Annotated in this window: 47 protein-coding genes and 1 CRISPR repeat array (2 of these 48 running past the window's edge); of the genes, 37 read left to right on the top strand and 10 right to left on the bottom strand. The window is 38.4% G+C overall.

Annotation, left to right across the window (positions count from 1 at the left end):
* The 10 genes from MKY44_RS31345 to MKY44_RS31305 form a co-directional block, all read left to right on the top strand.
* On the top strand, positions 1 to 1,944 hold the 3' portion of the coding sequence (locus MKY44_RS31345; RefSeq protein WP_341010489.1) for a hypothetical protein. Its footprint begins 1,206 nt before the window's first position; the window shows 1,944 of its 3,150 coding nt (coding positions 1,207-3,150); the start codon falls outside the window, past its left edge; its stop codon occupies positions 1,942 to 1,944.
* Between the two features lie 1,129 nt (positions 1,945 to 3,073).
* Positions 3,074 to 3,292: a hypothetical protein gene (locus tag MKY44_RS31340; RefSeq protein WP_341010487.1), complete on the top strand. Its 219-nt coding sequence runs from the start codon at positions 3,074 to 3,076 to the stop codon at positions 3,290 to 3,292.
* A 5-nt stretch (positions 3,293 to 3,297) separates the two neighbouring features.
* The gene (locus tag MKY44_RS31335; RefSeq protein WP_341010485.1) at positions 3,298 to 3,693 is read left to right on the top strand and encodes a hypothetical protein; all 396 of its coding nucleotides are present in this window, start codon (positions 3,298 to 3,300) and stop codon (positions 3,691 to 3,693) included.
* Positions 3,694 to 3,710: 17 nt separating this feature from the next.
* Positions 3,711 to 4,205 carry an HU family DNA-binding protein gene (locus MKY44_RS31330; protein WP_341010484.1) on the top strand — a complete coding sequence of 165 codons (495 nt, stop codon included), beginning with the start codon at positions 3,711 to 3,713 and terminating at the stop codon, positions 4,203 to 4,205.
* 1,113 nt (positions 4,206 to 5,318) lie between these two features.
* On the top strand, positions 5,319 to 5,885 hold the full coding sequence (locus MKY44_RS31325; protein ID WP_341010483.1) for a hypothetical protein: 567 nt from the start codon (positions 5,319 to 5,321) through the stop codon (positions 5,883 to 5,885).
* Positions 5,886 to 5,942: 57 nt separating this feature from the next.
* Positions 5,943 to 7,856 (top strand): AAA family ATPase, encoded by a 1,914-nt coding sequence (locus MKY44_RS31320; RefSeq protein ID WP_341010482.1) that lies wholly within the window; start codon positions 5,943 to 5,945, stop codon positions 7,854 to 7,856.
* Positions 7,849 to 9,015, top strand: a complete 1,167-nt coding sequence (locus MKY44_RS31315) for a hypothetical protein (protein ID WP_341010481.1) — start codon at positions 7,849 to 7,851, stop codon at positions 9,013 to 9,015. The genes MKY44_RS31320 and MKY44_RS31315 overlap by 8 nt, the downstream gene beginning before the upstream one ends.
* 180 nt (positions 9,016 to 9,195) lie before the next feature.
* On the top strand, positions 9,196 to 10,521 hold the full coding sequence (locus tag MKY44_RS31310; protein WP_341010479.1) for a hypothetical protein: 1,326 nt from the start codon (positions 9,196 to 9,198) through the stop codon (positions 10,519 to 10,521).
* Positions 10,522 to 10,796: 275 nt separating this feature from the next.
* Positions 10,797 to 10,952, top strand: coding sequence for a colicin E3/pyocin S6 family cytotoxin (locus tag MKY44_RS31625; protein WP_445670711.1), 156 nt, complete (start codon positions 10,797 to 10,799; stop codon positions 10,950 to 10,952).
* Between the two features lie 661 nt (positions 10,953 to 11,613).
* Positions 11,614 to 12,006 carry a hypothetical protein gene (locus MKY44_RS31305; protein WP_341010478.1) on the top strand — a complete coding sequence of 131 codons (393 nt, stop codon included), beginning with the start codon at positions 11,614 to 11,616 and terminating at the stop codon, positions 12,004 to 12,006.
* Between the two features lie 659 nt (positions 12,007 to 12,665).
* Here MKY44_RS31305 and MKY44_RS31300 read toward each other — a convergent pair.
* Positions 12,666 to 12,935, bottom strand: a complete 270-nt coding sequence (locus MKY44_RS31300; RefSeq protein ID WP_341010477.1) for a hypothetical protein — start codon at positions 12,933 to 12,935, stop codon at positions 12,666 to 12,668.
* A gap of 189 nt (positions 12,936 to 13,124) precedes the next feature.
* Here MKY44_RS31300 and MKY44_RS31295 point away from each other — a divergent pair, with 189 nt between their 5' ends.
* Both MKY44_RS31295 and MKY44_RS31290 read left to right on the top strand, forming a co-directional pair.
* Positions 13,125 to 13,724, top strand: a complete 600-nt coding sequence (locus MKY44_RS31295) for a sigma factor-like helix-turn-helix DNA-binding protein (protein ID WP_341010476.1) — start codon at positions 13,125 to 13,127, stop codon at positions 13,722 to 13,724.
* A gap of 21 nt (positions 13,725 to 13,745) precedes the next feature.
* Entirely contained in the window at positions 13,746 to 14,006 is a 261-nt protein-coding gene (locus MKY44_RS31290; RefSeq protein WP_249913310.1) for a helix-turn-helix domain-containing protein, read from the top strand.
* Between the two features lie 66 nt (positions 14,007 to 14,072).
* On the opposite strand, the gene MKY44_RS31285 is transcribed toward MKY44_RS31290, so the two are convergent.
* Positions 14,073 to 14,498 carry a hypothetical protein gene (locus MKY44_RS31285; protein WP_341010475.1) on the bottom strand — a complete coding sequence of 142 codons (426 nt, stop codon included), beginning with the start codon at positions 14,496 to 14,498 and terminating at the stop codon, positions 14,073 to 14,075.
* Between the two features lie 140 nt (positions 14,499 to 14,638).
* Here MKY44_RS31285 and MKY44_RS31280 point away from each other — a divergent pair, with 140 nt between their 5' ends.
* Positions 14,639 to 15,223 carry an N-acetylmuramoyl-L-alanine amidase family protein gene (locus tag MKY44_RS31280; RefSeq protein ID WP_249913308.1) on the top strand — a complete coding sequence of 195 codons (585 nt, stop codon included), beginning with the start codon at positions 14,639 to 14,641 and terminating at the stop codon, positions 15,221 to 15,223.
* 1,297 nt (positions 15,224 to 16,520) lie between these two features.
* On the opposite strand, the gene MKY44_RS31275 is transcribed toward MKY44_RS31280, so the two are convergent.
* Both MKY44_RS31275 and MKY44_RS31270 read right to left on the bottom strand, forming a co-directional pair.
* Positions 16,521 to 16,973: a copper amine oxidase N-terminal domain-containing protein gene (locus MKY44_RS31275; RefSeq protein WP_341010474.1), complete on the bottom strand. Its 453-nt coding sequence runs from the start codon at positions 16,971 to 16,973 to the stop codon at positions 16,521 to 16,523.
* A 1,322-nt stretch (positions 16,974 to 18,295) separates the two neighbouring features.
* Positions 18,296 to 19,219, bottom strand: coding sequence for a copper amine oxidase N-terminal domain-containing protein (locus MKY44_RS31270; protein ID WP_341010472.1), 924 nt, complete (start codon positions 19,217 to 19,219; stop codon positions 18,296 to 18,298).
* A gap of 214 nt (positions 19,220 to 19,433) precedes the next feature.
* Here MKY44_RS31270 and MKY44_RS31265 point away from each other — a divergent pair, with 214 nt between their 5' ends.
* Positions 19,434 to 20,042: a hypothetical protein gene (locus MKY44_RS31265; RefSeq protein WP_249913305.1), complete on the top strand. Its 609-nt coding sequence runs from the start codon at positions 19,434 to 19,436 to the stop codon at positions 20,040 to 20,042.
* A 790-nt stretch (positions 20,043 to 20,832) separates the two neighbouring features.
* Here the strand turns inward: MKY44_RS31265 and MKY44_RS31260 are convergent.
* Positions 20,833 to 21,054 (bottom strand): hypothetical protein, encoded by a 222-nt coding sequence (locus MKY44_RS31260; RefSeq protein WP_341010470.1) that lies wholly within the window; start codon positions 21,052 to 21,054, stop codon positions 20,833 to 20,835.
* A 417-nt stretch (positions 21,055 to 21,471) separates the two neighbouring features.
* On the opposite strand from MKY44_RS31260, the gene MKY44_RS31255 reads away from it, so the two are divergent.
* Together MKY44_RS31255 and MKY44_RS31250 are read left to right on the top strand one after the other, a co-directional pair.
* Positions 21,472 to 21,846 (top strand): hypothetical protein, encoded by a 375-nt coding sequence (locus tag MKY44_RS31255; protein WP_341010468.1) that lies wholly within the window; start codon positions 21,472 to 21,474, stop codon positions 21,844 to 21,846.
* A gap of 3 nt (positions 21,847 to 21,849) precedes the next feature.
* The gene (locus tag MKY44_RS31250; RefSeq protein WP_249913302.1) at positions 21,850 to 22,014 is read left to right on the top strand and encodes a hypothetical protein; all 165 of its coding nucleotides are present in this window, start codon (positions 21,850 to 21,852) and stop codon (positions 22,012 to 22,014) included.
* On the opposite strand, the gene MKY44_RS31245 is transcribed toward MKY44_RS31250, so the two are convergent.
* On the bottom strand, positions 22,007 to 22,303 hold the full coding sequence (locus MKY44_RS31245) for a hypothetical protein (protein WP_341010466.1): 297 nt from the start codon (positions 22,301 to 22,303) through the stop codon (positions 22,007 to 22,009). The genes MKY44_RS31250 and MKY44_RS31245 overlap by 8 nt on opposite strands.
* Positions 22,304 to 22,735: 432 nt before the next feature.
* On the opposite strand from MKY44_RS31245, the gene MKY44_RS31240 reads away from it, so the two are divergent.
* The gene (locus MKY44_RS31240) at positions 22,736 to 23,479 is read left to right on the top strand and encodes a hypothetical protein (RefSeq protein WP_341010465.1); all 744 of its coding nucleotides are present in this window, start codon (positions 22,736 to 22,738) and stop codon (positions 23,477 to 23,479) included.
* Positions 23,480 to 23,504: 25 nt separating this feature from the next.
* On the opposite strand, the gene MKY44_RS31235 is transcribed toward MKY44_RS31240, so the two are convergent.
* The 3 genes from MKY44_RS31235 to MKY44_RS31225 form a co-directional block, all read right to left on the bottom strand.
* Complete coding sequence (locus MKY44_RS31235; protein ID WP_341010464.1) at positions 23,505 to 23,987, bottom strand: cell wall hydrolase; 483 nt, start codon at positions 23,985 to 23,987, stop codon at positions 23,505 to 23,507.
* Between the two features lie 861 nt (positions 23,988 to 24,848).
* Positions 24,849 to 25,385 carry an excalibur calcium-binding domain-containing protein gene (locus tag MKY44_RS31230; RefSeq protein WP_341010463.1) on the bottom strand — a complete coding sequence of 179 codons (537 nt, stop codon included), beginning with the start codon at positions 25,383 to 25,385 and terminating at the stop codon, positions 24,849 to 24,851.
* Positions 25,386 to 26,201: 816 nt separating this feature from the next.
* A complete protein-coding gene (locus MKY44_RS31225; RefSeq protein WP_249913295.1) occupies positions 26,202 to 26,495 on the bottom strand; it encodes a hypothetical protein in 294 nt (97 codons plus the stop codon).
* 329 nt (positions 26,496 to 26,824) lie between these two features.
* Between MKY44_RS31225 and MKY44_RS31220 the strand changes: the two genes are divergently transcribed.
* The 6 genes from MKY44_RS31220 to MKY44_RS31195 all read left to right on the top strand — a co-directional run bounded on the left by MKY44_RS31220 (position 26,825) and on the right by MKY44_RS31195 (position 32,030).
* Complete coding sequence (locus MKY44_RS31220) at positions 26,825 to 27,184, top strand: helix-turn-helix transcriptional regulator (protein ID WP_341010461.1); 360 nt, start codon at positions 26,825 to 26,827, stop codon at positions 27,182 to 27,184.
* A 308-nt stretch (positions 27,185 to 27,492) separates the two neighbouring features.
* Positions 27,493 to 27,834: a helix-turn-helix domain-containing protein gene (locus tag MKY44_RS31215; protein ID WP_341010459.1), complete on the top strand. Its 342-nt coding sequence runs from the start codon at positions 27,493 to 27,495 to the stop codon at positions 27,832 to 27,834.
* A gap of 25 nt (positions 27,835 to 27,859) precedes the next feature.
* The gene (locus MKY44_RS31210; protein ID WP_341010458.1) at positions 27,860 to 28,675 is read left to right on the top strand and encodes an ImmA/IrrE family metallo-endopeptidase; all 816 of its coding nucleotides are present in this window, start codon (positions 27,860 to 27,862) and stop codon (positions 28,673 to 28,675) included.
* 22 nt (positions 28,676 to 28,697) lie between these two features.
* Complete coding sequence (locus MKY44_RS31205; RefSeq protein ID WP_341010457.1) at positions 28,698 to 29,342, top strand: hypothetical protein; 645 nt, start codon at positions 28,698 to 28,700, stop codon at positions 29,340 to 29,342.
* 894 nt (positions 29,343 to 30,236) lie between these two features.
* Positions 30,237 to 31,220: a hypothetical protein gene (locus MKY44_RS31200; RefSeq protein WP_341010456.1), complete on the top strand. Its 984-nt coding sequence runs from the start codon at positions 30,237 to 30,239 to the stop codon at positions 31,218 to 31,220.
* Positions 31,221 to 31,367: 147 nt separating this feature from the next.
* On the top strand, positions 31,368 to 32,030 hold the full coding sequence (locus MKY44_RS31195) for a hypothetical protein (RefSeq protein ID WP_341010455.1): 663 nt from the start codon (positions 31,368 to 31,370) through the stop codon (positions 32,028 to 32,030).
* 451 nt (positions 32,031 to 32,481) lie between these two features.
* Here the strand turns inward: MKY44_RS31195 and MKY44_RS31190 are convergent, their stop codons facing one another.
* Positions 32,482 to 32,727 (bottom strand): hypothetical protein, encoded by a 246-nt coding sequence (locus MKY44_RS31190; RefSeq protein ID WP_341010454.1) that lies wholly within the window; start codon positions 32,725 to 32,727, stop codon positions 32,482 to 32,484.
* A 370-nt stretch (positions 32,728 to 33,097) separates the two neighbouring features.
* On the opposite strand from MKY44_RS31190, the gene MKY44_RS31185 reads away from it, so the two are divergent.
* The 14 genes from MKY44_RS31185 to MKY44_RS31125 all read left to right on the top strand — a co-directional run.
* Positions 33,098 to 33,295 carry a hypothetical protein gene (locus tag MKY44_RS31185; RefSeq protein ID WP_341010452.1) on the top strand — a complete coding sequence of 66 codons (198 nt, stop codon included), beginning with the start codon at positions 33,098 to 33,100 and terminating at the stop codon, positions 33,293 to 33,295.
* 467 nt (positions 33,296 to 33,762) lie between these two features.
* Positions 33,763 to 34,446, top strand: a complete 684-nt coding sequence (locus tag MKY44_RS31180; RefSeq protein ID WP_341010451.1) for a hypothetical protein — start codon at positions 33,763 to 33,765, stop codon at positions 34,444 to 34,446.
* A 299-nt stretch (positions 34,447 to 34,745) separates the two neighbouring features.
* A complete protein-coding gene (locus MKY44_RS31175; RefSeq protein WP_341010449.1) occupies positions 34,746 to 34,889 on the top strand; it encodes a hypothetical protein in 144 nt (47 codons plus the stop codon).
* Positions 34,890 to 35,264: 375 nt separating this feature from the next.
* Positions 35,265 to 36,503 carry a hypothetical protein gene (locus tag MKY44_RS31170; protein WP_341010448.1) on the top strand — a complete coding sequence of 413 codons (1,239 nt, stop codon included), beginning with the start codon at positions 35,265 to 35,267 and terminating at the stop codon, positions 36,501 to 36,503.
* Positions 36,504 to 36,963: 460 nt separating this feature from the next.
* Positions 36,964 to 37,329, top strand: a complete 366-nt coding sequence (locus MKY44_RS31165) for a hypothetical protein (RefSeq protein WP_341010446.1) — start codon at positions 36,964 to 36,966, stop codon at positions 37,327 to 37,329.
* A 2,366-nt stretch (positions 37,330 to 39,695) separates the two neighbouring features.
* Entirely contained in the window at positions 39,696 to 40,850 is a 1,155-nt protein-coding gene (locus MKY44_RS31160; RefSeq protein WP_341010445.1) for a hypothetical protein, read from the top strand.
* Between the two features lie 878 nt (positions 40,851 to 41,728).
* A complete protein-coding gene (locus MKY44_RS31155) occupies positions 41,729 to 44,884 on the top strand; it encodes an S-layer homology domain-containing protein (protein ID WP_341010444.1) in 3,156 nt (1,051 codons plus the stop codon).
* A 337-nt stretch (positions 44,885 to 45,221) separates the two neighbouring features.
* On the top strand, positions 45,222 to 46,487 hold the full coding sequence (locus MKY44_RS31150) for an S-layer homology domain-containing protein (protein WP_341010442.1): 1,266 nt from the start codon (positions 45,222 to 45,224) through the stop codon (positions 46,485 to 46,487).
* A 553-nt stretch (positions 46,488 to 47,040) separates the two neighbouring features.
* Positions 47,041 to 47,415: a CRISPR direct-repeat array (repeat unit 33 nt; unit sequence GTCGCACTCTGTATGGAGTGCGTGGATTGAAAT).
* A gap of 785 nt (positions 47,416 to 48,200) precedes the next feature.
* A complete protein-coding gene (locus MKY44_RS31620) occupies positions 48,201 to 48,362 on the top strand; it encodes a type III-B CRISPR module-associated protein Cmr5 (RefSeq protein ID WP_445670710.1) in 162 nt (53 codons plus the stop codon).
* Entirely contained in the window at positions 48,359 to 49,492 is a 1,134-nt protein-coding gene (gene cmr6, locus MKY44_RS31145) for a type III-B CRISPR module RAMP protein Cmr6 (protein WP_249913266.1), read from the top strand. The genes MKY44_RS31620 and cmr6 overlap by 4 nt, the downstream gene beginning before the upstream one ends.
* Positions 49,493 to 50,131: 639 nt before the next feature.
* On the top strand, positions 50,132 to 52,138 hold the full coding sequence (locus MKY44_RS31140) for a hypothetical protein (protein ID WP_341010439.1): 2,007 nt from the start codon (positions 50,132 to 50,134) through the stop codon (positions 52,136 to 52,138).
* A gap of 821 nt (positions 52,139 to 52,959) precedes the next feature.
* Complete coding sequence (locus MKY44_RS31135; RefSeq protein ID WP_341010438.1) at positions 52,960 to 53,571, top strand: restriction endonuclease; 612 nt, start codon at positions 52,960 to 52,962, stop codon at positions 53,569 to 53,571.
* Positions 53,572 to 54,656: 1,085 nt separating this feature from the next.
* Complete coding sequence (locus MKY44_RS31130) at positions 54,657 to 57,461, top strand: S-layer homology domain-containing protein (protein WP_341010437.1); 2,805 nt, start codon at positions 54,657 to 54,659, stop codon at positions 57,459 to 57,461.
* Positions 57,462 to 57,640: 179 nt separating this feature from the next.
* Positions 57,641 to 57,671, top strand: the 5' portion of a protein-coding gene (locus tag MKY44_RS31125; protein ID WP_341010435.1) for a hypothetical protein. 137 nt of this gene lie beyond the right edge of the window; 31 of the gene's 168 nt are visible here — the first part of the coding sequence; it begins with the start codon at positions 57,641 to 57,643; its stop codon lies off the right edge, out of view.

Genomic DNA, 57,671 nt, shown 5'->3' with positions numbered 1-57,671 from the left:
AACAGTGATCGTATTTCGGGTACAGTAGATTCGTTACCCGCTATACCTATCCGAGTTTCGGGACCTGAAAATCAGATAAAGAACATAAAAGATTTCGGTATTAAGGTGTCTACCACTTCGTACAGCGATAAATCTGTGTACGCCTTACAAGAAGATAATACAATGATCAGTTGGAAGAGTGATGGAGTGGTAACAACCTTACCAGACAAGTATCTATCAATGTACACATTAAGACAAAATAGTGAATATCTCACAGAGATTTTAGCTATACGGGAAGATGGAGTCTTGGGAAGGTTTGATACTTACTCGACTAAGTTTATTCCTTATACAAATGCCCCCGTAGTTTATCCTGCAGATTATGTTGTTCCAGTAACAGCTCCGGATAAACCTGTGTTGTCTATTGCATCACAGGACAAGTTTAATCAATCTGTAGTATCTATAAATTTTGGCACGACTGGCAATATTGCAACTAAACAGTATCAAATTAATGGTGGAGGATGGATAGATTACACGAGTGAGATTGTCATTACTCAATCCGGTAATGTGACTGTCCAAGCAAGATCTGCAGATAGTAAAGGAAACATCAGTGAAGTTGGAGAATTAACGCTCACCAGCGATCCGATTGTTATCACAGCGGGTCACCCAACAATTGATAAAATTTCTGCGGATGAGTTTAAAATCAGCGCAGAAGCAACAGGAACTATAAAGGTACAGGTAAAGGTCGACGGAGCTGCATGGCAAGACTTTAATATAGCGAATAATCTGCTTCTGACGCCTGGCGGGCATACAGTCGAAGTGAGATTGCTCAATGATCGGGATCAAGAACTCATCAATAGGACGTTTAATGTTACAGCAGATAATCCGGCACCGGTTTTTGTGCCCAAACCAGTAGTCACTCAAAAAGGACTTAACAACCAATACGGTCTGGATATTGAAGTAACATACAATGTTGCAGATGGTTACGCGGAGTATTCGGTTGATGGCGGACCTTGGACTACAACTACAGGATCGTTCAGCGTATCTAACGCTGCTCATACGATTCGATCAAAAGTGGTTGCTGCAGGCGGCAAAGAAAGCGAAATAACGGAGTTTGTAACAACGACATCACAGCCGAAAATCACAGTTAACGATGATCAAATCTCTATTGATCTTGGTATTAATACGAATGATGTAACGGTGTATTACAAAGACACAAGTAATAATCAGTGGGTAGCCTATACTGGTCCAGTAACCTACGCCCCAGGTACACACAACATTGAAATTGAGGTAAGAGATCGTAACACAGGGACACCCGTATTTACAGGAGGTCCGTATACGGTGACGGTAACCGGAACTAATCCAGGTGACGGTGGCACCACACCAACACCAGATCCAGGTACGGGTACAACAATTGGAGATGAAGATGTTGATTTTACGGTCAATAGTGGCGGACTTAGTGCTCGTTTTGAAGGAGCGGATCTTTCTACGATCGTCATTGATAGTACTAGGCCCTATCAATCTATAAATTCGGTCAGCCAAGCGCTAATTGAAGACAGCCGAGGAACTGGAAAAGGATATCAATACAGTATGGATGTGACCGATTTCCAATCAGATGCCATGCAGGATAATTCAATAAATACAAAAAATCTTGTGGTGAGTATCCCAGCCAATGCGTTGTCAGTCGATGTGTTAAATACCAAAACGATAAATGGACCGGCAGCGGAGTTATCTAATGTTGGTAAACATGTCTTCACGGGTAAAGGTCCAGAGCTGTTGGCTACAGCGAAAGCGTTCGAGGGAATGGGGTATAATATCATTCCAATGAACTTTACGTTGAGTGTTCCCGATCGTGTGAAGATTATTTCTTCCGGATCTGGAAGTAAGTTCGTTCCAGGAGAGTCTACGGGTCTGATGGCGGGAATTTATAAAGCGAAGCTTACGATTACACTGTCTTCAGGTATTTAAGATCTATACAAAGAAATGATAGCTGAGAGAGTCTAATTAAGAATCAAAAAACGGGTTGGTGGAGCTATCCATCAACCCGTTTTTCTTATTCTCAAGAAAATATTGAGAACATCGTTGAATACACAGCGTTATGGCTGATATTTTTAGATATATCATAAGAATTAGTGCAGTAATCTATTAGAGAAACTTGAATACAAAGATATATCCCAGCAGCTAAAGAAGCGATATGAAACTTTAGGCCCTTTAAGAATAAAAAAGCGGGTTGATGGAACTATTCATCAGTCCGTTTTTTATTATAAAAATAAACAAATAGTATCAGAAGCGTTGAATGTACAGCGCTTTGATAAAGTTTTATTTGTGTTATACTGTATGAATCGATACAGTTTGTATTCTGAATCGATTGAAGGTCATTAAAGGAAATAAAACTATGGACACAGACATATGGAGTTGTTAATCTGTAACCTTCTGTTCTAGAGGGGGAACTAACATACACAATGTAGAGATAATTATCAAAAGAAGTGAAGGTTTTGAAGATCGTGCATCGGTCAATTCATTGCTAAAACGTGTTTAAAGATTCTATGGTTACTGGGGATCTGCCTGATTGTGACTGGAAATCACTTCATAACTCGGGTGGGTTTTGCAATAAGATGGTTATTTGGTCAGAAGCGGTCAATTGACTGAATTAACTTTTACGAAGTGAAGACTGGAACAAATTTGGTCTTTCCAAAAAGGGATGGCGGAATGTTTTACAATATATTTCTGAACAAAATTTGGATTAAATGATTTGGTTGCTAAAAGTGATTGCACCATAAAACTGTTAAAATTACAAAAACTGGTCTGGTTTCATAGGTCGGTTTTTTGTTTTTGTGATAAATACACTATATGAAAAATTCACATATTATGACCAAAAATACCCAAAACACGTATCAAAGGACGGGTTAACCCCCAAAACTTCCCAACAAAACCGAACTAAAATGTTGTATATGTAGGTGTTTGTTCATGATATACTTGATTAAAGGTACAGTCAGATAAAATAAGAAGGTGTCAAAATAAGAAAAAACACGTTTTTATTCGTCATAGTTCGACATGGATTCGACATGGATTCGACACGAAAAGGAGAGTTTTTAGCATGACGATTATGATTATGTCGTCTAAAAGTCGGGTCAAAAACAGTTACGAGTCACTTTATTACTGTGCGGATTCAAAGGATCCTGAAACTGATGACATTGTCCGAGAGCAAATTCAGAAATCGTTTGCTGATCATGATGTGTTGCTGTCAGATCGGCCAAGCCATGAAAAGCTTCGGGAAATAATGCTGGACGCTTACAAAGAATCGATGCAAAATTAGGCGGTGTGGAACCGACTGAATTAGAGATTAGAACGTGTATAAGAGATTTTGATCGTTTCACAAAGGATCACGAACATTTTTATGATGTAACGTACGAAATGTATGAACTGAAGTACCAGGGAGACTCCGTTGATCTTGCGGCAGAATTTGAACGAAGCGTTCGAGACCAGGGCGGAATATCTTCATTAATGGTAGAGGAAACGAACGATTTTGTTAAAACTGATTCAAAGATATCTTATTTGGGTCATGTTCCTCAAGCTTCTGTGCCTGTCACTAGCCAAGCATATGAGCATGAATCATCTGAATTGATTCGTGGTGATGTAGATGATACAAAACACCATTTAAACAAGCAGTACATTGTGAATGATCAAGAACTGGATAATAACGGTCCGGAACTTTAAAGAGCTATGTATATTTTATGATGATATATTTTATACTTGTAAAACAAAAAATACGTGAACTGAGAGGATTTTTGTTAATGAAAAATAAGAATTTGAACGAACATGAAGAGGAATTGGAAATGGAAGAGGACGATGATTCTCAGAAAAATGCGAAGAAGTATGGACATGGAGTTGAACGAAAACAGAATTATATTATTGCAATGGCTGCAGAAGCTTCAGGTATTCATCCAGATACGGTAAAAACGGCGTTTGATACATGTTGGGCAGCGATTCAACATGAATTGGAAGAAGGAAATTGGGTTAAGTTGCACGGCAAAGGAACCTTTTATTTATCGAAACGCGGTTCGCGAATTGGTCGAAATCCTGCGACTGGTGAAGAACACGAAGTACCTGAAAGAGAAGCGATGGCTTTCCAAACGAGTACGGCCTACGGGAAATACTTACGTGAGGTTCGCGCAAAACGCAGTCGTTCTTTGAGAAAAGAGAGTGCTAATTCTTCAGATAACGGATAAACAGAGGTTTTCTAAAGTGGGAAACTTTTTGGTACATAGGCTGGCCAGCCTGTGAAATTCAACCCCGTTGGATAAATTTCACTATTAAACATATTGAAGGTATTATTGGTGGAATTAAGTGTGGACGCCCACCCTTCTTTATTGGCACTTGAATAGAGGTAAACGACGGCAAACAACTAGAGAATATCATCTTTGAGAGTGGACTGGCTAGATTCATTACCCTTGTCACCTATAATTATAGGTTCAATTCTTAATACACTGTCCTAGGCTTGGTTGTCATATATCGTTTAATTTTCTATGAAATTAAGCATAAATTAGCTAATGAATTCACAATACATTTTGCGAATAACGTACCATTTATTTGATTCCGTATGATAAAATCATATTATCAAGTGTAACAAACAGGGGCTACCTCATTAACAGAGGTAGCTTTTTTGTTGAAGAGATGATGGTAGAATTTATCTGAAACATATATCTTGATTCCTGAAAAGTATGTTTTAACCAAACATTCCTAGAGAGGTGCTAACTATGATCGCAGGATGGGTTAAGCAGTTAAAGTTGTTCCTAACCTTTCTGATTCCTGCAAGGTTGTGTACGGATGTCATACGACTTCAGACAAGTTCAGATAAGTTTATACGATGTATGATCTTTCCATGATTAACAATCATTCTGTTTGTTACATCCAGGGGGAAAAGTTGGTTGTAAATGTAGGTAATTAGTGAAAGTACAAGTACAAACAAATGTTAAAGTAGAACGTTTCGCATGCAGGGAATTTCGGAAAGGGAGAATAGGTCGGTGAAAATTAAGGTAGAAGATCAGCTGGGTCAAATAAAAGAGTTATTTCAAAAGCTATATACCAATGGGATGCATAGGAAAATGGGAATAGAGTGGCCAGTTAGAATCCTCAGATTGTCAAATGGTGAATACATATATCATTATCCGGAATCATATTTTTAAAATTTGGTTTGGTCCAATCGCATTTATGTGATCACTCGAACTAAAAAAGATCGGTCAACTATACTTCGTTGGCTTTTGGACGAGATTGCTAAAAAAGAAATTGATGTCTTTTTATTTCACTTTGGCTTATTCCTCATTTATAACGAAGGAAACAACATGATAAATCGGGAGGACATAGAGCAAATTGGAATTCGGCGTAGTAAACTATTCTCCAGTTTGCCACGCTTCATATTGATGAGTAATGATAATTTTTTAACGTATATGTGGGAAGAGCTCATCACCTATCTCCCTTCTGATCAAAGGGCTGATTACCGTTGCAACCCCAAATTGAAGGAAGTACGTATGCTTTTTAAACCAAAACGCTACAGCCAATACACCGGTGTTTATATCAGCGATGCTGATTGGATTGAGCCAATCTCAGGGCCTCGGGATCATGATTACCACAAATGGTTGGGTGAAAATGATCCGCTGATACCCGAAGACAACAAACCAGATATGATTGAAGGCCTAATTATTCTAGGGAATATTGGAAAAGGAAACATACGTCATTTTGTAGGGGATAAACCTTTGTATGCTGGCTGCTATATAGAAGTGAGGTTCGGAGAGGGATGGATCTCTGGGCGTTACGAGTATTTATCGAAGGAGCCACAGATTAGAATTGTCTCAACCCGTGGGGATGTAATTTTTATTGAAGAACACCATCTGGTACGTATGTATCACTAATGATTAGCGAATGTCGCTTAATGTTATATATTACGCCCTTCAAAGGAGTTGAAGAATATGTACCCGACGTTAGTGTATCTTTATATTCACGAAATCGGAAGATGCTTCTGGCAAGAAGAATTTACTTTTACAAACGATTTTTATATTAATTATGATCATCTTCATAGGAAGCTGAGCTTTAAAAAGAATAGCAATAACCCATATATGGACTTATGGGGTGATCATATAAGTAATATCAATCTGATTGTTGGAAAGAACGGTTCGGGCAAGTCAACGGTGCTGAATCTGTTGGGAACGAAGCAGTATCAAAGAAATCATTTTTTCAACAATGCCCAGTGGTTTGCTGTTTATCATCTCGAAGGTGAAAGTTTTATCATTGAGGGACGGAATCCTAGCTTATTGAGGGATGTGGCGGGAGGATTACCGGAGGGATTCTTAGATTACAGCGTAAAAATCTCTTACGACTATGATCTGCAGCAGATAGCTGTTGAGGGAGAAATAGGATCTGATGACAGCCCACAAAAGAAGGAAAAAGAAAGATTAATTTACTTATACCAGTCGAAGTCCTCCGAACGGAGTTGGTTCCGGCAGCTAAAGGATTTAAGTGCATCAGATACGTTTAGGGGGTATCAACGCCAGTATTTGGACAAACCTTTTGTTGCTGAAATCTATCGATTTATGAGTGTCCAATACAAGAACTTGGAGAAGGTTTTTACGATAGATAAGGCAGTTTGCATAATCCAAAGGCCTGATAACATTTTCCCGGATTTTATGATGGAAGAGGAAAAGCTTGAAATGCTCGGCTTCCAATTCTATCAGGGCAAAGGAAAAGCTTTATTTTTTGATAGAAATAAGATGCCTGTATTGCCTAAAAGTAAGAAAAGACAGGCAAATCCCTGGAGTATTAAAGATAGATTTATCATTTCCTACTTAGAAGCGATCATTATGAACTTGTGGCTCCACTCCCTGCTAGGTGAGCTTAATGAGGAGCAGAAGCAGGAATACATAGAGCAAATCAACGGGATTTCTTACGGCACCGATAATTATTCAAATCGAATTACGTATCTAACGGAGTTTCTGGAATTGCTGGGAGAGTGGGTTAATCCTATATTAATGGAGGATAATGGAGTTCAATTTAATGCTCCTATTTATAGCATGCTGATCATAGCGTTCGAAGCTCTGAAGGATATCTATTTTGAATCCAATGCTCAAGTGGTAGTACCTGTCAGTGTGGGTATAGATGAAGATGTTCATCAGCTGCTTATTCAGTACGACCGATTCATTGATAAGTATGGGTTTCGGCGTTCCTTACAGGTTTCGTTCGGTCATATGAGCAGTGGAGAGCTGGAGTTTATACATAGTTTTGTCTGCTTATACTGGGCAATTAATGCTGCAAACAATCATCAGCAACAGGTGGATACCATATTACTGTTGTTGGACGAGCCAGACGCCTCTTTTCATCCTGAATGGTCGAGGCGATATATCCACAATTTGACTGAATGTATACGTCTTAGTGATCTAAGCGAAAATATCAAGTTTCAAATAATCATTGCCACGCATTCTCCGTTTATGGTCTCTGACGTTCCCAAGGAGCACATCACCTGTATCAATGTAATGGATAACTTAAAGAGGATTGTCAAAAAAGCTGATTTCGGTCTGATGGGCAACTTTTACGATATTGTCAAAAATGATTTTTTCCTTGATTCTCCTGTAGGTGAATTTGCAAAGAGTTTGTTTCAAAGTACAGTGAAACGAATCAATAATTGGGAGGAGTACAACGAGAAGGAAATCAAACAAGTAAAAGACTTGATATCAGCTATTGACGAACCTGTAATCCGATCAAGGCTACAGGAGCGAATTAAGAGTAGAGTAGCTGAGCTTACAGCTCAATGGGAATTGGAAGAGCAAATTGTTCAGATGGAAAAGGCATTAATTGAACTGAAGAACCGGAGGAGACCTAATCGTGATTAAATTGGATCCAACCAATCTTACCAAGCAGACAGACGAGTATTTGAACGAGATGAAGGATGTTATTAGGAAAAATTATTTGAAAGAGCGTTATGCATCGAACCCTGTAATAAATCCGTTTACCAAGGAGCCTGTTACCAAGCTCTTCGAGAGAAGTGGAACATTGGATGAAATACTGCTGGATACGCTTTTAACGGGCACCTTCAGTAACATGATCTCCAGGTATGCTAGCCTTCGAGACTATATCCAAACATGTAGACTAGTCTACTACAGCTCATTTAAGATTCACACTGAGCTAGAAATGGACAATCTAGAAAAGACGCAAATGGAGCGGGAAGACTTCCGTGAAAGGTATACGGATCGTTACGCTTCAAGTTGGTTCGAACCGATCAAGTCTACACATTCTTCTTATAAAAGAAACGATAAATTTTTTAATGCATTCATTGATGAGGTGGAAGCTGATCTAACTTTGCTGAATGAGGGAATTGGACGAATCGTCAATTATAGTATGCTACCGGACGAAATAAGGCATAGCCTTCTGAGTCAGATGGGGGTTGAGGTATGCCCCTATTGTAATAGGCAGTATATCACCCATTATCACGATGGAACCAAATTCAAGACAACGGCAGACCTGGATCATTTTTATCCCAAATCGGTATTTATGCTATTATCATTATCATTATTCAACTTTGTACCTTCCTGTCATATTTGTAATTCTCGCTTCAAGCTCGCTAAGGGTATTGAGATTATGTACCCCTATGATGAGGGCTTCATGGATGACGCTCGCTTCAAGTACGTATTCGCACGCCAAGGTTCCATTGATTCAATTATAGGGGCGAGTACAGATTTTTCCATTGAGTTGGAAATGAACGGAACAGGGTCATCTCCGCGTCTGCTGCAGAACGGTGCTGACATGTTTAAGCTCCAGAAGCTTTATCAAAGCCATAAGGAATGCGTTAGAGAGATTTTATACAAAAAACAGGCCTATGCCAAGGCTTATCAGAATGATTTGCAGGCGTTGTTGGGACAAATGGGACTGGATCAATTATCGCAAAATGAAATGAATCTGTTTAAATACGGGTATACGCTCGATCCCAATGAATTGGGTAAGAGACCCCTCTCCAAGCTGGCTTACGATGTGATCCGGCAAATTCAAAATTGAACGTATAATTACTATGGGGTGGACAGGCGCTCTAAATCCTTCAAGATCGATAAAAAGAATACGCTCTATATTCGAGGCTTAGAGTTTTTGGAGATACATTACGGAATAACAAACTTGATAAAAAGCATTTAATAACGTAAACATGAATAGATAATTACAACAACTTAGGAGGTCAATGCCTTGTATCATCACTTACCTGCCGCTCATTCATTAAACAATTTTAGAGATATTGAGTCAGTAGGATTTACTCTTTATCTTCTCGGCAAACATCGGAGAGCAATTCCACAAACAGCAACCGTTGATAAATGGCCTAACACGGATGGAATTATAGATTTATTAAGTGAAAATGGAGAACTAGTAGGAAAATTCGATATTCAGATTAAAAAATTGCCTGATGACCATAATATGGTGTTTGACTTACCTGTTAAATATCTTGCCTATTGTGATCAGGTAGCATCAGAGCCAACGCTTATCCTTATGGTGGATACTATAAATGAGATGATTTATTGGTTCCATATCACAAAAGAATGGATTCGTGCATCCAATTATGCATCTAATAAAACAAGTGTAAGAATCCGTTTAAGTGATGAACGTTGCTTTAATCGAACAAATATATCTTATCTCAAACAGTGGGAAGAAATCGCGAAAGAAAACCGAAAACATAAAAACATGCTGCAGCAATTGCTTGATGCTCAGCAAGGTAAAACAATCATGCGAATGAACTTACTGGACGAGTCCTATTCACCGATCTTGTCTAACATGAAGATGAGTATCGTCACGAGTCAAGAAAATGACGATGGATCTTACAGATTTGTATTGGCAAACAAATACGAATTTGAGGAAACGGTTTTTGTTGAGGTACACGTTCTTCTTTCAACTGATTTAACACCAACTCTTCGAATTAATATGTCGCCGATGAGCCGAGAAAACGCATTTCACAATTTAATGTACTTCAAATGTCTACTTCAATTAAAGAAAGGCGGCTTGTTCTATCTAGCTGATAATCATTCTGATTTTTGGGCTTCCGGTGTAGCTCAACTTGATGAGAAAATTGACAATATCGAGCAAAGCATCAAGTTTACCAAAACGGTTGTAGACCTTGAGCGGAAAATCGACGAAAAGTTGCCGCTATCGCAGACAGAATTGACTGACATTGAGTTAAAGTATGTCCAAGAACTAGTTACGATCACTCAATTAGGCTATATAACACCTGCTAGAACTGAGATTGAGCTCCCTTACCCGTCTAAAAAAATTGACGCAAATGAAGCCCTTCGGTTAAATAAGCCAGTATTAGGTGCTGAAGTTCATTGGGGAATTAATCTCGGAAATAAAATATTAGCAAGTTCCAAACCATTTTTGATTATCAGGGAAGATGTCGATGCGGCATATCTCGAGCCAGACCCTGAAGGGGAATTTGTTATTATATTTGAAAAATTTTATGAAGGAGAATATTCGGAGGTATTTGAAAGGGTACAATCTAAATCAAAAATCATTGATACTGAGTAATTAAATACAGTCGGAGGCCATACCTCAAGCAATGTTGAATTTTAATAAGTATTCGATTTGTTTTCATATCGGGAGACGTTAGTACAAAAAAGAGCACTCCGCAATAGCGGGCTGCTCTTTTAGTGAATTTTGGCACAGTCTTGGGTAAAGACAAAACTTTCAAAGAGGTTTTTTCTTTTTGTCCATGTAGATATAAGTCTTTCATAAAAGGTATCAAGAAAATCGAATGTTAACTGGGCTGAAATTCCGGCATTCCAATATCCATTTTTAATAGATTGAAACCAACCAATCGCAGATGGAATAAGGAGCGAATTTACCAAGATCAAAAAACCGGGAACTACTACCACAAGGAAGGCATGCATGGAGAAATTGAAGCTTACAATCGGAGAGGTAAGCACATGGGAGTCTTGACGCCCAAATCCATTCACTAAAGCGGCTGTCTCTGGAAGAAAGATCCCTATCTAGGTGGAATCAGAGTTAAAATGAGGGAGGCCCAAGTGAACTGCTAAGACAGTCTACTTGGGCCTTTATTTGTTATACATGTAATTTTACGTGTAGAAATGAAATTCTGAAAACTACCTATATTATTATTTGTTGATTCCAATCTTGGAGGTTGCAGTAGTGGGCCTTCTTTTTTTTCGAACTTTTATATTATTCGATTTCGCAAATTGAATAATTTCTTGAGCTAAGCGAGTACCTGGATCGTTATTTTTCACCTTCATAGGGAATCACCTCTTACTATCATCATCGCCAAGGTGCTCTTACTTCATACTTGGTTGTCATAGATTCTTGATGTGAACATAAAATAGAAATAACCCAGCAACGTGGAAACAATGTTGCAGGCACAACCTGGCGGAGGGGATCGGAATGACCGTTGAGGGAAGGAAGACCAGAAGTGATAAGAAGAGGGCTATTGGGGTGCCACTGACACAAGCACAGTACGAGAGAATCTTCGCTTTGAGTTATTTGTGTGAGTTGCCTATGAAAACAATCGGTGAAACGTTAGTACTGAGAGGGTTTGAAAAGGAGGAAGTAATTCACCCTTTTCAAAGGCACTTTCGTCGTAACTTAACATATAAGAGTAATCGATTTATGATTGGTAGCCTTAATAACGAACCATATGTCTTGTCTGAAGGTCGAGGGCATCGTTTATCGATTCGGCTCAGATCCGATGACTATGAGCTGATATCTGGGCTAGCCTATGCGATGGACGTCTCCGTACAGGGAGCAGCGGCTTCAATTATCACGGAGGTTCTAAGACAAGAAAAAGTGATGTTTGACATTATGGCCCAGTTAATAAAGAACAACCTAGATGAAGCAACAGAAGGGCAGATCAGAAGACTAGCCAGTCAGATTGATGCAAAGAGTCCCCACGAATATATTACACTAAGCATGGTTTTGGGATATGCCCTAGAAAAGGCGATTGAAGAACAGCGCAAGGTACGTGTGGTATTGAGCGGATGGCTGAGAGCCATTGAAGTATAAAGATTGACGGAAGAATGTGGGATTCCAAAATAAGGATATGTAGCTTACTCATAACAAGGTAGAAGAAGAATTGTTCAGTATTGATAAGTGGTCTATCGAACAAGAGATCAAGCAGCTAACAGCGAAACGATATCAAACAAGCGCAGACTGAAGGGATTGCTGAAGCCAAGAAAAAAGGGAAGTACCTGGGACGACCACAAATAAATTTGAATACTCTCACACCAAGACAAAGAAATATCCTAGATGTGAACTATAAAAGGTGGAAGAATAATGAGCTTTCGGCTAGGGAATTCATGAAGTAGCTGGATCTAAAGAAGAACCCCTTTTAAAAAAATGGTGAGGGAGTAAAGGAAAGCACAGAGCTTGAAAAAGCAGGACTCATTTAACAAAGAGCCCTGCTTTTTTTAGTGCGCCCGGGATGGGTGGTAATTTGGCGGTGAAGTTCCGCTACAGAATTGGCAATAGAAAAAGGGCAAGGGTGTCCGCTGCGAGGCGGAATCTGAAGGAAGCCGACTTGTGCGTTTTTTGTTTGGCTGAACATTAATTGGAACGGTAAAAATCAGAAGGTTTAAAGAATAGGCTGATTCTACCCTTTTTAAGGCGGCAGAAAAGGAGAAAGCCGACAGCCGTCGGTTCCTCTTGAAGAAAAATGATTCTAGCTATTTAGTGGTGTTTATGGAGTTGCTATGGTCACATTGACATTTTGTTGGAATAGGATGGTGTCCATCCAGAGGGTCAAACCCATAAAGCCCTTTGTAAAGCCCTCGGAGATCCTTTAGTTGTAAAGATAATTCTTCACCAAATTTGAAGAAAATTTCTTGGTCCGTTTCAGTTTTTTCCTCACATAAGCAATTTGCATACGACATAATGGCGTAGTGAACAGACTGTATACACTTCATCAACTTTTCTTGACATTGTTGATTATCCATAGAAAGACCTCCTTAATAATTCTAAACACACAATAACATATTGCGTAACGTTACGCAATATGTTATTGTGTGTTTAGAGATTTATAGTGAACAGTGCATGTGGGGATTCATATGTATTGTTAAAACCCGTTGAAACTCTAAAGCAATTTGTATGTTCCTTACAAAAATAAGAGGAAAGGGTGATTAGGAATGCAAAACCTATTAAATGATAGTGAACACATAGCATTTCTTGCACATTGTGAAAAGAATATTCATTTTAAAACAAACCAAGTTTTAGCTCGTTTTTTCGAAAATCCTCTTCATGTTTCTGCATTTATGGCTTATGTAAGAGCTCCAATAGAGAAAAACTTTCTTTTTGTATCTAATTTATTTCGAGAACATTTTTTTAACATTCGATTTGTGAAATACTTAAGTTCTCTTATTTCGTTTGCAACTATTGACTATCATCGATCGTATGGAAAACATCTGCTTCGGAACCAACTTATTTTTGATGTGCCGGCAGGAAATGAAGGTGATATGTCTCTAGGAGAATTCGTATCGCTACAACAACAACCACCAGACAATATGTCGTTTATTCTGACACCAGAACAGTTTTGTGAGTCCATTGAGCACAATGCACTGTTCAAGGCATTTAGTACGATCTCAGATCGACAAAAAGAAGTGATCACACTCGTGTATGCAGTAGGTTTATTAGATAGCGAAATTGCACATATTTTCGGAGTATCACAGCAAGCAATAACCAAGTCTCGGATCAGTGCGTTGCGAAAAATGCGGACGCATATTTCATAATAAGGGAAGGTATGAATCTAAATGATGACACATAAGGGTTTGTATCATCTTGTACAACTTGCAAAATCAGGTGACAAAGAAGCTATGGGGATAATTATTAAACGATTTGAACCTAGCATAAAAAAAGCTTGTCGAAATGTATCTATTAATGAACAGCACGATTTACAACAGTATCTAAATGAAAAGATCATTCGAGCTGTACTTCATTATGATATGAGTTCAATACCAGATTTTAATCAATTTGTAGAATCAGTATCTAACGATTCATATAACAGTTGCTAATGAAAAGACCAGTTGCAGTGAACTGGTCTTTTTTTGTTCTGGGCTCCGCTCGTTGTAATCCTTTTTTTATTTTTGAACCTGTTCCGTAGTTATAATATCATCAATTTGTTTCTTAAAGCTCTTATCAAGGGGGGATGAGGTTATATAGATTATCAATACGTTGTTCATATGATGTATGTAAGAAAGGGACGTATTTATATCAGAAGGGGTGTTAAATAACTCCTCTACAATTAATCCTTTTGAAGCTTCTACACGTTCATCCTCGGATTTAAAAACATAAATATATAGGATATCATCCAATAATTCATAAGCACTTGGTTTTACGTTCTTAATGGTGGGATAGTTATCCTCTGCTTGTGGTTTGAGGTGAAGATCTGCCTTTTCGAATAATTGGGTAATATCCTCTAAATTATATAGTTTAGAATTGCTGCTACACGCAGGGAGCAGAAGGATAAGTAAAACTAACATGAACAATAGTATTTTCTTTCTCATTATAATGACACTCCTACCTGATTATTATATTTTCCGCAAAAGAAAAAAGAATCTCAGCAGAGGTTGTGCATAGACGCCTGAACTCCACCTTCTATATTAGTTGGCGCTAACTAATATAAATGAAGAGGAGATGTTTTAAAATGAGTCTAAAAGGAAAGAAGATTTTTATTGATCCAGGTCATGGTGGTTCACAATCCGCAGGTAACAATCTTTGTGGCAGCGGCTATGCAGTGGGCACAAGTGGTAGATTATCTGGGAATGAAAAGGATTCGGTGCTTGTAATCGGTGAGGCACTTAAATCATATTTAGAGAATGCTGGTGCTACTGTGAGAATGAGTCGAACTAAAGACGTTCCCGTTTGTCTGGGGGCGCGTGCCAAGGCAGCTAATGATTGGGGAGCGGATATCTTTCTTTCTCTTCATCACAATGGAAGTACTAATACTTCTGCCAATGGGCTTTCCGCACACTGGTATAAGTCAAGCGATAAACGTTTGGCAGCAAGTATAGTTCCACGTATGGTTGAATATACAGGACTAAATACGTGGGGGGCAACTGGTGTCCGGGAAGACAATTTCCAAGTTTTACGCGATTCCAAAATGCCAGCAACCTTGATAGAGTTTGGCTTTATGTCTAATGCTAGCGATGATCAATATATTTCCGACTATGAGTCTAAACTGGACTTTAGTGCTGGTGTTTTGAGAGGCGTACAAGACTATTTCGCCTAATAGCTGTATTTAATGAGAGGCTGAGCAGATGGTTCCTATCTGTTCAGCCTTTCGTTTTATCTTTTATACATATTATACCATAAGTGAGGTGGGAGAAACCAAGTGAAACATGTTATTGAATCTCCATCGTAACCTGTGTGCTCATACAACCGTATGCGGATCATGAAAGATGGAAGTCATTAGAAGCCTATTCCAATATGGGATTACAATTGCTAATGGTTCCAACTCCACGTCTAATGCGGGGACTATCCAAGTCTCCAACTTGAAACATTCTATTGTAACAACGGGGGATTTTATACCTCATGTATTTGTACAGCGAAAGCTCTACTTGGTAACACGCTAGATAGTAGTGAAACTTCTACTGATTCTTAGATTACTGCATGAAATGTAGGATTGGTTAAGGGATGGAATGTACCGAATGATCGATTAATTGGAGGGGGGGGATTGAATTTACACTCAAAAATGTAACGTCTTCTACACCCCCGATGACATTTAGAGTGCGTTCATCTGTTTCTGACACGACTACAGCGAACCTGCGTATGAATCAATCGCCTGTGGTAGCGGTGTTGGAAACTTATCCACGTGGATCTTGGGATTTTGCAGATATTCAAAGTCCATTAATTTTGAAACAGGTGCATTGAATATGTTCCAATACTACAGTTTTGCAAACGGTACGAATGACAATTTGTTGAAGCAATCTGGTAGTTACGATTCAGCGAATTCTTATAGTGACAACAAAGGTCTTTATGGTGTGAAAAATAAAATTAATATCACATTTAAGAATACTTCATCCGCAAGTCGATTAATTAAAGTCTTTCTTACATCTAGGGTTAATGCCTTTGGTGGGGCATGTCAGTGGAACAATAATCCGACGGTTGGTGTTCCTAAATTGAATCTGACATCATCTGATCAGGAGGCAGTCCAGGTGGTTTCATTCACTTTGGCAGCTGGAGCAACAGCAACACCCGCTCACCACATCGACCGCAGGATCGCTGTCAGGTCCCGGTGTAGTTGCTATACAAACCTTGGCTCCTTAAACGAATAACAAGCTACTCAGCAACAAGTAAAGCCTTCGTCCATAGACGAAGGCTTTATACTTTGAGTTTATTCTGAAAACAAGTTAATTATTTTTGAATGAAAGCCCTGGAAAGACAGTATAGGAATTAATATCTGCAGTACTTAGCCGTCCCCATTTTTCTATTTTTCCTTTAGCAATATCAAAATCCCAAATCTCTTCTTTTAGCTTCTCTTCATTCGATATGACCTTCACACGTACCTTGATACCACTTTTGGTGCTTTAGGCATCAATGATATTATAATCTATAATTGCCGGATAGATCCCACCGATCGGTATCATATCAAACCCATCCACTGTAACCGATTTAATTAGTTCATCATCCCGGTTATCATAACCAGCAATATAGACTGCAATAAGATTTTTAACGCCAGACCAACTACTTCCACTTAGATCAAGGTCTTCTTTCCATATATTTTCTTGCTGAGGCTGATTGTTATCTTTAATGGATACGGTCTGATTTTGTTGATCCCAACTTACTTTCGCACCTAATGCTTTTGAAACAAAACTGATAGGTATCATAACTCGGTTATCAATCATTCGTGGTGCTACATCAGGTGTAATGGTCTGATTGTTTACTACAATTTTAATACTCCCTTTAGCAAAAGTTAGTCCCACAATTGCACTAAGCGAAATAACGACTGCAAAAAAGGAAATAAGAATTTTCTTTTTCATATAAAACATCCTCCTCAAAATTGAATACATATTAAATAAAGTAAATAAATGGATTTAGTTACATGCATATAGAAGATATAACAAAGAGATCAATATTACAAACTTCTTTAGCAAAGCAGAGGGTATCGATAAAATCCATCAACGGGTATCATTAATATGAAGCCAAACAGATGATAAAGTGTGATGTTTCCATATTAAGTAGGAAACGTCTATTTTCAATGAACTTATGTTTACATCTAATTGATCAGCCAATGAACGTTAACAGTGATCGTTCTGGTAAACCGTGATCCGGGGAACTTATCAAACACATCTTAAGTTATTAATCCAAAAACATTCAGATGGAACTTTTCCACTTGGGCGCTTTTTGTCTATCCGAAGTGCAGCTGATCCAGAAGCAGCAAAGGAGATGAAGTTTTGAAAGAACGACGGGCTGATGCTACCGGCTATAAGGCGGCAAGGGAGGCCATCTAAGACCGGATACGCCCCGCTGCGGGGTGTTTTGGCCCGATAACTAGAGCGCCTAACACCCCAAGCGGAGCCGATGTTAAGGGGTTGCTGCAGATCGGGGAAGGTATGGCGGCATCATGATTCCGCTGAGCTATATCCTCGTGCCAGGGATCTGTGCGCTGAAGCAGGGAAGGTTGGTAGAAACAAACCGGAGAATTTGAAAGAATGGCAGGGGCTGATGGATGCGAACATTAATGTTGTCGTTATAGATACTCCATACTCACATATACGTAAGTACCAGGAGTTGGATGGTATCAATCAGCTCATTATGGATTTAGTGCTTCAGCTTTTAAGCTGACTTGCAGAAGAAGAGCGAAATGATATCAAACAAGCACTGGCTGAAAGGATCACTGAAGCAAAGAAAAAAGGCAAGCATCTGGGGCGGCCACGAATAAATTTGACGACTCTTACACTTGGGCAGAGAAGCATCTTGGATGCCAACTATAAAAGCTGGATGAACAAGACGCTTTAAGCTGTAGATTTTATGAACAAGCGTAGTTTGAAGAAGAATACTTTTTACAAAATAATAAGAGAATTCGAACAACAGGAATTAGGTAACGTACCGAAATTCAAAGAATAATCGAAAAATGACGTAGAAAGTAGATCCACTTGGAGTATTTGGATTTATAAAGTCTAATCCAATTTTGTAGGAACCATCACAATCTATTCGTCCTAAGGGAATTTTATTATTATATTGATCAGGGGCATATGCACAGCAAGATTCTCCAGACGGTGTTCTACAAGAGAGTCGTTCATGCAAAAAGAGATCTGTAAATTCTTTGACAAAAGAATTTACAGATCTCATATAAAATGAGTTATTTTTCTTCTGGGATACTGACAATAATATAATTTTTCTTCAAAGCACTTTGTGGTACTTCAGTTTCTTTAAGAACAACATCATTCCAATTTTGATTATTAATTAAACCATATCCAGTAGAAGTAATATGAGGCATCCAGCGGAAGCTAGCGAATGACGTATCTTTAAAGTTGGGTAAAGAGCCATTCTCCTTTCTAAACGTACGATTTATGAAATACAGATTGTCTTGTTCAGCAGCTTTTTCACCAATATAAGCTTGCCATTTAAGATAAGATGTGTTCTTTGTTATTTGATAATAGCGTATGACATTGTTATTGACTTCGATGAATTTATCGTTGGTATTCACGGGGAAATAATATTGAAGACTATCGCTCTCTACAGATGGTTTAAAGTCTTCCGTTAATTGCGAAACTCTAGGAAGATTTATTAAAGCATTTCTAACGGTGCTTAATGAGTCGCTCTTAACATCATTCAGTAATCTAGAACTTGGTTTTGATACAAATGCTGTCTGAGTTTTTTGATTCCATGTTACCGAACCTTCCAATGCTTCTGCCACAAAACGTAATGGAATCATTGTTTTACCATTGTGGATAAATGGAGCGGAACTTAATGAAACTAAAGTTCCATTTTTTTTAGCTACTTTCTTACTCATGGTGAGCTGCAAATTTGTATCGTTTCCTTTTACAGTAACCTGCTTAGTAGCATTATTCCAAGCAAACGTTAGGTTACCTAAACTTTTCAGAGAAGTTAGGCTAAAAAACACTTGATTGTTCTTGTTAAGGATATCAGAGGTGTCTAGCTGGCTGTTATTTACAACGACTTTGGTTTCTTTCTGGCTTTGTGCTGCTGCTGCTTCACTTGGTGGAACAACGAGAAGCGAAGAACATAGAACAGTAAGAGCAAGTAATATCGATTTTTTCATCTGGAAATACCTCCTAAAAATTTCAATCTATACATGAATAGACGCGAAAAAAAAAATAAGGTTACGAAAATAAATAAAAAAAATATGTTTTTTATATTGCGTAACGTTACGCAATATTATATAATAAAATCATCCAATAGAAATCATATCAGTGAGGGATACACTCTTATGATTCCTAATGTCCCTTGGAAAAAAATCATAAGGCGTGATTAATATGTATAGACATTTAGGAATCGTAGTATCTACGCAATCAAAAAGTTGGAATGGTATTCAAGGAGAAATTGTCTTACCGAGCACAGCTACGGCCGCGGTATATGGATACATTGATTGGTATTTCGGATTGGGTGAAGCTGTAATTGAATCTGGTATCTCCAAAAAAGCTGGTGAAGGGTATAATGTTTTTCTGGGTGGTGTTGGACTTACCTATAAATCCAAGCCTATCGCGCTTTTTGATGGACAGCGTGTTCGCCTAAAAGTTTATCAATATTCTCAAAATGGTAAGCGTTATGCCAAAGTGCTAGTAAATGATGTTGAGCAGCATGTGAGTGAGTTTACAACTGCTACAAATAATGCGCTTGCCCCCAATGATGCGGTGAAGATGGTACATGGTGTAGAGGACCAAGGTCATTGTAACTATACTCAAGCAAGTTTCTCTAATGTGCAATTACGAACAGGGGATGGTTCGACTTATACAACCTGGAACTCAAGTGTTCCGTACAATTATGCAAAGAAAGAACTAAACGGCAGCGATCCGGGCATGCTTGATACAATGACGGTACACTCAGTATTGCCATTAAGTACTTCCTTAAAAGCTGCACGTTAAGTGCTATGTAAACTCTATAAAGAGCGGTTATGAAAATCTCTTAATTGACTAACTGCTATATCAAAAGCGTTCAGGTGATGATATTCCACCTGGGCGTTTTTTGTCTATTCAAGTTTATTGATCAGCAGTGCTATTGGAATGGAAAGTCTGAAGAGCGAATTCGGGCTGATGCTACCGACTCTAAGGCGGCAAGGGCGGCCACCTAAAGAGCCGGTACGCCCACTGCGGGGTCATTGGCCCGATAAACCAGAGCGCCCCGGTTTAGTCGCTCTAAGGCTCCTATGCCGCGCTTAACGCCCCGCACGGAGCGAAGGTCAAGGGCCTGTTGGGGCAGGTAGGGCAGCATCATGAACTCTCCGTGCTGCTACGCTTATCATCAACTGGCCACGCTGAAGGGCAAGTACGGTGATTCCGCTGCGCTGCATCATCGTACAAGAGATCTGTGAGCTGAAGCAAGGAAGGAGTAATGCTTACAGTTCTGTTTGTAAATTCCTCAATAATAATGAATGTTAAACCTATAGCAAATATTATAGTCCCAAGAAACATAAGCCACTTTTGTTTATGGAAGTTCTGTCCATAAAACCTCATCGCCTTTTTTAAATAATGCTTTAATAACAATAGATTGTAAATTTAATCTATTTACAGTATAAGCTACGAGGGTATATAGAGAAGTATATTGAGGCTTAAATTTTATAAAGTATATTAGAAAGTGCATAGCGCAAGGTAGTACGAATAGCCCCGTTCACAATGCACGGGGGTTATTCGTGTAATTTAAAATGGACAATCCATGCTAAACATCTTCCTTTTTGCTCTGGCGAGTGGTTGGCTGTGAAGTGTTTTGATGAAAAGACTTAACTAACAAGTTCATAGTCTTATCCAACTGAGCCAAACGCTTCTCTAATCCATCCATTTGTTTGTTAAATTTGACCAGAATGGTTTGAAGGAGAATTAGACAAAGGGTAATGGGGAATCCAACATTTCCAATTAGCTGAATAACAGCTTGCAGATCCATAAATAAAACCTCCTTTCTATACTTTATTATACAGTATAACGTTACGTTACGCTATATAACGATCGATAAATGTTATTTTGACACATCGTATATGTTATAATTCAAAAAAATATAAATTAGGTAATATGTATGGAATCGAAAGAAAATCCATCTAGTCTCACAGTTTATCTTCCTGAGAAGGCCAGAACGGAGTTAATGAATATCGCCAACAATACTGGATTGTCACAATCACATCTGGTTGTATTAGCTAAACATAGTTTAATAGCTAATTATAAGACTAAGGGAAATACGATCTTTTCAGAATTGTTAGAAATTAATTCGAAATTTACTGGAAATAAGTTACAAAAACAAGGGTTAAATATTGTGTTGCGTGACGAATCGCTATATAATTAACCGTAGCTGAAGAGGAGGGTAAATATGAAATACAACATCAATCTATTTGGGTTAATGGTGGACTGTGACATTATAATTAATGGTGAGAAGTTAGGAATAGAAATACCAGAAGAAAATCAGAAGGCATTGAAGCAGTATTTGGTACGTGTATTGCCCAAGTACGGAAGAGAAGTCACTAAGGACTCTTCTTTGGAAACTTTATTGAAATTCTCCCTAGAAGCAGAAAAAGCATTAGATGGTCGTATGGTTGAACCAAAGTTAAAATTACCTTATGAGTTCCAGCCTGAAATTAAGGAGAAGTTAATTGAAGCAGCTGCATTGCAAGACATATCAGCTACTCAATTATTGATTCGCATTATCGAAAATAAATACCAAGAAATTATGGGAGAGGAGGAATAGATAATGGCATACGGAAATAAAGTTAAATTCCACTATGACGTACCTGTGTACATTAAAAAACAATTAGCTACAACTGCAAAGAAGCTAAATATGACGGCAACAGAATTATTATCTAAAACAATTGAGGAAGAATATGAACGTATTATAAGGGAAAAAAAGGCTAAATAATATTAGCCTTTTGAAGAAATTGATTCATCATTTTAACTTGGATAGAAGATAGGTTTTGGTAGGAATAGTCTTCATCAAATTGATCATATGAAAAACAGTGACAAATCGTATACGTTTCCAACAAGTTGTGTTCGATCAAATAAACATGGACATTAGGCATTTCAGTTGTAATATGACAATAAAACTGAGATGTAGGGCTTGCATCCACAATCTCTATAATATGTTGTTTACAGTTGCGATTTAAACCCATTAGAGCTTTTTCGTTTACTTGGTTTTCAAAGACTAACATAAGATGAGAACCCCCTTTTTAATTGAGTAACCGTTTCTGTATTAGTTTTTTTTATTATACCAAACGTGTGTTCTTATTCTAAGGGTGTATTTTCCATAGGAGTATATTTTTTACGTACAAATGAAGGTATATGTTTCGACTTTTCAGGTTACAATATTGACGTATTATTGTTATTTTTATCAAATATTGTAGTTTAAAGAATTAAAGATCAAAAATACAATTCAATTATCCGATAATTCCTTTTTTTTGAAGAAGTGATTTTTTATATCATATCATATTGCGTAACATAACGCTACGTTTTATTGAGTGCGATATTGATATATTCTGGTATGAATTGGTTACCTTTTTTTAAATAATAAAATACATTAATTAAACTTATTGGATGAAGAAAGCGTTTATACTATAAAAAAATAGTATATGGAGGATATCGTTTTGAAAAAAATTATCATTGTTACAATGGTAGGAACTTTGTTGTTGACTGGATGTGGAGTTAATAATCAGTCTTCTAGTCCAGCCAAGATTGAGGAGAACACGTCCAAAGAGAGTGTATCAACATCAGCTGCATCTACTCCCAATACACTATTATTCGAGACTTCAGATAAAAAAATCGCTGTTTATGGTACTCAGAAGAAAGGGGACTTGTTCTCGTTACTTGATGTAGTCATAAATGGAGAAACGAAAACATTTGATTGGAGTAATGTAACAAATCCCTCTTTCTATCCTCAAATTTCTGTCACTGATTTAAATGGAGATGGAGAAGATGAGATTGTTATTGTTTTGACCAAAGGTACAGGGACTGGAATACATGATTCAGAAGCACATGTCCTTAAAAAAGACTTCACAGAAATCCCTGTTATGGATGCGAAAGAATTCGTTCAAAACAATATTAAAGTTGATCTAAAGACTGATAAAGATATACGGCAATACACTGTTTCGGTTGATGGACAGAAGTATTCATTTGAATTTAGTGAAAGTGACTCAAGCGAATGGTTTGAACAACCAACGGTTCAAAATATAATACGATACGGAATTAAGGATAATGACCTTATTGCAGAGCTACCTATTCAGATTTCTGCAGGAAATTATTTAGGAGATGCGATCGTTAGATATGCATTGGTTGATGGAAAATTAGAACCATCCAAAATAGAGATTTCAAAAGAAGGAAGCTCATTATGAGCTTCCTTCTTTTTGTATTGGATCATTAATATCCTTCTACTCGGTAGAACGTATGGTCACCCAATACTTTCTTTTCAATAATTTTTTTGTTACCGGCTCCAAAGTTCCAATATTCTGTTGCACCAGATTTGATTACTTTAGAAGCGAAGTAAGTATTGGTGACAAACCACAAGCATTTTCCGATAGGGTTAGAGAGACGTGAAGAGGCAAGTGCTTGTTCAACTGAATCAGTCCAAGCGGTGCTTGAAGTGTTTGGCTGACGGGCATTAATACTTGTCATACCTTCAAAAGCATTTGTTTTGAGAATAACACCTTTATATGTGTTTCCACCAAATTCGCTCAAGTTTTTGTCAACTCGGTTACTTACTACCCAAGCCACACCAGCTTTACCTGTTTTGGATTGTGTAGATGATTCAGCATAGATTAGTCGTGCCAATAAGTCTGTTGTATCAATATTATCAAATTCAGTAAGACCAGGTAAATTCGGAAGTGGATCTCCCATTGCCATAATAAATCGCTCCTTCATTGATATGATTTATCAAGATAGGGGGTCTCTTCTCCTGAATGCCCCCTGCAATCAGAGAAGAGAAGATCTTGTAAACATATAATATCATATAGCGTTACGTTACGCAATATATTTAATGAAATATTATCCGTTTGTTCATTATTCCTTTTATAACTGCCGAAACTGAGCACTCCAGGATTAATCTAAGTTGCCTTTGATTATTGGCCAGGATGTGTTGAGACTGACCTGCTGAGCCGCAAGGAGCTTCTTGCGGCTGCGGTAAAAGAGAACGAGCAAGTGAAAATTAGTTGTTATATTAAACACAGCTTGTTCGCTTCTTTTCTCTTATAGAGAAGAAGCTCGAAGTTGTTGTGACCTTACCCTTTAGAGGAGGAGTGTCGATACTATATAGTCCTAATATGCAAGTTTACTGTTTCTTCTTAAGATTCTTATGTATCGACTTCAATTTTCGCTTTTTGTTAGACCCTACAGACAATATCCAGATTATAAAACACCTTCTTAAAATCGTAAGCAAAAGGCCAATTGCAGATGCTTTATAAATACGTATACGTGTACATTTACGTACACGTATACGTATTTATATTTAAAAGATCATCTACAATGTGCAAGTGAGTGAGCATCCAGGCACACCAAGAGCCCACAGGCTTAAGCCCAAGAGAGCGGCATAGTGCTGCTCTCTCCGTCTGGACGAGATCCGCACAACTTCATAGCACTGCTCAGCATAAGCAATATCAGGACAATAAAGCCCATCTACTTGTAGACGGGCTTGGTCTTTTAAAAAGTTTTTTAACCGTTAACTCCATGTTTGAACATATCGGTGGATCCTTTCTACGGTTAGTGCTTTTATCGCTCACAAGCAATTCCGTCATTATCTCGATCTAAATGATCCGCGTAACCTTCTTCTCCAGTACGAATATTTGATACCCCATATTCAAAAGCTTCTGAACAATTTTCATAAAACCAGTTTCCAGAAACAGGTGGGGAGGAGGTATCTGAAAAATCAACACAGGGCTCTATAATGCTTCCTACATTCGGAATTGCCTTAAATGAGTAGCTTGATGTGTTGCTGTCTCGGATCTCTTGTATCTGTTCTTTCGCTTCTGCACACTGTGGAGAATCCCATTTAGATAGTTCTTTCTTCACTGGAGCAATTGTATTCACTGACTGCTGTTCTGGAGTGGTCACGTCTATAGATTTCGAGACTGAATTGTCAGATCCCGGAATCATTAGAAGAGAGAAGACAAGAACTATAAATGAAACCAGAAATCCTGTGGCGAAGAATCTCATTTTTCCAACGAGACTTTTAAAGAAGAATGTTGAAATAATTCCTGCTAAAAACATCAAGAAAGATACAGCAGAAAGAACAAAGAGTATAAACAAAATATTCCCCCCTTTTTAAAGCATCAATTTCATTGTAGGTTGCGGTAGTGATTGCGTCCTGTTATGCAGTGAATTATACAAGCAACACCGACGCGGTTCCACATTGATCCGGATAAGGCCAGACTTATGGTACCGATCTCACTCAAATATTATAATCCAGACATCATAGGAATTAAGTACTCTCAGTACTCAATTATAAATTAGTCATTCAACTAGAAGAGAATATATACTAATTTAAATAAGAGGAGTGTATTACATGAACTGGCTGGTCGTACCTTAAGGGGGGCTTTGTTCCTAACAATAATACAGGTGGCTCAAAGTAAATGAATGCGAAGTGGAGCTTCGCGTTGATCAACATCAAAAAAAGATGTAAATACAACCATATAAATTATACTTAAAGCATATTTTTAAGATCGCGGATGAACTCCGAACTGAACACATCATTTTTTAGGGCAGATGCAAAAACAGACAGAAGATCAGACTCAGTGAGATCGAGAGGTCTTGGTTGAAAATGATAATTTCCATTCTTTTTCTTATACCAGGCAAATCGTGACGAGATTTACCTTTGACGAATATTTTTTTGGATAGCAGCTCTGTCTTCGAGATCCATAGTATTTTGACCTTCGGCGATCAAATTGCAATATCGAGTACTTTTAATGGGTTCACCATTCCAATGTCTATTGCAAGAGGTGCACTTCATATTTTGGAAGGGTGTTTTTACTGAGTAACCGTAACAATTAATAGCGGTTGTAGTGACTGTGGAATAAGGCTATGCGTTACCATAGGGCCCATGCTAATGCAAAAGGCTTTACAATATCATTGTGGGGTGCCAATTGTATCGTTAATTTCGGAACGATATTGGAATTTGGGACTATCAGGTAGAACGAGACTAGTTTGTGCCTTGAGCTCCCCTACCGTAAATTGGTTCCCTTCTTCGTCCATAACAATCGTATTATCACCTCGAAATTTGCTTACTTTTGCTTTGGCTGTCCCTGAAGTTTGGACTTCAATGAACTTTTCAGTGGTGAACTGATCTGTTGTTTCTGGAACAGCCATGCTTACATTAAATAATAAAGTACAGATAAGAGTGGCTTTGAAAAGTTTCTTCATTTTAAAGATCGACTCCTTCTGTATGTTGGAATACATAAATAATAACATGAGCATCCAATTAATTCTGCATTATTATGGAAATAATGCCCATGATTTAAGGTGTACAACACTGGGGATTACGAAGAGGTAACTTCAGTTTATTCTACTATTCACGTAAGAAGAGAAAATCTAAGAAAAAAGAAGAGGAATCAATTGTTGTTTGAAGAAAGATACCTCTAAAAGATTTCTTTGCAAGTATGCAAGTATAATACGGGATATAAAATATCTTATGATGTAATCTTGTGAAGGAAGGTTTCAAAAATAAATCATTAAATGGAGGCGAACCAACAGTGGGATTTATGATTGCTCAACGTGCATACATCAAGCTTTATCTGATTACAATGGTTGAAAAGCACAGAGGATATGGTTACGAGATGCTTGAGGAGATGAAGCAGGAATTCAAAGCCTACGGTTATGTTCCACCCCAAAGCGAGGTATACCGAGCCTTGCATGAACTTGTGCAACAAGGAATCTTATATCGGACCAAAAAGTTGAAAGGCGGTGATCCAAAGGTTGATTTCCAAGAAATCGTTTTGTATCATTTTACGTCTGATGGGACAGAGAAGGCCGAGCTATATAAAAAACAGGTTAGAACTGATCTAGACCGTTGCTTAGGTATGTTACATAAGGCAGTTAGTGATAATTATTAGTAACACATATAGCTAGGTGCATTCCTATTTCTGTCCTTTGGATAACATTAACGTATGCTTTTCTGATTTAAGTTACTAAAGTTATATCAATTATTTTCACTTTTATTTCTTGGTACTTGCTTAAGTTTCAAAGTTTAAAAATGCTTTTTATTCTGGATGTTATCTCTACATTTTTATCCTGATAATAAAGTTGAAAAGCTTGTTGATATATGAATGTTAAGGATTTTCGAAAAAAATCGCACATTTTATAAATAAATACGAATAATTTGTGCGGTTTTATGATATTCTATAATAAAAGAGGTGGAATAATGATGAATGAAAAATTAGTGAGTTTATTAAAAGGCTGGATGGAAACAAATAACGTATCTAAAGTCGAATTAGCTGGAAGAATGGGAGTTAGTGAATCTTTAGTACGTGCGTTATTGAGTGGAGAACGACAATTAACAGCTAAACGTATTGATACTCTTGCTGAAATTACAAACATTCCAGCTTGTGAGCTAATGGGCACATCGACTAATAATTTCGCTGGTTATTCTGTGATGCTACGTGGTGGAAGTAAACAATTAAGCTTTGAACAAGAAAAAATAATTATGGAAGTTGCATTATTAGCAAACGACTATGAGCATTTGAAGAAGATTGTTAAGTCATAATCATAAAGCGAAGGGAGGAGAGAGAATGGAAGCTGAAACAACTGTACATGAATCTGATTTTCAAAAATCAGTACAGAACTATGCTGAAAATTTCTTTAAACAAAATGTTAAATCTAATTCATTAGTAATAACTGATTTGTTAGAAGATATTGTTTCAAATTTAGGTATTGATGTTATGTACTATAATTTTGACAACACTAACGATCAGAGTAGACCTATTAATGGAATATATATGAGAAGTAATGATGTGACCAAATCGCATAAAATAATTATCAATGCACTAGATGATACTAAAACACAGATTTTTACATTAGCACATGAATTATTCCATCATTTAATGATGGAAGAGAATCCAGTAAAACTAAGATTCGTACTTAGCAACGAAGAAATTTTAGAAAGAGGTGGAGATTTTTTTGCTGCTTCCTTACTTATGAATGAAAGGAAGTTTACAGAGCATTTTAATTTTTTGTGTGAGATAAATATTTTCGAAGATTTAATTTTTAAGTTGAGTGATATTTTTAGAGTTCCATATGTTAGTGTTGTACGTAGATTAAATGAATTACATTTGTTGGATGATGAATATAGAGATTACTTGAATTTTAAGGAGTCGGAATTATTAGAACGACGTATTAAAGTGATGGGGTATTCCTTATACGACCAACCAACACATAAACCTATTTTTCAACCATATGTAAGATTGATTGAATATGGACTGGCTAACAAACAATTAAAATTGCTTGAATCAGTTAAGAGATTAAATAAAGTTAACCCCGGGCGTTCAGAAGAGCTATATAGTGAATATATGGAACTGTTAAATGGACTAAATGATGAAGAGGATTAACTTTATTAGAGAGGAGTAATCTATGAAATTACCAATAGCTGAAGCATGTTTTATAGACGCGAATATCATTTTTTATATTCATGACATTAAACAACATAATTTTCCTGATGTTATTGAAAGAGTATATAAGAAAGTTATGATTCATCCGGAAGTATTGAAAGAATTAAGTTTATCTGGAAAGGCTTTCGCAAATGATAAAATCCGTTATGGCAAATGGATTTTGTTTGATGATTCGAAACTAACAACCACAGAACAACGAATGTATTTAAATAACATAACAGATATCGATGAAAAGTTAGATGAAATTGATAATAGAAGAGGTAAAGAAGAAAGCGCTGGAACAGGAGAAATTTACTCGCTAGCTGCAGCTAGTGTTATTAATGCAGAATACATATGTAGTAACGACTATTCTATAAAGGATGTCATTCAAGAACTACCATTAATTGTATATCCGAATGGTGATGATGAACAAGAGCCAGATTTTATTAAGCAACATCGTTTTTTAGATTTATGTCGAATTATTTGCGAGGGTAATTTATTGGAGCGTAACCAAGTATTTAAATGCTATAAAACCGCACTTAGATTAGTGAAGTTGGATGAGCTGGATCATTATAATGAACTAATAAAACAATTCCATGATACGATACCTATTCCAACATTAAGATAAAAAAAAGGTATAATTATACGGATTTATACAGTTAGGTGTTCGTTAATCTACACCAAAGAAGCACCAAAGGGTGTTAATTTTATAACTAATCTTAAGCCTTTCCCTCATATCTGTATGGAGGTTACTTGGTCTTCAAGAATTTAAATGGAAACTTGCCATGGATTCAGATGGCTATTGACTTTCCGACCTACATGAGGATATTGGTTTCGATTTTAGGACCGATAAGGATATTGACGCAATAAAAAAACAAAACATACAAGTGTGAGAATGTAAAATTAAGTATCGGTGTAGATACTGTATAAAATGTTAGAGCCGGAGATGTTGGTTAGGCGAGATTATATAGCAAACGAAAAAAAATTCCTCAGGGACAATTCTCTGAGGCTTTTTTGTGTAGGGTGGCGTGAGTGGCGATTGAACGATTACTTTCATCACCCGTCTGAGTAACTGTTGTATACTCAGACGATTTATTTGCAAATATATTGTGCGCTTTAAAATACCTATTACTGTTAAGAGACGCACTTGTGAGAAATATATAATGGTGGGCTGCTGTTATTTTGTCTAACTCTCATTACATAAAAATCTATGGAATAGGAATATACAACCTCTAAAATAGTTAATATCAAATAAAAATCGCTCAAAAACAATCGGAAATTTTTAGAGTACCCTTCTGATTGGGCAGAACTAATATACGTATCTGTTAATGAGGTTCTTTAGAGCTTGCTTTATGAAGATTATGTAATCAGTTATAATAAACTTCAGGGATGGATCTTACATTATGTAACAGGATAGGAGAGCGATCTAGAAGTATGCCGAAGATTTTTATAAGCCACGCTGAGAAGGATGCTAAACTACTTGTTCAACCTTTCATCGATTTACTAATTATGGGGTTGAATATTGATCGAAACGAGATTTATTATACCTCGGGTGGAGATATTCCGACCGGAAGTAATTTTCCGAATCACATTAGGGATCACATTACCACAGCAGAACTCGTCATTGTTCTTAACCGATAATTACATGAACAGTCATTTCTGTCTGAATGAAATGGGTGCAGTATGGGCGAATAACCAGAGTATTTATCCGATTGTTATTCCACCAGCATCATATAATATATTAGAACGATCTGCCCTACGTGGTGTAACAAACGTTCTTACGATAATTGACGTAAATGATCTCGCCAAACTAAGAGATGAAATGGTATCCAAAAATTTACCAAGTAGTGATATTCGTTCGGCTGAGTATAATCTGAGAAGTGAGACTTTCATTAATGTAGTCAACGCTTACATACAACAACGTAAAGATGAGGGGCCTCTTACAGTACCAGTCACGGAGTATATGCAGCTTAAGAAAGAGTTGGACGGATTCAAAGAAGAATTGAGAGCGAAGATTGAAGATGGCGATGCTAAAGACGCCTTAATCGAACAGTTAAAGAATCTGAAAGATCAGACTGCTGTAAAAAAGGTCATCCAGGCACATCAGGCGAATGACTCAAACGAATGGGATCAATTTATGGAAATTCTCGAAGATACTAAAAGCACTCTTAGCTCATTAAGCAATTTGATAGTGAGTCTGTTATATCACTATAGGACTTTCGGTCATCACTATAGACCAGGAACTTATGAATGGGGTGATATAACTAACCTACATGCAAGAAAATTTATTACTCATGATGAAGGTGAGATTTACATTAATGAAGATCATCCCGAACTAAAAAAAGCAATACGTTTATTGGACTTATTGGATGATGCAATTCAGGGTATGTCAGTAGAAGTTTATGAACGGTTTGTAGAAGAGAACAATATAGAGCCGGATCTTTCCAACTCCGATTTTTGGTCAAATGTTCTTGAGATTCGTGGATTGAATTTATCTAATGGCTAGTAGGTAGAGAATGTGCAATTTTGTACATTCTCTACCTATTTTAAATAGGAAAACATAGCGTTAGAGATGCCAGAGAAAATATGAAACTAATGACATTCTTCTACCGTAAATAGTAAAGAAAGATACATATAACAACGGGGGAATGTTATGAAAAGGTTTGATCCGAAAAATCCAACATCTGGTGAGTTACTTTACGCAAATTTTGATGGTGGCATCTCAAGAATGCAAAACAAGTTTTCTAAATTAACTGCATGGGACAGTAAGTTGAAGCTTCATTGGATTCGCTATGCTGCTTTACCGTTCATGGCCGTACCAACAATCGTAAAGTTGATTGACTGGTACGCCCAAATTAGAAACACCACTTATGAACAGTTGACAGAAGGACGTATAATAGTTCCATGGTTAGTGAGCATTTTCGTTTGGCTTTACCAGAATGGTATTTTGGGAGTCCTGGTTATTTTGTTTACTTGGAGTTTTCTCGTCACACTTTCAAAATTGAATAAGTCTGAAAGAAATTTGCGAATGACTACTTCTAAACGGAATATTGCAGGTACCGCATTTAATTACGCATTTTTGTTTATGGGGGTAAAATACCTTTTACCCAGCATGCATGCAATATTTTACTTCTCTCTCACTCTACTGGTAATCGGTGACCTTTTCCGAATCCCGATTCTTCGACGCTTTCAGCAGGATAATGGTTCATTGGACGTTGAAAGCTTCATGAAAAAAGTAAAACGTACCTTCAGAAAAAAAGAAAAGGCAAACCGTGCAGATAATAGACGTAACAAGAAAAAACACGGCCGTCCGTAAATTAGTTCTCATTTCCAAAAATACGATATATACTCATCAAGCAAAGTCGCTAGTATAGCGGCTTTTTATTTTATCGGTACAGGTTTTTGTCCCAAGCCAAGGGTAAGAATTTGTACCGATTAGATGCATATCTAAAAATGAAGTACAGGAACTTAAAACTCTTATATGGGGGGCTGAATTTGATAAGATGGAAGGCGCCTTACAAAGCGTAGAGGGAATGGCTAGACAAACAAGTAAGTTTATAAGTATACCCGACAGGACTAATATTTTTTTGCCGATCATGGCTGGATAATGTATAGCATGATGAATTTTTGAAGTTGCGAAGGAAGCAGTACTAAAGCCGAGTCGGGTAATTTTTAAGGCAGGCTTATCTCTTAGATGAGATATAAGTAATCCTGTTTAATATAGTTTAGCTTATTTAGGTATAAAATAGAGCCCGCTATGCACGAGCTCACTGTTTGCGCGTATTTTCAACATATTCAATATGCGCTTTAATATCTTTTCTCGCTTGAATAATAGCTGGACAATTCGCAGCCATCATGGCTTGTTTGGCAGCTCGCAAATCTTTGGATAACATTTCATCCGTATATTCGGCAGGGCGAGGGGCGGTGAGCAAGCCATCAGCAACAGATTTTTTTGTCCCGACAATAACGACAACACCGTGACGGTTTTTAAAAGCTCTTCTGTGTCTAGGCATAAACATCAGCTCCTTAGTAATAGTATAATTGAATCATGTTGCTAATAACACCTTCGAATCTAATGCTTAAGGCGTGGTTCCAGTAGACGAAGCGGAGGTTTGGACTGAACATCTTGGATAGTTCACTGCCCTGCAGTATATTTTCAGCGCTAGGGATCAGGAAGATAAATGGGAAGGGAAATTCCGAGAAGGGCAGGCTATCCAACAACTGGATGACCTGTTTTTTGAAAGGCGCAGAAGCTTCAGCCGCGGGTGGTCGTAGCCAAGAGTTGAAAGGGGGAAACCAGGTGATTATGGAGATGAATACGAATGGGAGATACAGTTTGCTTGGGATAAGTATGCTAGTTTCATCAAAGCAGAAGCTACGGTCATGCGTGAGATCAGAGGAGCCATTAAACAATTCCTTGATAGTGCACCGCAGGAAGATGAACGCCGATTAAAACTGGATCAGATGCAGGCCACAGTCGAGAAAACCCGCCTTGAGATTGAAAAACTGAAGAACAGTGATGGAGATACCGAAGATGATCTAATCGAAGCTTGGGTAAAGGCGGTGGAGTCAGGTGAGTAAAGAGTCTCCGCAAACAAAACGCCGCTTTGCTGCATTCAAAGAGAGTGCCTGTTCTTTTTTTGCGTGGAGCTGCTGAAATTCACTCCTGATGATTGGCAAGCAGAAGTAATGATGGACATAGCTGGAGGTCCGCGTGTGTCAGTCTGATCTGGGCAGGGTGTGGGGAAGACTGGTCTTGAGGCTGCGGTGGCATTATGGTTCCTATCATGTTTCCCGTTTCCGAAGGTTGTCTGTACAGCTCCTACCCGTCAGCAGCTACATGATGTACTTTGGGCAGAGTGGCAAGAGAAGAGTCCTCTGCTCAAGCGAATACTTAAGCGGACCAAAACGAAGATTTACATGCGCAACTACAAGGAACGTTGGTTTGCTACAGCCGGACAGCTACCAAGCCCGAGAACATGCAGGGTTTCCATGAAGACTGCATGCTTTTCATTGTGGACAAAGCTTCAGGGGTTGAGGATCGTATCATGGAGGCTGATTCTCACAATCGAGACCGTGCAGATTATAACACACATAAAGTGTCCTGCTTAAACAGCACTCGGACAAGCAAAGAAAATATAGCCATGCTTGAGCGTAAATACGGCAAGGGATCTGACGTGCGGCGTGTAAGGGTTGAAGTGGAGTTTCCGCGGGGTGAGTCAGAGACCTTTATCGCTCTGGAAGTGGCTGAGTTTGTTGCCAAAGATGTGACCTTAGAACCTGTCGGTGATACCTTGATCATCGGCTGTGACGTTGCCCGTTTTGGCGATGATGAGACATCTATGTACGCTGGTATTGGTCCTGTAACAGTAGGGGAGTATCATCATTTCAAAAAAGATACAATGGTTACTGCTGGTTGGGTGTTGAACTTGATAAGAGAATTGCTGCCACAGTACCCGGAAGTCGTTCATACGAGAATCAGGATAGATGATACTCGTGTAGGTGGTGGTGTAACGGATCGGTTGAATGAAATAATAGCAGAAGAAGGTCTTCCGTATGAAGTTATTCCTATCAACAATGGATCATCGTCCTTGGATGAACATTATGGAATTTTGGGCGCTGAGATGTGGGCTTTTATTAAGGGGCTTCTTGAACAAAATATGAGCAATGATATGAACAATGACCCTGCGGTCTTACAATTACCCGATGACGATGTACTTAGTCCCAATTGACTGCAAGAAAATGGTCAATGACCAGTAAGGGGAACACACTTCTTGAAATTAAGAAGGACATGAAAAAACGAGGGCTCAAGTCACCGGATAGAGCTGACGCATATGTTCTCACTTTGGTGAATATTTGCTGGGAGCACCTCAGTCTGTAATGATTCCGTCAATAAGCGACGTATCTATAAAAAGATAAACTGAAGATTCAATATCCTTTATTCTAGTCCTAAAATGTCAGAATCCGAAAAACATAGAGGAACTAGATAGTTACAGTCGAATAATAACCTCTATCAAAGGAGGTTATTTGAATGAGTTCAAAAGAAATCCCTTTAAACAATCGATTAGTAATTAAACAACAATGGGTGTGTGATGTATGTGGCGGAGTTATCCTTTCAGATCAAGATGGCATGCTCGAATGGAGTAAGATTTATACATCTTCCCATCACTTATGACGGCATTAAATTTTGCGACTATAAATCCTATAACTCCAGTATTATGGATGTTAAGACCATCGAAACTTAATTTAATGAAATTAGCTGTAGATTCCATATTCAGTTTGCCGTTACTCTCTAAATATGAAGATATTATGTTTAAACCAGAAAAATTTATAACAGTAGCAATTCAACCAATTCGAAATAGTGCAAGGCAAATAATTCACTGAGTGAGAGATTAGCAGCGGATTGAACTTATTTTGTTTAATTTTATGAGTTTATGTTTATCTATTTATAAGTTCTTTGATCTAATTAAACTCTTCACAGCCTATCTTTTCTATGATAAGCTAGTTTTTATCTGGAAAAAGTAACCTGAATATGAAAGAGGTTTGTGGTGTGGGGGAGGCTCTATCTTGTCATTTAATATCTCCTTATGTAGAAGGAGATGATGCATCTTTAGAATTCTTAGATCAGGAAGAAGATGTTCTAACTCATCTTGGGGATGCAGAAATTAATGAAGGTTTGATGAAACGCTTGCTAAGTGGAGCAGAACTTATGACGGAGTTATACACTCCAGGTACTACTACCTTACATTTTTCTGAACACCGTCGAAGTGTTACAGAATTCAAAGGCGGATATAAGATCGCCGTCCAACGTGGAGCTCGACTAAATGAAGTTAAAGTATTTAACCTTTTTTTTCGAATTAAAAGTAATCGTATAAATTCCATTGATAGTACGCCTGTTGCTCAAATGTACACAGCAAGAAATGGAGAAAGATTAATATTGCTCCATCCTGTTGATACTATTGCGCGTATTGATTATGAGAAAACATTTTATCTAAATAGTACATTAAAACTAGTGAATCAGGGTAAAGTATCCGATGATGCTATGCAAGTGATGGTTTCTAATTTAAGTGGACTGAATATTAATGAACGGTGTGCTCAAACACTAATGCATGAATACGGGCATATTCTACATTGGAGAGCTTTTGATGGATTATTCTCAGATCTTGATATGCCAAATGTATATCCAGAGCAAATATCTTCTTCATATGCAATGAATGTTGCGATGCTTTTTTGGTTTCAGGAACAAAATTACATTTATAATGTAGCGAATAGAGTTCCGAACTTCTTAACGTACAATACGCAAACTAGAATTCATCTGTTAAAAGAATCGTTTGTAGAAGATTACAGGATAAGCTTGAATATGCAGAGTTTAAATGGTAAGTTTATATTACCTAATGCTGTATGTGTTGTTGGAGATTTAATGACTCCAGAATTAGGTGTGGAAGGAGTGAGGATTGTGAGAAATATGTTAAATGACATCAATAACCGCACAGTGAATAACAATATAACTGGGGTAGATTCATTTACGCAGGATATGGAACACGACCGAATCACTATTTCTTCTGTCTTTTTTGAAGCAGCATTTGATTCAGATTGGGAACCGGGAAAAGTAACTTTTACTGAATCTGATGTTAATCAAATGTTTGAAGATCTTGTTATTGATAATATGAGGGCTAACGCCGATGTGATTTTCGGTGCAGCTTTTAATATGGCTGAACGCTATACTGCCCCACTCTTTGAAAAAATAGATAAAATAGAAGATATAAAAAACAGAGTAAAGCCCAAATGATTTGGGCTTTTTTTATTATATAAATAAACTTGCCACATGCTTTTTGATTTTATTCAATAAAAGAGAAAGAATACCACATAGTAATTATAAAAGTAGTTCACTGAAAATGATAATGGATTTAATTTTGACACATTAATAGAAAAATCTAGTGTTCTTTTGTTAAATTGTTAAAGCAAAGAGCACAATGTTTTTTTGCAGCTGCCTATTGATTGTCTATATTTTTGTACGTAACATCAACATCATACATATCACATTAAAGTCGTTCCTTCATGGATGGCTTTTTTGTTGGAGGAATTGTAATGATTAGCAGTAGAAGACGGAAGAAGAAACGCATCCGTCCCAGAAAGCAGCCAGAGAAGTGCAAAGATTGTGTCTATGGCAGATGAGATGGGGGCAAACAGTTCTGTAGTAGACCGGATTGCCCAGAAGAGGTAAAATTGGGGAAAATGGAGGGGTGATTATGAAAGAACAAGCGATTAAGGCATGCAAAGATCACATTAATATGTTGGAGGAAAAGCTGACCAAGATTTATACTGTTGAACTGTTTCATTACACTCCAACAGATAGTGTTAAGAATGTAGATGTACGTGAACGATTGAGATTAACCAAATTTTTAATCAACATATACTCTAAGTTGGAACGTGAAGGCATCAAACAAGGAGAAACCTTTGAAAAATACAGTACCTATTTGACGAATGCCAGATATGGCGTTGATCGAGCAGATGAAGCCATCAAACAGATAGAGCAAGAAAATTCTGCTGAAATAAAGAACATCAATATTCTATTAGAAGCATTCAAGTTGGAATTGAAATCACTTTTGCAATAGAGACATACGGCACCCATCGTGGGTGCTTTTTCTTTTGCCCTCATGTGATAGAATGTGAACTGTTCTGAGCCTGTTTGTTTTGAACCACAGGAACGAGAGCATAGGAGAGCGGATAACAGCAACTCAGTGATCCTACGCATCATATGTTGGTCAACCAAACGTGGATTCGGAAGAGACTTGGAAAAATTATATGAGGAAAATGGGAATATCGATGAAAATATTAAACTGAAAATTAAAAGACTTCGAGAAATGTCTGAAGAATTATCTGTTTAAGCATATCCTCTTTCTGAGGCAATAAAGGCTTATCTAGAAGAGACGGAAAAATTTATAGAGAGTTGTTCACTCCACTTCAATTTAATAAATCTGAATCATTTGTTGTCGAAATAAAAGAAGCGTGTGAAAAAAACGCTGCGAGTGGATGATGTATTTTTAATACAAATGTAGATATGAAGTGTTATAATTATTGATGATACGTGATAAATTTTGAGTTTTATGACTTTATTACGTTGTTTTCGCTGTCGCACTCCGTATGGAATGTGTGGATTGAAATTGTTTAGCAAGCTTCCAATAACCAAACGCGTTCTGCGTCGCACTCCGTATGGAGTGTGTGGATTGAAATTTTGATAGATAATTTGCAGCAGAATATATCGCATCGTCGCACTTCGTATGGGGTGCATTGAGTTAACGACAAAAAGCTTGCTGTTAGTTTTAAAGCAAGCTTTCTAAGCATAGGTTTCAATCAGAATTGGAGCATTACATGAATAGACAAGTGCCTATTTTTTTGCTGGAATACCTGCCGTTACTTATTCGACTCGAATGTAAGGAAACAACACGTTTACCCGCATTTCTCGGCTCAACGCTTCATGGTGTGACAGGATGGGCGCTAACTCGGCATTCGGAATCCTATACGTATGTATTCGAGAATCGCCGATTGGGGGTGGAGCTACTCAGGATATCGTCAACCCTTATATCATTGAGCCACCACGGCCAAAGCCAGTTTATTTTAAAGGTGATCCATTATGCTTTAAGCTCATCTTGATCGGAGATGCCGTTCGTTACGCCAAGGATATCTTGACATCGTTGGCTCAAGCACAGACCTTTGGAATGGGAGCGAAAGGCGTTCGAACTGACAGACATTCTTCGTGCCGATCAGTATGGGCAGATCTGGAAACAGGGGCAATTCACTATGAACGCAGCCGCACCAGAAAACATGTCTGCCCATGCCCTGCAAAAATATGCCTCTTGGTGCTCGGTGCATACTTGCGTCATCCGGATTGTTTAAAAATATGGGGTTTGGTAAATTTGATAACAGAGTGTATGTAGATCGGGCATCAGAACTGCGGTTCATATTGTAGAATGTTATGAGTCTGTGAGAAGCAGGTGCGAACCCCGAGCTCACATGATTTCCCTGGGGGATTCGCACCTCACAAGTTGTCAAACTGGCCCATTTTGTGACCTTTTGGCAATGAAATATTATCAAAGTTGATTGAGCAAAGGAATCAAAGAAGTGAAAATACCCAAAAGACGTTAGTATCATTTGTTTGACAGGGATGATACGTCTTTTTTCGCTGTCGCACTCTGTATGAGTGCGTGGATTGAAATATGATGTACAAGTACAATCAGGGCCAGGATACTGAGTCGTACTCTGTATAGAGTGCGTTAATCTTTCACGCAATTTTTTCGCGATGGTGTTGTCATATTTAGAGTAATAAATGTTCTTTTTTGTATGCCCATATAGGTCGTTCTCACTTCGGAAAAAATTCGTAAATTATTGTTTATACAGCGTTTTTGAAATATAATTATTTTAGATGTTACATACATTATTAGACGTTGAGATAGTAGAGGGGGATGTTCTATGAAAAGGATAACAGCAGATGATCGGTACGAATAACTGTCCATTAGAATGAGATGAATCAAACATATAACTCAAATACATTTTCAAAGTTTTATCTACAAAAGATGATAATGGTTGATTGTATTCTCTGGTAGATATGCTGATTCTATTCCAAAAAAACTTGAAGAATTTGGGTGTGAAGTGAAGGATATCGAGAACAAATATACAGTTAAAGCGATAGATTAGAATAGATCTCTGTAACGATTGATTTTGAAATAAAATCAACAAAAGACGTTGTTTGTACAGTGGTTCTATCTTATTTTTTACGTAATTAGAGATTCTATGTTTTATCGGAGTGTACAGACGGAAGAATCAAATCTACTTTCTTCTGAGAGAGATAGTTACCGCACTTCTCTGAGGCTCCTGGTAGACAGTAACTACATAACGTCGGATGAATGGAAAGAATTGCAGATTATAAACGCCCAATAGAAATCATTTTTCAAATCGATAATACCCATTTAAGGAGTTACATATGAAAAAATCACTAATTATACTGGCCGTTTTTGTTATGTTGTTCACGATGAGAGCTGCTCCAATGTCTGCAGCATCAACATCACATGACTCACTACCTACCCCAGACTGGAGTATTTCACAAGAAGAGAACTCTGAAAAAGTAAAAAAATTCGCAAGAACAAAGGATTATCTGTACTTTATGGATGGGTACGGAAAGGTAACGATATATAATGAAAAGTATAAAGCTAGGGTAGGAACTGTCGACGTCATTTCATCATCTCGTGTAATTTTCGCTAGCTTTGGATATAAAAATGAAATTTTCTCCAATGGGAATATGTCTTTTATCACGGCATACATGGATGAAAAAAAAAACCGCGAATTTTTCCAGCTCCGTGTGTATTCGCCAAGTGGTAAAAAGCTGTGGGGCTATACATTTACAGAAAAATCCACGGATGAAGTGGGATCCTACATCATGAATGATGGTACACTCCTTGTTTATTTAAAACTTAACACTTCAAATTATATGACATATCGTTTTAGTGGCGATGGAAAGCTACTCAGCAAAAAAGCAATTAAAGAATTTATGTACAATAGACAAAATGGATATATTACTACGCTTGCTAACTGGTCTTTTGCGGGAGGCTACAAATCTACGCTGTCCTTTTACGACGATCAATTGAAGAAAGTATTTAGTTATCGGAATACCGGTTTAAGCTTTATGGGGATCTTAAAGGACAAAACAATGCTATTCAGAACACCTGACCAGGGAAATTCAACAACAATCATTGCTAAGAATCCTCAGGGGAAAACGTTATGGACGAAGCAACTGCCGGAGTTAGCTGGGCCTTCTATTGGAGAAACTAAAGCCGTATCCAACTCATTTTTAATGATAGGTGAAACATCTCTTTATGCTTTTGACTCAAAGGGATTTGTGAATAAAGCCAAAATCTCTTCGGATCCATTTGAATTTTATGAATCGGATGAAGGTACGTCACTTCTCATCAAGGAAAAAGATAAACTTTTGATTGTGGATCGAAAAACGTTGAAGACCAAAGCTTCATACAATTTCAAAATGGATGTACAAGACGGACTAATATACTATGGAGGAAACGGAGTAGTATACGTTTTGAATTGGGAAGCAAGTAGTGTAAGTAAGTATAAACTTCAATATTAAATCAAACACAGCTCAAACGGATAGAGTGAGATAAAGCTATTCAGCCACAGTTTATAAGGGAAATCAAGTTTAGCTATAGAAGTTAACCAATATATAAGACACCATGAAAAACACTCAGCAGCTACCCTCTAGTATAAACAGGAGAGGTTAGCTGCTTTTTCTTTTGTTGCAGGGTGGGCAATAGACTTGCTAGAAAATGCCCGGGACACATCATTTCGTTTAGGTCCTGATATAAAGGTGTACTTTGAAAATGCTTGATGACAATGATGAGAAAAAATGACTCCCAATCTAAGCCAATACCTAAAATATAACACTTGTTTTCACAGAAAACCCTATTCATTTTGTTGAAATTTAATCAAAAAACAAAAACTAAAATATTGTGTGTATAGTGTTTTTTGATTATAATTTAAATGGGATCGCGATAAATGACGAAGAAACTATTTATAAGTATTCAGTTTTTTAAGTGGGGGAGGATAGTCGTAACAAAGGAACAATTTTGAGTTCTGCATAAAGATGGCTACATAGAATACCTAGCAAAGATTAAAATCCAAACATTCGAATCTAATGCTTAAGGCGGGACTGTTCGTTTGAGAATAAAAGCGTCACATCTAAAGCGAGCCGCTGACCGTCCGGAAGAAGTAATAGGAATTAGTCAAAAGAACGCAATTGAAATTTAACTTGTACAGATATAGATCTTACAGAAGAAGGTACTCATATGATGGAATGACAATAGAAGTTTAGGACAAGATCATCCGACTAGTAATTAGCAAGGTTTAATACGCTTCCTATAACAAAAGAATACAGCCATTTAAAAAGCGGGATTGATAGAAGTGAATCCCTGATTTTGTGTTTTTTTACGGAAAAGGAGAGAGAATCTGATGAAACATTATACTAAAATGATGATACTAGCTACTGTTCTCATGATGATATTCCAGTCTGTTAGTATCTCTTTTACTCAGCTTGCATTTGCAGAAGAATCGACCTCAAATTTGGTCATAGAACATGGAACACCGGACTACATTTTAGTAGGTGAGGAGCGGCAGTTGAAGGCAGTACGTTCTCATGACGATGGCAGTGTTGAAGATGTGACTGCGTTAAGTAATTGGGTTTCCAGTGATGCCACCATTGGTACGATCAGTAATCCAGGCCTACTAATCGGAATAGCCCCAGGAGATGTTACAGTTACAGCAGATGTATACGGCGAAACCACTTCAACTTCATTAAGCGTCGTTGACTACCTGAGGCTTGAAGTACAAGTGCCAAACAATATGTTAACGATTGGGGATTCTACGCAAATTACGGCACAGGCCGTCCTAACGAATGATTACTACATAGAAGATGCTATATCAAGAGCTACCTTTGATTCACAAGATCCAACGATTGCTGATGTTAGTTCAACCGGAGTGATTCATGCGATCAGTGAAGGAGAAACATTCATTAATGTACGCGTAGGTAAACTGGTCAAAACCATTTACACCGTCGTGTCAAAAGTAGAAGAAGAACCTATTCTCATAATGAAATCGGGAACCGTTTTACCTGATGACTTGGAAAATATGGATCGAGTCATCGCGAACATCGACAAACTTGGTTTGAATACGGTCGTCGTACCAGTACGTTTTGATGTTCTGGATCCTCATAGCCATGAATTAAGCATGCATCCAGGCGATGTAGAACATGCGAAGGCTCTCATCGATGTACTCAATGAAAGAGGCGTAAACGTCATTTTAGAAGCCTATCCGTGGATTGCGGGTGGTACTGTCACAGAAGTTGAATATGATCCGTCCGACATGAATGAATTTTTTTGGAACTATAAGACGGTAGTGTGGTCCACGTTATTACAGGAAATAGCGATACCTAAAGATGTTTATGCTGTGATCGCTGGGTCAAGTTACACCAAACTTGAATCCAACCTGTGGTACTGGCGCGGTGTATTCAATTACATAAAAGAGGAATATACAGGGAAGTTAACATATAAAACGTCTTGGTGGGTTACGGCAGATTGGGACTCCTCTACGATGAATGCTTACAACGAAAAAAAGAGTAATCTGATGTTTGGATACATTGATTTCATCACCATTGCTGCCTACTTCGAATTAAGTGATAAACCTGGCCCGAGCACAGCAGAGTTGATTACAGATTTGAATAGTTCAAGTATCCATGCAAGGCATCAAAAGATTCACGATGAAATCCGGTCTTTTGCAGAGGTATGGGGAAGGGATATATTTTTTGGAGAGCTTGGAATTCCTAGTGTAAATTATGGGACATCAGCTCCTTGGAACCCAGTTGTTTCTGATGTCCCTAATGAAGAAATACAACGGAATGCGTTTGAAGCGTACCAAGATGTTTTTGGTGGAGACAGTTGGTTTAAAGGATATTCCATTTGGCAAATATCCAATGAATCAAACAACTATTATCCCGTTGGAAAAGAAGCGGAGCCCGTCATCCGTGACTTCCATCCCGAACTTGCTAGTCCAATTCAATCCTTAACCAGCAGAGATCCTTCTCTTCAGCTCATCGCGGGAGAGACTCGGCAGCTACATATTCAAGGGCATTACTCCAACAATGGTAAAGCGGATCTGACCCGTATTGTATCTTACAACTCCTCCAACCCTGAAGTTGCATCGATTGCGTCAGATGGTACGGTGCTTTCTCATCGTGATGGATTATCTACAATAACTGTGAACTACTATGATGCATCAATTGATATCCAGGTCGAAGTTAAGCCAGATACCAGTCATAATAAGCAGCTACACTCTTTCCAGATCAATGAGGTTGAAGGAACGATCGATGAAGATTACCATACCGTTAGTGTCCAAATGCCCTATGGGACCGACCTCCAAGAATTGGTTGCTACCTTTAAAATGGATGGAGTCTCCGCAGAGGTGGCGGGACAACTACAAGTAAGTGGGGAAACCAAGAATGACTTTAGTTCAACTGTCATTTACTCCATTCATGCAATGGATGGGTCGGTACAGTCGTATACAGTAACTGTCCTAGCCTTGACGGACGATGATATCTCTAAGCTGCAGATTACAGGATTGCCTCAAACGATGATCGTCGGTGAAACGAACAAACCGGTTGTGCAGGCCACTTTTCCGGATTCCTCAACAGCCGAAATCACAAGCAAATTAACGTGGGAGCTAACTAATCCGGCCATTGTTGAAGTAAGAGAGGGCCAATTAAAAGCATTGAGACCAGGTAAGGCTAAATTATCTGTCACGATCGGGGACATACATTCAGATGAGTATTCGATCACAGTACAAACTAAAGAATCTGAGCTGCCTACTCATACCGAGGGAAGCGGAGGATATACTTCTCCATCAACTGAAATAAGTAATCCGGGCAATGTAACCGAAGACGTGGGCGAAAGTGTAGAAGGGGACGTGCCCACGGAAGGTGTAGAGTCCATTTTTACGTTTGTTATTAATCGATCCAACTTGGTGAAAACCATTCAATCTGAACTAACAGAGGTCAAACCATCAAAAGTAAATTACCGGGATCTGACTGATCATTGGGGAGGGCCCTATATTCAACAGCTTCATTCCCTGCAAGGTATCACAGGGTATCCTGATGGAAGCTTTAGGCCAAACAATGCCATAACGAGAGCTGAATTTAGCATCATGTTAGACCGAGTCTTCTCGCCATCCGAGGGAATCCCTGAGCCAGTACTGTTTAAAGACGTTGATACTCACTGGGCAAAAGAAGGTATTCTTCAGCTTGCAGAGCAAGGTATACTTCGTGGATATGCGGATGGAACCTTCAAACCAGATCAATATCTGTCCAGAGCAGAAGTGGTTGAACTTGTGGGAAGAATTGTTGAACTAAAAAATTTTAGAAATAATACCAGCCCGTTTCACGATATTAATCATACCTGGAACCAAGAGAAAATCGAATTAGCCTACGCTGCTGGTCTAATTCAGGGTCGGACAGCAGAACAATTTGTTCCTGATGGGTCGGTTACAAGGGCAGAAGCGACTACACTCCTGATCCGAATGTTATCCCTCGATCCAGATCTGGGCCCTATGTTAAAATAGAATTATGGCCATTACATGTTAGAATATGTAGTGGCCACATTTTGTCCGGGGTAGGTTGGAAGAAAGAACGGATACTTTGATGAGGTTAAGCTTGTGTAGTAATTGATCTGACAGAGTAATGAGAGTGAATAGCGAGATAGGTTTAAGATAGTGCTTGCAGATATGAGGGAGTGTGTACAGTGGGTGACGGAAAATAAGATAATCATTAAGGTTTCTTTCGTTGCGAGCCTTCTATATTGATTGAGGACAAAAGGTTGAATTCAATTAAAAGGTTATCTCCAAAAGAAATACATAACTTATCTCAGGAAAAAAACAGTCTGATGTTTATCTAAGGAGCGTGAAAAAATTGAAAAAAATAACTCAACTCTTATTAAGCGGTGTAATGGTAATAGGTATATACCCTTTCACAGAAAGCACAAGTCAGGCTGCAGTTACCTCTTTTAAAGATGTACCTACGAGTCATTGGGCGAAAGCCTCCATCAATGAGGCCGTGGCGAAAGGCTATTTCAAAGGATATAGTGATGGCACGTTTAAACCTGGAGCAACAGTGACGCGCGCAGAATTTGCAGCGTTGCTAGCCCGAGTGGCCAAAGGAACGCAGGAAACGACTCAAGCGAGTGTGTTTAAGGATCTGAACGGTCACTGGGGTGAGACAGAAGTGAATCGTGCAGTATCCCTTGGTTTCATCATGCCTTCGGATTACCCGAATGGATTTAAGCCAGGCACGACGTTGACGCGGGAAGAAATGGCGAAGTGGCTTAGTTCAGGACTTGCAGTGAAAGATGAAGATTATAAACAAGCGTTGAAGGATACAAAAAACACGTTGGTGCCTGTGGCAGAGTTCTATAAAGGCGGCTTGAAGAAAGCGGCATACCCTTATGTCTCGCTAGTTTTGGGCACAGGATTGATGGCTGGATACCCAGATGGTACCTTTGGTCCGGGGAAAACAACGACACGTGCAGAAGCAGCAGTTATTTTATCACGTTACGCACAGGTTCAAGAGAGCAAAGCAGATACGTATAAAGATCTGAATGAAATGCGCGAGGTTGGTCTGACAGGAACGAATCTGACTTCTGCCACGCCTTTTGTTTACAGTAAATATGAGAACGCGAACTATTTAAATACTTTTGACTTAATAACGGAGAAACCCTTTTCTCTTCGTAATAATCTTGGAGAAATGATAGTCCATCGAATGATAATAGCCGATGCACCTACTTCGTCGACTGTGAGAAATATGTATGGAAAAATGTTTATCGATAAAGATTTTGACAGATTCATTGATGAAGATCGCTACATGGTTTTTATGGAAGTAACAGTTACCCCTAATGGCGATAATCTTAGCAATCTAGCATTAGCTAACTCAACTGGATATCGCTTAACCAGTGGTGCGGCTAGTAATTTTACAAGTGGAGCTGTAAACAAATATGGCATAATAAACTTACCAAGAGTAGATTATGTGAAATCTGGTTTTTTCAAGAAGGGTGTTTCTAGGCGATATTGGATGGCTCAATCTATCAATCGATATCGTTCTGAGGACGTTACTTTAAACGGTTCATCAATAAGGGTCGGTAACTCCCTTACTTCATTTTATATACCAAATTGATTTAAGGATGCTTATATCTGAGAAGGTGCATACACGTAGTATCCGGCAATGATATCCGGTGAGATCTCACTCCGTATGGAGTGCGTGCGGTCCTCTGTATTGATGTAGGCATGAGGGCCGAAGAGGGCTATCTAAATAACACAAAAGTATGTAGATCACGCTCAGCGAGTGCAGAATTTGGTATCAGATTGTATACTTGTTACTAAGTAGTTCAGGCGTTGAAGATATAAACTAGAAGAATTAATTGATAAGGGCACTGATAGTCTTGGATTCTAAACACTTAGTTGAAAAATTACAAAAGTAAAGTCCAATTTTCAGGAGATAAATTCCTATGATATGGGTGATCTATTCATACTGTATCAGGTGCGAATGCCAAGCTCACATGATTTTCCCGGGGGATTCGCACCTCACAATTTGTCGAACCGGCCCATTTTGTGACCTTTTGGCAACGAAATATTGTCAAAGTTGTTCGAGTAAAGGAATTAAAGAAGTTAAAATACCGAAAAGACGTTAATATCATTTGTGTTATAGAGATGATACGTCCTTTTTTGCTGTCGCACTCTGTATGGAGTGCGTGGATTGAAATCTAGCCGTTTTAGGGCTGTAACCAGCTCTGATTGCGTCGCACTCTGTATGGAGTGCGTGGATTGAAATCCTTCAGAAGACAGTGAACTAATATTCCGATTATTGTCGCACTCTGTATGGAGTGCGTGGATTGAAATAAGAAGAACCAGAAGGAAAAAACAGAGTACAATGGTGTCGCACTCTGTATGGAGTGCGTGGATTGAAATAGACAGATAGTGACTCTGTTTGAAATTAATCGGAACGTCGCACTCTGTATGGAGTGCGTGGATTGAAATCCCTTGTACGAAGTGATGGCATCCGCGCGCGCTTGGTCGCACTCTGTATGGAGTGCGTGGATTGAAATCGGACTGTGATAAACGCGCTGTTGTCTACCGCTTGTCGTACTCTATATGAGTGTGTGGATTGAAATTCCCATACATTGAAGGTTACAAAAATCTCTTTGAAGTCGCACTCCATACGGAGTGCGTGGATTGATATCATTTAGCGGCCTATACCATCGGGCGCTTTTTTATTTTTAGTCACACTTTGTATGGAATGATGATCCATCCTTTTTATAGAATTAAAAAGTGAATTCAACTTGCTCCCAGTTCGCACGTTCTTTTTTTAATTTCAACTTTTAAGTGATCAGAAAATAAAAATAGCGCTCACTGATAATCCAGGAGCACCTAACGAAATCTAAAATCCAATTACAAAAGGCCACCCGCATATTGCAAGTGGCCCTTTACTCTACCCGTTAACACCGTGATTAAATGGAGAAATTGTTGGATTGGAAGATGGAGAGGAAACAGGAATCACAAAACTAAGAAATGTCATCAGAATAAATGTAGCTACTAATGCTTTTTTCATCATATCCTCCCTGCAATATAGTTTGGTACTTCACGATCTGATCCGTGGTAGCAATTTTTCGTAAATTCTCAAATACAACTATAGTTGAAATGAATTCCTTGTCTAAGTCTAATGTAAACCCTACTTGTAGATAATCAAGGATATAATTTATTGCAACATCGTACCGCCGCTGATCCAAATTGTATATTGCAAGTTGATTAAGTAATTTTACGTAGTATACACGATTCCCTAGGTCTTCAAGTTCTGAAAAAGCTTCTAACTGTTCAGTAATAGAGTTAACAAATGGAGCGAAATAAAGACTTCTTAGGAGAGCTTGTATCCTTAAATAGTGAACAATACCGAAGGGTGACAACAGAAGTACATGCATTGCTTAATTGGATGCGAAAATTTGCTACAGGTATGTGTAGTGAACAGGAGCAGCGGCCTGGGGAACAAGACTCATGACAAAGATGACTGAAAGTCGGATCTACCATCCGAAGGATACGGGTGAGATTTTAAGTCGGAAACCAAAAGCTGATCATTTATGGTACCTTCTCCACTATAATCAAGATATTAGCTTCGACAAATACAAAAATGTGAAGTTCGGGAAGCAAAAAAAATCGTATACTAAACAAACATTAGTACAAATGATACAAGTGGCCGAAGCAGCTGAAAAACGTAAGGAAAGTATGTTAAAGCTGTTGGAGTCCAGCTATTATTTTAAGATACTTCGTCTGAAGGACACGTCATTGATCCTCCATGGTTTGGGTAGTTCGCATGTGAATGAAAGCAGCCTTACGATACATCCCGTGTATGGTGTACCTTATATTCCTGCATCGAGTATTAAAGGAGTAGTACGTCGGTGGTTTCTTGATGCTTTGTTGGAAGGCGAGGCTACGAATTTGGCTACCAATAAAGGGATCATAGGCGTGCTTGGACGAGCCTTATTCGGAAGTGAGGATGGGCAGGGAATTGTTCAATTCTACGACATGCTATTTTATAATAGATTAGAAATTAAATTGGATGTATTAACCCCGCATTTTGGTGAGTACTATGCTAACAAAGAGCTACCCAGCGACACGAAGAATCCAGTACCTAATACATTTTATGCTGCCAGTGTCCATTCAGTTCAATTGATGCTGACCGTGGATAAACGGAAGCTTGCTACAATAGCATCCGAGCTTTCTGTTTTACCTGAGCCGTTGATGGAAGTGCTCAGTTATTGGATATCTGCAGCTTTTAAAGAGCTTGGGGTAGGCAGTAAGTCTTCGTCTGGGTACGGACGCTTCAATCGATCAGAAGAAGTATATACTACTGCCTCAGAGGAATCTGCAGAGAATTTATTGAGTAATATGACGGAGAAGGAAAAGTTGATTTTTAGGATCAAGTATTTATCGTCTTCGGTACAAGATATTGGAGTCAGTAAGAAGGAAATCTATACTCAAATTATTGAATCCAATGATATTGAAGCTGCACAAGCTTTGAAGAAATATTGGACGGAGATTGGAGAATGGGTTACTTCAACGAAGAAAAAAGGTTCTGGCAAACAAGCTGATAAATGTAAGACCATTCAAATGATGCTTTTATCGAATTAGAACTGTTTATCCTGAGGTGCGAACCCCAAGCTCACATGATTTACCTGGGGGATTCGCACCTCGAAATTTGTCGGAAACGTCTTTTTTATGACCTTTTGGCAACGATAATCTGGATTAGAGACTGATTTTCATAATAAATTTTGATTTTAGTTTGATAAAGAAAGCGGAAACACGTAGTAATGCTCTAGAAATGAAACCTTGTTACGTCTTTTTTAGATGTCGCACTCTGTATAGTGTGCGTGGATTGAAATAATTACTCCACTCCATTTCTTTTGACTTTTAGTCGTCCCACTCTGTATAGAGTGCGTGGGTTGAAAACGATCCAGCTACAAGGCTTCCAATGTCCATCTGGAGTCCCAGACAAGATACCAGCCCAGAGCCCGTATTATAATACCAGATTACCTTCATATTATGAGACTATTACATTGCCCCTAAGATTGACTAGCACATACTATGCCTTAGGCCCGTGCCAGGTAACCGATACACAATAGGTGTTATACGGATTTGATATGAAATATTAAAAGTGGAGGGATTATAGGCTAATTTGAGAAGAGAGACTTCTCTTCTGACATGAGTCTGGAACTCAAATGTATAAGAATGATGTCCAAGCATCACATGAATAGGAGAGGAAACTACATAATGAAATTAATTACTAGAGTTTTTTTACCGTCCGTAGTACTGCTGATTACTTCACTATTCACCCTTTTTGCAGGTAATTCGTATGCTTTGGGGGTGAGTGGGAACATTACTGACTCACCAACTGCTGGAGGAACAGAAAAGATTAGAGAGAAGTCAACCTACACCTTTGACGAAAAAAGCAAGCAAGTTACTATCCGAACCAATCGAATCAGTTTTGATACTGGGATGCAAAAGATGAACGAATACAACTTTACCGATCCAGCGTTGCTACCATCACACTACGAGTTTGATTCCACAAACGGCTTCAATCAGCAGGATGGCATTGTTGTGGATACACCTAAGGGAATCAAGGCTTACACAGTTGCAGTACAAAGTACCATAAAGGGAAAGAGTGGAGTCAAAATCATCTATGAATTTGATTATTCCAACCTCGTTCTGAGAAAGGTAACAGAAATCCCTACTGAGAAAACGGTAAAGCTTGATGCAGCCCAGCTGGGATTGTACTCCGTGAAGTCAGAAAAGGCCAGTGTTCAATATTACTCATTAGAAAACAACAAGCAAGTGTTGTCTGGAGGTAGACTTATCACTTCCAAGGATGTGACCAACACCAGCTTTAGTCTTTCACCGTCTCCGTCCTCTCAGACATTTGGTGTCTTCTGTCCTAAATACCAATATACAAGCTGTTACAACGTCGAATTCGGCGGAGTAAAAGGTAAAGCGGTAAAAGTAACTGAGAATAGCGTAATTTATGATGCTAAGCAAGCTTCCTCCAAGAATTTTATGGCAGGAGGCACAAAAATAAAATGGAACCAAAGTAGTTTTCAGATTAACACCCCGTATCAATGGAATGTATCTGGAACTCGAAACGGAAAAACGATATCCTTCTTCAAAGGTAAGGCTCAATCATTGGACACCTTCGTGTCTCCTGGTGGCAAGCATCTAGTTATTATTGTGGATCCTTCGAACCCTTTTAAACGGACAAAGGCAAGTACAGTATATGTGTATGATTTAAAAACCATGGCACAAGTTCAGAAATACAATTCTTTATATAATGCAGGTGTTACAGGAATTCAGTGGCTTTCAGATGATCTCTATATCATTGACTACTATTTTTCTAATCCAGGTGCTTATCCGCCATCGTTCTACTACATTCCGGAAGGAAAACATTTTAAAATTGAGTACTCACAATATCAAGATTGGGAGAATTACTTGGATTCCTTTACATATGATGACCTCTTTTTTTTAACACTCCCAGTTGCGATAACGTCTGGTGAAGGTGTACTTCATTATGAAGGACAGCCCACATTCTATATGAATGGACTCTATTACGTTCCGTTAAAGGAGTTCATGAGTGCATTCCATATCCAATATGAAGAGAAAGATAAGCATTACCTATTTAAGCGTAATGATCGAGCAAGTAAACTAGCTGTGAGCCAGAGCAAGAGAATTGTTGTTAATGGTAAAGTGTTCCTTCCGCTGGGACAATGGAATAAGGATCTGGGATTAAAAGTAGCTCAGGTAGGCAAGCGAGCGTTTAGCTATACGATTCAGATTAGTGACGAATTGAGAAAGACAGAAGCTGCTATGAAGGGGGAACCTCTTGAATTTCAAGCCATCCTAAAACAGCTTAAAAAGTCCGAGGATGGATCTGATGGGTTTGTTGCAACAGAGACTCCATTTACGCAGAACAGCTCCTATCGTGCAACTTACAATGGTGTAACAGCTATACTAAACCATAATCGTAGCTTGAGTATCAGTTTTTCGCCATCTGATTCATACGGAGAGACCTTAGAGGTATTCATCACCAGCACAGACAATAGCAAGGTTCTTATGGTACTCCCAATCAAACTTAAAGGTAATGAGTTTACAACTGCAGCTCTACCAGAACATGTATTTGAAGACGGACTGCTGACAATTGTATTTCCTCAGCCAGACAATGAAGATCTCGAAAGTTCACATTTGGGATTTACGTTAAAACTACCTGAGTTTAGAAAAAACAAGTTTTAGAAGCAGCTGTGATCTGACAGGGTGAGGAGAGAATGTGGAGAAAAGGTTAAACTAACGGAAACGATGAATCAATACAAACAACAAAGCAGCCGATCATTATGATTGGTTGCTTTGTTAAGTTAATGGACAGAATCGCCGCTATACAGCAGTAGTTGATCTAAAAAATTGGGTGAAAAGGTGCGAGAATGTTGTATTAAATGAAGTGAAGAAAACGTTCGTTTTTAAAGTTCTGAGAACAAGAAGGGGGGATTTGAAGGAGATTTGAATATGAATACCTTTTAGCAAGTTATTAGTCAATTGGAAAAACCTACACGTACAAAGTATGCAGTTGTTGATCTTAAAGAAAAATCGGTGTTGTTGTTGAAGATGATAACGTATTTGATGCTGAGGCTATTTCTTTAGTTTTGACTGATAAGAGTAACTTAAAGTTAGGGTAAATCCCGAGGCCGTATAACAAGTTATTTAATCGTATTATTAAAAAAATATCGTGGCTTCAGCAAATATCTACAGTAAATCTGAATATGGAAGACCACTCGTTTTTGCATTTGCTAAAGTGCCAAGAAATTTAATTGAAAATGAATTAGATTTACAATATATGATTGAATTCTGTTAGATGGTTTTAGGCCCCATATTGGCAGTTTAGTTGATTCATTCAATGATATGTATTTGTATTGTGGAAATCGAGCGAGAATGAAACGCGCAGCTGCAATAGCGGTATAAGGACAGACCGTTCCTCTTCTCGCTTTTCCAATACCAAGCAGGAAATTAGTCCCAAGTGTCGAATTGTGTTTATGACAATATACATACTTGGGGGAAGAGTAATGGCAAGAAGGAAAAGTAAGAAGAAACAGGAAGAAGAATTGTTTCAAGGTTTGGCTGGTATGGCAATGCTGGGAGGTATTGCAGGAACTTATTCTTTAACAAGCTCGTGGCAAGCCTCGTTAATCGTTGGATTTATTGGAGTCGTGGGCGTTATTGTATTAATGGTTAGTATTCAACGTAAACGAGCTGAACGCCTAAAAAGATCTGGGATAGCTGAAATTGATCAAATGGATGGAGTGCAATTCGAGCACTATCTTGGACATCTTTTCCGATCCCAAGGATATAAGGCAGAAGTTACAAAAGCAGCAGGCGACTTTGGAGCAGACCTGGTTATATTCAAAGATGGGAGACGGATTGTTGTCCAAGCTAAACGATATAAGAAAAATGTAGGATTGGAAGCAGTCCAGGAAGTTCAGGGGGCCCGTGCACATTACAAAGCAACGGGTGCATGGGTGGTTACCAACAGTAACTTTACTCAACAGGCCTATGAGCTTGCTAAATCAAATGGTGTCAGGCTGATCAGCCGGGATGAACTTGTAGAAATGCTTCTGGTCATGAAAGAGAAACTAACAAATTCAAAGAAATCAGGAAATGTAAAGACGAGTGCATAATCGAATTATTGGCAATAAAGAGTAAAACATGTTTGGCATTTGTTTATTGCTGATGAAGGGCATCTCGGAGGTTGTCCTTGGTTCTGTAGCTTCAGTAAGATGGTCTTGTTCTTCCTCTATCGCCACATAGTACATATGCATTTATAGCAAAGAGCCCAGCGTTTTTGCTGCAGAAGGTACGGACAACAACCTTTTAAAAGCTTTCATTTTATTCACCGTAAGCCTAATTTGATTAGCCATTACTGTACATATAACAGCCAAAGTCGATTCTTTACCGGATCGGCTTTTTTTTGGAGAAATTGAAGTAACCAGCAAAGATCGAAGACCAACAAGCAGTCGGAGAAATGTAAAGGTTGTGTATGGGGTAGATGGGATGGAGTGAAGCAGTTCTGTAGTATAACGGTTTGTACAAAGGAGGTAAAATATACTTTATGAAATTATGCGAGTGAGATAGATAAGAACTACCATGATTTTTTTTAAAAATGTAGCAACGCAGTGATTAGTCTCATCGAAAAAAGGTGTTAGCTTGGAAAAAAACTCTTCACCTTTTTGCTAAAGATGTTGGAGCCTTAGGCAAAAGGCAGTTAGCAATGCCAATAAATTACCGCTCGTTTACGGGCGTAGAGTTACTTGGGATAAGGATGAACCTTGATTTCTAATTAGATATAATCTTAATTATTTTATGATAAAAGTAGATTTTATAATAACAATGGGATAAAATACCTATTTATTATACATGGCACATGGTAAAATATTCTTATAAATGACAAGTTTAAGTGGGATTTAGGATTCGTAATTACCTACGCTCATCATATGTTATGAGCGTAGGGAACTGTTGAAATTTAGTAGCATTATTTTAGCGATCCTCTTTAGTTTATTGGCGGGAACATCGACTTCTGTGGCCAGTGGATTGCGACTCGATAAAGGCTTTAGCAGTACTTAAGATTACATAACTATGAACGACTTAGAGATTGACATAAAGGGAGAAACTGGATTCTTGCTTTATGTGAACTTCTAACTAGAAGTTTTCAATAGGTTTACGCAAAACCATAAATGCGAAAATAGAAAAAGGGGATACCAGCAATATGAGGAAAGCGAAATTCAGTAAGTTATTATCATTAGTTTTATCAGCTAGCATGTTAGTAGCAAGTGTACCATTCGTGGAAGGGAAGGTTAGCGCTGCGGACACGAATACTGTCACTTCTGAAGGGGTGCTATTATCGAGCCCAGCTAACTTACAAGTAACAACAACGGATCATGAAATCAATGCTACTTGGGATGCAGTAGATGGGGCAGAAAAGTATATTATGACCATAGACGGGAACCGTGTTTACGAAGATAAAGAAACCAGCTTCATTACATATATGCCTCCGAATACTTCCTATGAAATCGCAGTTTGGGCCATCGATCATACCGGTACAGCAAGTGAAAAATCAATAGTGATTGCGAAAACTAAAGAGAAGTTAACACCTGAAGCTCCAAAGTTTAATGTCACTACAGATGAAACTTCCCTTACTGTAAGCTGGGAAGCTGCTGAAAGAGCAACCAGTTACGTAGTCCTCGTAGACAAAAGCGAAGTTTATCGTGGAACTGATCTATCATACACCCTTACAGGATTAATACCAAAAACGAGTTATGTTGTAGATTTTTGGTCTGAAAATGAGCATGGAACTAGTGGTCAACAACGTGATACTGTAACAACAAAAGATCCAGACAAACTACCCGCTCCCAAAGGGCTGAAGGTGGAGTCAACTTGGAACACAATCACACTTTCATGGGACCCTGTTGAAGGTGCGAATACATACTGGGTACAAAAAAACAATAGCTTTTTGTACGAAGGCCCGAACACGTCTTACACGATCACTGATTTGGAGCCGGATCATCCGTATTCCCTTTATGTGTACGGGTTAAATAAATCCCCGTCAAGTTTTACTATACAGGGAGAGCCAGGTAGGATCATGGGGGTAACAAAGAAATTACCAGAACCGAATAATTTTGTAGCCATTCCTAAATCAACTTCAGTTAATCTATCTTGGGATGCTGTTGAAAAAGCAGACGTTTACAAGGTCATGCGTGGAAAATTAATCATTTATGAAGGTCCTCTAACTACATTCGTAGATACGGGTTTAAATGAAGGTGAAACCTATAATTACTCTGTCTTAGCAATGGATTATTTCACCTCTGGTTTACCTGCCTATACGAGTGTAAAAACATTGATCACACCTCAACTTCCGTATCCTGAAAACTTTCGAGTGACGGAATTACAATATAATAAAATTCGTGTGGAGTGGGACGCTGTTGATGGAGCAGATGAATATGAGATCTCTCGTGACGGGATGACAATTGGTATTCCGATGGGTACATGGTGGACAGAGGATCTTGAAGACATCTGGTCTGGATCAACTTACACCTACAGAGTCGCTGCTCTTAGAAAGGGTGTTAAAGGTAAAGTTGCGATAAAGGTCGTTACCATTCCGAATGAGCCAGTGCAAGGTCAAGCACCGAGTGGTGATCTGGACCTGAAAGCGAACAGAGTCTATCACGATCAGGTTGGACTGAGTTGGGCTACAGTCACAGGCGCGACATATTATGATGTATTTCAAGATGACACAAACAAAGTATGGACTGGTTCAATAAATTCAATGACAGTGGGGAATGTGGGTCCGGAAGAAAGCCACACCTATAAAGTAGTTGCTGGAAATGCTGATGGCACATTGGAATCGAACGTCATCGAAGTAACCACACCAGCAGAACCGAAGCCTATTGTCATCACACCCTCGCAACCGAGGGAAGGAACGATTACTTTTGACTTTAATGCTACCCAGGGTGCTGTAACATATGTAGAGCGAAACCCACAAACCACGTACACACCTCTAGGTGACGGGACCTATCGCAAAACATTTGTTAACTCTGCAACCGGTGAGAGCCGTGACGATGGAATTGTTTCCCCAGTCAATGGCAAGCTGAATTTTAGCGAAACAGGCGTATATCCTAACAGGACATACAACTATGAGATCGTTGCTGTTGTGAAGAATGCAGATGGAACGGAATCAGTTGTAGCTAAAGAAGAAATCAGTGTCACCGCACCGTCTGATGGCGGTGGGGCGACTGTTCCTGGAACGATTGTTGATCCGGGTACTGGCGGAGGTATATTACCAACCAACCCAGGGACTGGTAATGGCGGTGGTACCGCGCCGACTACTCCAACAACACCGGGAACAGGTGGAGCAGTTTCAAACCCAACGTCTGGAGGGAGTACGTCAAGTGGTACCAACACTGGAACTGTAACGGTTCCAGACCCCAAAGATGATAGTGATGTTGAAGTTATTCCAGAAGAAGAAATAGAGCCTAAATTCTACTCTGATATAGATGGTAGTTATGCAGAGGAAGCAATTCTTTCGCTAACTTCCAAAGGAATTGTTAAAGGTTATGCCGACGGGACTTTTGGGGTCAAGAAGCAAGTAACCAGAGCTGAATTTGCAATCATCTTAAATCGTGCCATGGGATACACCTCATCATCACCGTATGCTGAAACGTTTAAAGATATTGATCCACAAGCTTGGTATGTGTCAGAGCTTAACTCTGCCATTGAACATAAGATTACTAAAGGGTTCAATGATAATACCTATCGTCCAAATGAGGTCATTTCAAGAGAGCAAGCTGCAAGCATGCTTTCAAACGTGTTGTTGAAAAATGGATCATCACTGTCGTCTGCAGCTCATTATAAAGATCAAGCAAATATTGCAACTTGGGCCAAGGAGAGTGTAGAACTTGTGACTCAAGAGTCCGTGATGAGCGGGTACCCTGGTAACAAATTTATGCCGAAACGTTCCTTAACTCGAGAAGAAGCAGCAATGATGATTCATAATCTAGTTAATATCATTAAATAACAATTCAACAAAGTTTAGGTCGGTTTTCGATGTGATTCATCGAGCCGTCCTAATCTTTTCTTGTTTTAAGACACATCAGTAGTAGATTTGTTTGGTATTTAGAATGTTTTAATGAAAAATCTGCTTGGAAGTGAAAGTGAGAAGAAGTACATATGGAAAGCAGAGGGAGTTACATCTTGATGAAACTGTTATTAACAGTAATAGCAAGTA

This window comes from Paenibacillus sp. FSL R7-0026, from assembly GCF_038004485.1.
GTDB lineage: Bacteria > Bacillota > Bacilli > Paenibacillales > Paenibacillaceae > Paenibacillus > Paenibacillus xylanexedens_A.
Note: the sequence above shows the minus strand (reverse complement) of the source record. Positions and strands in the feature narration are given on the sequence as shown.

Bases quoted from the DNA above. Each gene is read 5' to 3' on its own strand.
- MKY44_RS31205 (WP_341010457.1), top strand. From the start codon at position 28,698: ATGAAATTACCAATAGCTGAAGCATGTTTTATAGACGCGAATATCATT.
- MKY44_RS31265 (WP_249913305.1), top strand. From the start codon at position 19,434: ATGTATAGACATTTAGGAATCGTAGTATCTACGCAATCAAAAAGTTGG.
- MKY44_RS31185 (WP_341010452.1), top strand. From the start codon at position 33,098: ATGCGTGAGATCAGAGGAGCCATTAAACAATTCCTTGATAGTGCACCG.
- MKY44_RS31225 (WP_249913295.1), bottom strand. From the start codon at position 26,495: ATGAAGAAACTTTTCAAAGCCACTCTTATCTGTACTTTATTATTTAAT.
- MKY44_RS31210 (WP_341010458.1), top strand. From the start codon at position 27,860: ATGGAAGCTGAAACAACTGTACATGAATCTGATTTTCAAAAATCAGTA.
- MKY44_RS31270 (WP_341010472.1), bottom strand. From the start codon at position 19,219: ATGAAAAAATCGATATTACTTGCTCTTACTGTTCTATGTTCTTCGCTT.
- cmr6 (WP_249913266.1), top strand. From the start codon at position 48,359: ATGACAAAGATGACTGAAAGTCGGATCTACCATCCGAAGGATACGGGT.
- MKY44_RS31140 (WP_341010439.1), top strand. From the start codon at position 50,132: ATGAAATTAATTACTAGAGTTTTTTTACCGTCCGTAGTACTGCTGATT.
- MKY44_RS31135 (WP_341010438.1), top strand. From the start codon at position 52,960: ATGGCAAGAAGGAAAAGTAAGAAGAAACAGGAAGAAGAATTGTTTCAA.
- MKY44_RS31215 (WP_341010459.1), top strand. From the start codon at position 27,493: ATGATGAATGAAAAATTAGTGAGTTTATTAAAAGGCTGGATGGAAACA.
- MKY44_RS31180 (WP_341010451.1), top strand. From the start codon at position 33,763: ATGGAGGCTGATTCTCACAATCGAGACCGTGCAGATTATAACACACAT.
- MKY44_RS31195 (WP_341010455.1), top strand. From the start codon at position 31,368: ATGAAAAGGTTTGATCCGAAAAATCCAACATCTGGTGAGTTACTTTAC.
- MKY44_RS31260 (WP_341010470.1), bottom strand. From the start codon at position 21,054: ATGGATCTGCAAGCTGTTATTCAGCTAATTGGAAATGTTGGATTCCCC.
- MKY44_RS31160 (WP_341010445.1), top strand. From the start codon at position 39,696: ATGAAAAAATCACTAATTATACTGGCCGTTTTTGTTATGTTGTTCACG.
- MKY44_RS31305 (WP_341010478.1), top strand. From the start codon at position 11,614: ATGATTGGTAGCCTTAATAACGAACCATATGTCTTGTCTGAAGGTCGA.
- MKY44_RS31245 (WP_341010466.1), bottom strand. From the start codon at position 22,303: ATGTTAGTCTTTGAAAACCAAGTAAACGAAAAAGCTCTAATGGGTTTA.
- MKY44_RS31620 (WP_445670710.1), top strand. From the start codon at position 48,201: ATGGAGCGAAATAAAGACTTCTTAGGAGAGCTTGTATCCTTAAATAGT.
- MKY44_RS31340 (WP_341010487.1), top strand. From the start codon at position 3,074: ATGACGATTATGATTATGTCGTCTAAAAGTCGGGTCAAAAACAGTTAC.
- MKY44_RS31280 (WP_249913308.1), top strand. From the start codon at position 14,639: ATGAGTCTAAAAGGAAAGAAGATTTTTATTGATCCAGGTCATGGTGGT.
- MKY44_RS31320 (WP_341010482.1), top strand. From the start codon at position 5,943: ATGTACCCGACGTTAGTGTATCTTTATATTCACGAAATCGGAAGATGC.
- MKY44_RS31165 (WP_341010446.1), top strand. From the start codon at position 36,964: ATGAAAGAACAAGCGATTAAGGCATGCAAAGATCACATTAATATGTTG.
- MKY44_RS31255 (WP_341010468.1), top strand. From the start codon at position 21,472: ATGAAATACAACATCAATCTATTTGGGTTAATGGTGGACTGTGACATT.
- MKY44_RS31330 (WP_341010484.1), top strand. From the start codon at position 3,711: ATGATGATATATTTTATACTTGTAAAACAAAAAATACGTGAACTGAGA.
- MKY44_RS31235 (WP_341010464.1), bottom strand. From the start codon at position 23,987: ATGGCAATGGGAGATCCACTTCCGAATTTACCTGGTCTTACTGAATTT.
- MKY44_RS31285 (WP_341010475.1), bottom strand. From the start codon at position 14,498: ATGAGAAAGAAAATACTATTGTTCATGTTAGTTTTACTTATCCTTCTG.
- MKY44_RS31190 (WP_341010454.1), bottom strand. From the start codon at position 32,727: ATGCCTAGACACAGAAGAGCTTTTAAAAACCGTCACGGTGTTGTCGTT.
- MKY44_RS31275 (WP_341010474.1), bottom strand. From the start codon at position 16,973: ATGAAAAAGAAAATTCTTATTTCCTTTTTTGCAGTCGTTATTTCGCTT.
- MKY44_RS31300 (WP_341010477.1), bottom strand. From the start codon at position 12,935: ATGGATAATCAACAATGTCAAGAAAAGTTGATGAAGTGTATACAGTCT.
- MKY44_RS31130 (WP_341010437.1), top strand. From the start codon at position 54,657: ATGAGGAAAGCGAAATTCAGTAAGTTATTATCATTAGTTTTATCAGCT.
- MKY44_RS31175 (WP_341010449.1), top strand. From the start codon at position 34,746: ATGAGTTCAAAAGAAATCCCTTTAAACAATCGATTAGTAATTAAACAA.
- MKY44_RS31155 (WP_341010444.1), top strand. From the start codon at position 41,729: ATGAAACATTATACTAAAATGATGATACTAGCTACTGTTCTCATGATG.
- MKY44_RS31325 (WP_341010483.1), top strand. From the start codon at position 5,319: ATGATAAATCGGGAGGACATAGAGCAAATTGGAATTCGGCGTAGTAAA.
- MKY44_RS31290 (WP_249913310.1), top strand. From the start codon at position 13,746: ATGATGACACATAAGGGTTTGTATCATCTTGTACAACTTGCAAAATCA.
- MKY44_RS31250 (WP_249913302.1), top strand. From the start codon at position 21,850: ATGGCATACGGAAATAAAGTTAAATTCCACTATGACGTACCTGTGTAC.
- MKY44_RS31295 (WP_341010476.1), top strand. From the start codon at position 13,125: ATGCAAAACCTATTAAATGATAGTGAACACATAGCATTTCTTGCACAT.